This window comes from Nitrobacter vulgaris, from assembly GCF_002028545.1.
Taxonomy (GTDB): domain Bacteria; phylum Pseudomonadota; class Alphaproteobacteria; order Rhizobiales; family Xanthobacteraceae; genus Nitrobacter; species Nitrobacter vulgaris.
This window is the reverse complement of sequence record NZ_MWPQ01000005.1, coordinates 113715-157975: the sequence shown is the minus strand read 5'-3', so window position 1 is coordinate 157975 and position 44261 is coordinate 113715. Positions and strand designations below refer to the sequence as shown.

47 protein-coding genes and 3 pseudogenes (1 of these 50 only partly in view) are annotated in these 44261 nt (G+C 57.4%); 29 read left to right on the top strand and 21 right to left on the bottom strand.

Annotated elements, in window-relative coordinates; genetic code table 11:
- Positions 1-126: 126 nt before the first annotated feature.
- Positions 127-927, bottom strand: a pseudogene (locus B2M20_RS02595) (IS110 family RNA-guided transposase); the annotation flags it as partial.
- A 121-nt stretch (positions 928-1048) separates the two neighbouring features.
- Between B2M20_RS02595 and B2M20_RS02590 the strand changes: the two are divergent.
- The 7 genes and pseudogenes from B2M20_RS02590 (at position 1049) to B2M20_RS20650 (ending at position 4368) form a co-directional block, all read left to right on the top strand.
- Positions 1049-1486: a hypothetical protein gene (locus B2M20_RS02590; RefSeq protein ID WP_079445532.1), complete on the top strand. Its 438-nt coding sequence runs from the start codon at positions 1049-1051 to the stop codon at positions 1484-1486.
- Between the two features lie 347 nt (positions 1487-1833).
- On the top strand, positions 1834-2148 hold the full coding sequence (locus B2M20_RS02585) for a hypothetical protein (protein WP_244553389.1): 315 nt from the start codon (positions 1834-1836) through the stop codon (positions 2146-2148).
- Between the two features lie 493 nt (positions 2149-2641).
- Complete coding sequence (locus tag B2M20_RS02580; protein WP_079445530.1) at positions 2642-3001, top strand: hypothetical protein; 360 nt, start codon at positions 2642-2644, stop codon at positions 2999-3001.
- Between the two features lie 295 nt (positions 3002-3296).
- On the top strand, positions 3297-3461 hold the full coding sequence (locus B2M20_RS19385; protein WP_158081487.1) for a hypothetical protein: 165 nt from the start codon (positions 3297-3299) through the stop codon (positions 3459-3461).
- A 444-nt stretch (positions 3462-3905) separates the two neighbouring features.
- Positions 3906-4010: pseudogene (locus B2M20_RS20075) on the top strand (DUF488 family protein); the annotation flags it as partial.
- 10 nt (positions 4011-4020) lie between these two features.
- The gene (locus B2M20_RS20070; protein WP_244553394.1) at positions 4021-4188 is read left to right on the top strand and encodes a hypothetical protein; all 168 of its coding nucleotides are present in this window, start codon (positions 4021-4023) and stop codon (positions 4186-4188) included.
- Positions 4189-4200: 12 nt separating this feature from the next.
- A complete protein-coding gene (locus B2M20_RS20650) occupies positions 4201-4368 on the top strand; it encodes a DUF488 family protein (RefSeq protein ID WP_309775761.1) in 168 nt (55 codons plus the stop codon).
- Between the two features lie 142 nt (positions 4369-4510).
- Here B2M20_RS20650 and B2M20_RS02565 read toward each other — a convergent pair whose 3' ends face one another.
- From B2M20_RS02565 to B2M20_RS20725, 4 genes are all read right to left on the bottom strand, one after another.
- Positions 4511-4723 (bottom strand): hypothetical protein, encoded by a 213-nt coding sequence (locus tag B2M20_RS02565; protein ID WP_079445528.1) that lies wholly within the window; start codon positions 4721-4723, stop codon positions 4511-4513.
- An 812-nt stretch (positions 4724-5535) separates the two neighbouring features.
- Positions 5536-5919 (bottom strand): hypothetical protein, encoded by a 384-nt coding sequence (locus B2M20_RS02560; protein WP_139372815.1) that lies wholly within the window; start codon positions 5917-5919, stop codon positions 5536-5538.
- Between the two features lie 1065 nt (positions 5920-6984).
- Complete coding sequence (locus B2M20_RS19380; RefSeq protein ID WP_158081486.1) at positions 6985-7161, bottom strand: hypothetical protein; 177 nt, start codon at positions 7159-7161, stop codon at positions 6985-6987.
- A gap of 71 nt (positions 7162-7232) precedes the next feature.
- A complete protein-coding gene (locus B2M20_RS20725) occupies positions 7233-7739 on the bottom strand; it encodes a YidB family protein (RefSeq protein WP_244553388.1) in 507 nt (168 codons plus the stop codon).
- A 202-nt stretch (positions 7740-7941) separates the two neighbouring features.
- On the opposite strand from B2M20_RS20725, the gene B2M20_RS02545 reads away from it, so the two are divergent.
- Both B2M20_RS02545 and B2M20_RS20065 read left to right on the top strand, forming a co-directional pair.
- The gene (locus B2M20_RS02545; protein ID WP_079445526.1) at positions 7942-8259 is read left to right on the top strand and encodes a hypothetical protein; all 318 of its coding nucleotides are present in this window, start codon (positions 7942-7944) and stop codon (positions 8257-8259) included.
- Between the two features lie 13 nt (positions 8260-8272).
- On the top strand, positions 8273-8893 hold the full coding sequence (locus tag B2M20_RS20065; protein WP_079445525.1) for a hypothetical protein: 621 nt from the start codon (positions 8273-8275) through the stop codon (positions 8891-8893).
- 278 nt (positions 8894-9171) lie between these two features.
- Here B2M20_RS20065 and B2M20_RS02535 read toward each other — a convergent pair whose 3' ends face one another.
- Together B2M20_RS02535 and B2M20_RS02530 are read right to left on the bottom strand one after the other, a co-directional pair.
- A complete protein-coding gene (locus B2M20_RS02535; RefSeq protein ID WP_079445547.1) occupies positions 9172-10230 on the bottom strand; it encodes an AI-2E family transporter in 1059 nt (352 codons plus the stop codon).
- A gap of 565 nt (positions 10231-10795) precedes the next feature.
- Positions 10796-11071, bottom strand: a complete 276-nt coding sequence (locus tag B2M20_RS02530) for a helix-turn-helix domain-containing protein (protein ID WP_079445524.1) — start codon at positions 11069-11071, stop codon at positions 10796-10798.
- A gap of 252 nt (positions 11072-11323) precedes the next feature.
- Here B2M20_RS02530 and B2M20_RS19935 point away from each other — a divergent pair, with 252 nt between their 5' ends.
- Entirely contained in the window at positions 11324-11548 is a 225-nt protein-coding gene (locus B2M20_RS19935) for a hypothetical protein (RefSeq protein WP_210189115.1), read from the top strand.
- 140 nt (positions 11549-11688) lie between these two features.
- Here the strand turns inward: B2M20_RS19935 and B2M20_RS20635 are convergent, their stop codons facing one another.
- Positions 11689-12141 carry a tyrosine-type recombinase/integrase gene (locus B2M20_RS20635; protein ID WP_309775768.1) on the bottom strand — a complete coding sequence of 151 codons (453 nt, stop codon included), beginning with the start codon at positions 12139-12141 and terminating at the stop codon, positions 11689-11691.
- 6 nt (positions 12142-12147) lie between these two features.
- A complete protein-coding gene (locus tag B2M20_RS20630) occupies positions 12148-12450 on the bottom strand; it encodes a phage integrase central domain-containing protein (protein ID WP_374708924.1) in 303 nt (100 codons plus the stop codon).
- Between the two features lie 91 nt (positions 12451-12541).
- Between B2M20_RS20630 and B2M20_RS02520 the strand changes: the two genes are divergently transcribed.
- From B2M20_RS02520 to B2M20_RS02500, 5 genes are all read left to right on the top strand, one after another.
- Positions 12542-12733 (top strand): DUF488 domain-containing protein, encoded by a 192-nt coding sequence (locus tag B2M20_RS02520; protein WP_244553393.1) that lies wholly within the window; start codon positions 12542-12544, stop codon positions 12731-12733.
- A gap of 163 nt (positions 12734-12896) precedes the next feature.
- Positions 12897-13124: a helix-turn-helix domain-containing protein gene (locus tag B2M20_RS02515; RefSeq protein WP_079445523.1), complete on the top strand. Its 228-nt coding sequence runs from the start codon at positions 12897-12899 to the stop codon at positions 13122-13124.
- On the top strand, positions 13121-14377 hold the full coding sequence (locus tag B2M20_RS02510) for a type II toxin-antitoxin system HipA family toxin (RefSeq protein WP_079445522.1): 1257 nt from the start codon (positions 13121-13123) through the stop codon (positions 14375-14377). Before B2M20_RS02515 ends, B2M20_RS02510 begins: the two co-directional genes overlap by 4 nt.
- Positions 14378-14404: 27 nt before the next feature.
- Positions 14405-16240 (top strand): DUF262 domain-containing protein, encoded by a 1836-nt coding sequence (locus tag B2M20_RS02505; protein ID WP_079445521.1) that lies wholly within the window; start codon positions 14405-14407, stop codon positions 16238-16240.
- A gap of 210 nt (positions 16241-16450) precedes the next feature.
- Complete coding sequence (locus B2M20_RS02500) at positions 16451-16669, top strand: hypothetical protein (protein WP_079445520.1); 219 nt, start codon at positions 16451-16453, stop codon at positions 16667-16669.
- A gap of 252 nt (positions 16670-16921) precedes the next feature.
- Here B2M20_RS02500 and B2M20_RS19375 read toward each other — a convergent pair whose 3' ends face one another.
- The 3 genes and pseudogenes from B2M20_RS19375 to B2M20_RS02490 all read right to left on the bottom strand — a co-directional run bounded on the left by B2M20_RS19375 (position 16922) and on the right by B2M20_RS02490 (position 19368).
- Positions 16922-17089, bottom strand: a complete 168-nt coding sequence (locus tag B2M20_RS19375; RefSeq protein ID WP_158081485.1) for a hypothetical protein — start codon at positions 17087-17089, stop codon at positions 16922-16924.
- A gap of 445 nt (positions 17090-17534) precedes the next feature.
- Positions 17535-18440, bottom strand: a pseudogene (locus B2M20_RS02495) (IS481 family transposase); the annotation flags it as partial.
- A 49-nt stretch (positions 18441-18489) separates the two neighbouring features.
- Complete coding sequence (locus B2M20_RS02490; protein WP_139372814.1) at positions 18490-19368, bottom strand: hypothetical protein; 879 nt, start codon at positions 19366-19368, stop codon at positions 18490-18492.
- Between the two features lie 205 nt (positions 19369-19573).
- Here B2M20_RS02490 and B2M20_RS19855 point away from each other — a divergent pair, with 205 nt between their 5' ends.
- From B2M20_RS19855 to ubiG, 3 genes are all read left to right on the top strand, one after another.
- On the top strand, positions 19574-19813 hold the full coding sequence (locus B2M20_RS19855) for a hypothetical protein (RefSeq protein WP_201789004.1): 240 nt from the start codon (positions 19574-19576) through the stop codon (positions 19811-19813).
- 81 nt (positions 19814-19894) lie between these two features.
- Positions 19895-20260 carry a methyltransferase family protein gene (locus tag B2M20_RS19850; protein WP_201789003.1) on the top strand — a complete coding sequence of 122 codons (366 nt, stop codon included), beginning with the start codon at positions 19895-19897 and terminating at the stop codon, positions 20258-20260.
- The gene (ubiG, locus tag B2M20_RS02480) at positions 20257-20955 is read left to right on the top strand and encodes a bifunctional 2-polyprenyl-6-hydroxyphenol methylase/3-demethylubiquinol 3-O-methyltransferase UbiG (RefSeq protein ID WP_079445518.1); all 699 of its coding nucleotides are present in this window, start codon (positions 20257-20259) and stop codon (positions 20953-20955) included. The genes B2M20_RS19850 and ubiG overlap by 4 nt, the downstream gene beginning before the upstream one ends.
- 42 nt (positions 20956-20997) lie before the next feature.
- On the opposite strand, the gene B2M20_RS02475 is transcribed toward ubiG, so the two are convergent.
- Complete coding sequence (locus B2M20_RS02475; protein ID WP_079445517.1) at positions 20998-22221, bottom strand: tyrosine-type recombinase/integrase; 1224 nt, start codon at positions 22219-22221, stop codon at positions 20998-21000.
- Positions 22222-22487: 266 nt separating this feature from the next.
- On the bottom strand, positions 22488-23381 hold the full coding sequence (locus B2M20_RS02470; protein WP_079445516.1) for a LysR family transcriptional regulator: 894 nt from the start codon (positions 23379-23381) through the stop codon (positions 22488-22490).
- Positions 23382-23548: 167 nt separating this feature from the next.
- On the opposite strand from B2M20_RS02470, the gene B2M20_RS02465 reads away from it, so the two are divergent.
- Positions 23549-24523, top strand: a complete 975-nt coding sequence (locus B2M20_RS02465) for an alpha/beta hydrolase family protein (RefSeq protein ID WP_079445515.1) — start codon at positions 23549-23551, stop codon at positions 24521-24523.
- Between the two features lie 471 nt (positions 24524-24994).
- Complete coding sequence (locus tag B2M20_RS02460; protein WP_420799258.1) at positions 24995-27052, top strand: hypothetical protein; 2058 nt, start codon at positions 24995-24997, stop codon at positions 27050-27052.
- A 152-nt stretch (positions 27053-27204) separates the two neighbouring features.
- Here the strand turns inward: B2M20_RS02460 and B2M20_RS02455 are convergent, their stop codons facing one another.
- The 3 genes from B2M20_RS02455 to B2M20_RS02445 all read right to left on the bottom strand — a co-directional run bounded on the left by B2M20_RS02455 (position 27205) and on the right by B2M20_RS02445 (position 31337).
- Positions 27205-29583: a TonB-dependent siderophore receptor gene (locus B2M20_RS02455; protein ID WP_244553387.1), complete on the bottom strand. Its 2379-nt coding sequence runs from the start codon at positions 29581-29583 to the stop codon at positions 27205-27207.
- A gap of 190 nt (positions 29584-29773) precedes the next feature.
- Entirely contained in the window at positions 29774-30736 is a 963-nt protein-coding gene (locus B2M20_RS02450) for a FecR family protein (RefSeq protein WP_079445513.1), read from the bottom strand.
- 103 nt (positions 30737-30839) lie between these two features.
- Positions 30840-31337, bottom strand: a complete 498-nt coding sequence (locus tag B2M20_RS02445) for a sigma-70 family RNA polymerase sigma factor (protein ID WP_173815892.1) — start codon at positions 31335-31337, stop codon at positions 30840-30842.
- Positions 31338-31846: 509 nt separating this feature from the next.
- Here B2M20_RS02445 and B2M20_RS02440 point away from each other — a divergent pair.
- From B2M20_RS02440 to B2M20_RS02400, 9 genes are all read left to right on the top strand, one after another.
- Positions 31847-32848: a SphA family protein gene (locus B2M20_RS02440; protein ID WP_079445545.1), complete on the top strand. Its 1002-nt coding sequence runs from the start codon at positions 31847-31849 to the stop codon at positions 32846-32848.
- A 548-nt stretch (positions 32849-33396) separates the two neighbouring features.
- Positions 33397-34374, top strand: coding sequence for a formylglycine-generating enzyme family protein (locus B2M20_RS02435; RefSeq protein ID WP_079445511.1), 978 nt, complete (start codon positions 33397-33399; stop codon positions 34372-34374).
- Between the two features lie 33 nt (positions 34375-34407).
- Positions 34408-36231 carry an arylsulfatase gene (locus B2M20_RS02430; protein WP_079445510.1) on the top strand — a complete coding sequence of 608 codons (1824 nt, stop codon included), beginning with the start codon at positions 34408-34410 and terminating at the stop codon, positions 36229-36231.
- 142 nt (positions 36232-36373) lie between these two features.
- Positions 36374-37345 carry an HAD family hydrolase gene (locus tag B2M20_RS02425; RefSeq protein ID WP_244553392.1) on the top strand — a complete coding sequence of 324 codons (972 nt, stop codon included), beginning with the start codon at positions 36374-36376 and terminating at the stop codon, positions 37343-37345.
- A 179-nt stretch (positions 37346-37524) separates the two neighbouring features.
- On the top strand, positions 37525-37710 hold the full coding sequence (locus tag B2M20_RS02420) for a DUF1214 domain-containing protein (RefSeq protein WP_244553386.1): 186 nt from the start codon (positions 37525-37527) through the stop codon (positions 37708-37710).
- A 197-nt stretch (positions 37711-37907) separates the two neighbouring features.
- The gene (locus B2M20_RS02415) at positions 37908-39068 is read left to right on the top strand and encodes a protein rep (protein ID WP_079445507.1); all 1161 of its coding nucleotides are present in this window, start codon (positions 37908-37910) and stop codon (positions 39066-39068) included.
- Positions 39069-39122: 54 nt separating this feature from the next.
- Complete coding sequence (locus tag B2M20_RS02410; protein WP_079445506.1) at positions 39123-39452, top strand: hypothetical protein; 330 nt, start codon at positions 39123-39125, stop codon at positions 39450-39452.
- 61 nt (positions 39453-39513) lie between these two features.
- Positions 39514-40011, top strand: a complete 498-nt coding sequence (locus B2M20_RS02405) for a hypothetical protein (RefSeq protein WP_079445505.1) — start codon at positions 39514-39516, stop codon at positions 40009-40011.
- A gap of 20 nt (positions 40012-40031) precedes the next feature.
- Positions 40032-41540: an FtsK/SpoIIIE domain-containing protein gene (locus B2M20_RS02400; protein WP_079445504.1), complete on the top strand. Its 1509-nt coding sequence runs from the start codon at positions 40032-40034 to the stop codon at positions 41538-41540.
- Between the two features lie 104 nt (positions 41541-41644).
- On the opposite strand, the gene B2M20_RS02395 is transcribed toward B2M20_RS02400, so the two are convergent.
- The 4 genes from B2M20_RS02395 to B2M20_RS18885 all read right to left on the bottom strand — a co-directional run.
- A complete protein-coding gene (locus tag B2M20_RS02395; protein ID WP_079445503.1) occupies positions 41645-42277 on the bottom strand; it encodes a DNA methyltransferase in 633 nt (210 codons plus the stop codon).
- A gap of 2 nt (positions 42278-42279) precedes the next feature.
- Positions 42280-42636 (bottom strand): hypothetical protein, encoded by a 357-nt coding sequence (locus tag B2M20_RS02390; protein WP_079445502.1) that lies wholly within the window; start codon positions 42634-42636, stop codon positions 42280-42282.
- A gap of 339 nt (positions 42637-42975) precedes the next feature.
- Positions 42976-43947, bottom strand: coding sequence for a hypothetical protein (locus B2M20_RS02385; RefSeq protein ID WP_079445501.1), 972 nt, complete (start codon positions 43945-43947; stop codon positions 42976-42978).
- A gap of 217 nt (positions 43948-44164) precedes the next feature.
- Positions 44165-44261, bottom strand: the 3' end of a protein-coding gene (locus tag B2M20_RS18885) for a hypothetical protein (RefSeq protein ID WP_139372813.1). It continues 674 nt past the right edge of the window; the window shows 97 of its 771 coding nt (coding positions 675-771); its start codon lies beyond the right edge, outside the window; it ends in the stop codon at positions 44165-44167.

Sequence of the window (44261 nt, the reverse complement as noted above, 5' to 3'; positions counted from 1 at the left end):
TCCACGATCAGCATCCCCGACCACCTGCTTCATGACAAAGCAGGCAGCGCAACAGCCAACCTGTAGGGGGTCAATTTTGGACGCCGATCCCCCGGCTTACGGGGTCAATTTTGCATGCCGAATGACAATCTTGCCGTTCGTGTCGATATCGCCGGATTGATGACGTCGAGGTGTAAGGCCCAGATAGGCGCCGACCGTTGAGGCCGATCGGAAGCGTGATGGATCGTCGATGGTGTGGCGGAATGTCAACGCCGTCACGACGCCAACACCAGGAACCGTCATGAGACGACGGCTTATTTCATCGGACCTTGCCAGCTGACGGACCTGGTTATCGAGCTTTCCTTGCTGCTGACAAACCTGTTCGTGGATCGCCAGTAGCGGTTCGATGACAGCGCTGAGCTGATGCTCCCCGCCCAGCAGCTCACTAACTTTCTTTCTGAACGGAAGTGCGATGGCTCTCGGAAACACCAATCCATATTCTTTGATCATGCTGCGAACCTGGTTCTCGATGTCCCTGCGAATGCTGACGAGGCGAGATCGAGCAACGAGAATGGCGCGGATTTTTTGGCTCTCCTCGCTCTTGACCCTGACTTCACGGTACCAGCCAATCCGAACCAGTTCAGCAAGGCCGCGCGCGTCATTCTGATCGCTTTTGTTCATTCGCACCGAGAGGGCCGCGTGTGCATGTCGCGCGTCGATACAGACCACCGGGAGATCAACCCGTCGGAGTTCGTGCCACAGCCAACTCGACATCGCCCCGGTCTCAAAGCCGACGCGCTCCGTATATGGTGCTCGTTTGCGCAGCAGTTCAGCTAAGGCGTTCGGATCAGATTTTGTCTTTCCCTCGAAGACAATCTGTCCTGCCTCGTTGATAACGCACACCGAGGTTTCCTTTTGCGAGACGTCGAGCCCAACATACTGCTTCATGGTAGCCCTCCGATTTGTTCTTGCGTGAGGGCTTAAGATAGCGGACCATTTTGCCGCGGGTGCCGACCGCAATTACGTCATCGTCTCCGATTATTACGGGGGCGAATACGACTGGCCGCGGTTGAGGCTCGCAGAACCTTCTACCAAGCAGAGCATCACTCGCGACATCGTCCCGCAGATTGAGAACCTCACGCCTGACCAGTTGGCGCGCCTCGCCAAGCAGCAGGATTTCTGCACGGGCGCCTATTCGATCAGATGCTTCGGGATTCCGACCAGCAAGCTGAGGGGCTACGTCGAATGGACTTTGGGCAGGCGCGTCCACAACATGCAGGTCCAATCCGCGAAGGCGGCCGAGCGCTTGGCTGCTTCGGAACGCGAGGCCCACCTGGACGCAAAGCGGGCAAGCGATACCGCACAGCGCGCCATCGTGATCGCCGCCCTGAGTATCGTACTCGCGGTTGGCGCCTTTATCTTGATTCTTTGGAAGGCGTTCAGGCCTACTCCGGGCCTGAGGCAAAAAAGCCCGCATGCCGATAGTGCCGACCTTGAGAGTCGCTAGAGCGCCAACTTGGGTGACGAAGCGTTCCAAAGTTCCTGTACCCGGCGCCAGCCTTGAAAATCGGCTCACGGTCTTGCGATGACCGAATGCCGCGTCGTTCAGCAAACCTGCGGACCGCGTCATGAAGGTACCGCAAATTCAACTCACGTTCGAGCAGATACACCGCAATCCTGACGCATGATTGCGTCACACGTTGTCGCGTCCACGCCGCCGCGAAAATAAACAAAGACCAAAAAGATACACGCGTTCGCCAAGCGGATATCGCAACATGAGCCGAAATTGCCGGTCGCGCCGCACTTAGCGCTGAGATCGATCTCGTGATCAAGGCACAAAAAACGGAGACTCCGATGGGCAAGACACCACTGGACGAACAGATCGCTAATGCGCTCGTTAATAACGCGGTCAACGATGGCTTTCTAATCTCAGTCAACGACAGTGATGAAACGGCCGTCAACCGATCACGGAATGTCACCGAAATAACTAACGCGATGTTCAGCGCGAATACGGACACACTCACCCTTAATGTCGAAGAACACCGCGTCGGTGAGGTCACTTTGATTTACGACCGCGGCGGTAAGGGGCTCGATGTGATCAGCGACCACACTGACATTCCTCATATCAACCGTCTGGTCCAATACACGATGAAGCAGTTCGGCTTGTGATCTCAATGGCACCGTCCACTCGGAAACCCGGCGTCACCTGTAATGCCCTACATCTCAGTCCCTGACTGGATCACGAACCAGGTTCCAGGCGCTGTACGCCTTCGTCTATCCGATCCATCTTAAGAGATACAGAGCGCAGGTAAGCAGGTCGCGTCGCTGGCGAATTGCCTATCAGAGCATCACGTTCCTACGATCGAGAAACGCCCTCGCCATCTTCCGAGCCTGCTCTCGTGATGTAGTGAAGGTCTCGCGAGCGCACCCGTCATCAGCCTTTGATTGCCGGCGCAGAGCTACCGTCAGATCGGCAAGGTCTTTCAGGGTGCAAGGCATCGCGATACTCCACAAACGATGGGGAAAAGGTAACGCTGAGTCCCGCAGTTGTAACCCGCTTAGATTTGTTTTTGGCTCATCGAGCGGGCCGACAACCGGCACCAGGCTAGGAACAAGTCGCTTGGTGCTAGCTTGAGTCCCGGTTCTGAGCGTGGAGGCGATTATGCGTGAATCCGGTTGGACGCCGTCGATCGTCCCGAACGATCGCGATCACACGATCTATCTTGTGTTGGATAGCTACAAATCTGGCTCCGTTTGGCACCAAACAGATGTCGACCGAACCGATCTTGAAGCGGTCATCATGGGCATGCTTGAGGGGCGGTATCAAAACCCAGTTCGGGTCGTTGGCTTCAACACATCAGAGAAATGGTCGGAGGATGTCTCGGCCGATGTGGCGCACGAGGTCCGCCGGCGCTGCGATCTGCAACTTCGCGACGTGCCGTTCTACTTGGAGGAGTTCGTGGAGCGCCACGAAGGCCGCTACCACGACATGCAGTTGCCGCTTCCGATCCGTCTGGTGTGATCCGTCTCGTCGCTTGCTACGTTTCGCGGGCCGAATTGCAACACGTTGGAGAGGACTGCATGCGCACTTCTCTAATCTGGTAAGAACGCGTAAACTATCAATGTTTTCAAATTGTATCGCTTCAAATTTTCGGCTGTCGTCGTGCCCAAGCCCGCCTACACCAAAAGAAATGGGATCGGACACGATGCAGCAAGTTTCAAACGACAACGCAGGGACACACTCGGAAACTGTTGCCACAGCGCCACCTCGTAAGAATGCCGACGTGCTAGCTAAGGTCCTGCTGGATATTAAGCTCATGTTGGACATTGAGAAGGTGCTCGCCGAGGAGCTCACTCTCGAAATGCCACTAAGGCGGCGACCGGTTCACGATCAGATATTGAAGATTATCGAGGAGGCTCACACCGTCAGCGCTGCGGAGGGAATACAGGCCGGCTTTCGCAATCGCCAGCGATTAAAATAGGTACCCGCGGCCCGATGGTGATTCGCAAAAGCCTGTGCCTTTTGGGGTCAATCGGTGATGAGCAATGCCGTAGGGGAACAACCCTCCATCAAAGTGCATTGATTCAACTGGAACGGGTGGACCCACAATCCATATGATCCCCGACCCGATCAGGCCCGCTGTCGATTCATTCCAGCGGGCCTTTTTGCAATGCCCGTTCAGACCGCGCCCGGATAGGATACGAACGCACGCAGCAACAGTGCAACTAGCACCACGATACCGATCGTTATAGCAACGATAGAAACTCGGTGCATGCGCGGCAACGCTGACGCGGTCACCTTGGTTCACCAGGAACGTCGGCACAGAAGGAACTTTCCTTAGCGGGCGTGGTTAGGAAGCGTGACGAATCCCGTTTACACCGTGGGACATTCCACCCGAACCATCGACGAGTTTACTGAGCTCTTAATGGCTGCGGAAATCCGCACATTGGTTGATGTCCGAAGTTCGCCCACATCACGCGGGTTTCCGCATTTCAACCGGGAATATCTCGTAAATGCTCTGGAGGGGGCCCAGATCGGATATGTCTATTGCGCCGCGCTGGGCGGTCACAAGGGAAAAGAGCAAGACAATCCCTCCGGAGATCAATGCGTTCTGGCAAAATCAGGGCTTTTATAACTGCGCCGATTACGCGATGAGCAGAGAGTTCATAGCCGGCCTGGAGTATCTCATTGAAACAAGTCAGCGCTAATCGACCGCGATAATGTGTGCTGAAGCCGTTTGGTGGAGATGTCACCGACGAATTATCGCGGACTACCTCATCTCACGTCAGATTCCGGTCGGTCATATACTCGAACCCGGCAAGATCGTTGAGGCTCAGATTACGCCTTCCGCCGAACGCCGAGGAGCGGTCATTGGCTATCCTGGTTAAACCTTAGAGGAGCAGTGATTGCTTAGAGTTCCTGGTTTGACTCTGCTTCGTTCTTAGGAAGCGAATCCGGTCGTCGTAAAGCGACCCGCGGCAACCGTTAAAAAATAGTTCTGAACTGATATCACCCCGTAAGCCGGAGCGATCAACCCCAGCGCACCTCCTGGCGTCTTGTGTATTCCTCGAACGCCTTCTCATGTTCAGGTGCGCACCGGTAACGCGACCAACCGTCCCCCGCCTCGCCGTCGTATTCGGCAAAGAGAAACAGGTAAATACGGAGCCGCTGGTTATCGTCGGAGTTCCGAACGTAAAACGTTCTCATGTCCCCCAGACCTTTGCCCATGGCGACGAGCCGCAAGGGGCTCTCCCTCCACCTGGCCCCTTGTTGAACGATCTACCGATCGTTTGCGCAATGTTGGCATGTCCAGCGCAACCCATTAGACCACCCGGCAAATCATTCGCCCAGGACCGCGACGCCTTGGCGGTTTAGCGATTTGGAACGTCTAGTTCAGGTCTTTTTGGAACGTCTAAGTCAGGCTTTTTCGGAACGTCTAAGGCAGGTTTTTTGGGGACGTCTAGGTCAGGTTTTTTCGGGACGTTTAGGTCTGGAAAGGGTTCCGAGCTCGGAGAAGAAGCCCATTTTTCGGTACTGACGGCGATCTGACGGCAGTGAGCTTTTACGAGCAATCCATCACCGGCGGCACCCAACAGCAGTTCAGCAGCACGCGCTTCTTGAACAGCACTTTCCATCGAGGGAAACGGAGCCGCGCGCTTAGAGTTCCGGGCGATTAGAACCTTCATAAGGTGTGAAGTTCGGCTATCAACGGACCGATACATCAGCCACTACAAACATGTGACGCGCTGTTTGACGCGGCCGCTTTTAGTTGACGACGCCTTAGGGCTTGCCGCGAGCTTACCGGCGTTGCGTCCGAAAACAACCGTTCACAGAGCGTGGGTATGACCTGAGGGTTTGGCGCCGGGCGCTTGCGGCTGGGTGATATAATCAGAGCCAAAATTGATTCGAGGCGACGTATGACCGGTTGGCTTGACTGAATACAGTCACGCTTAAGCAGGAAGCAAGAGTGGCATTTTAAAGCTTTTGAAGTGCTCAAGGGCCAGCGGCGCAGGATTTTGGACGCCGACACCTCCTAAGTTCGGCATGAGCGATGGTTACCTCCCGAAGAAGTAAATCTGCTCAGCCGGCCCTTGGGTCCTGTCAAACGCCATTAAGTTTGGTTGTTGTGAGCGCCCCACCCCTTCCTGCTGCTGTTGCCGCAATTCTTGCTCTTGGTGTTGCTGCCTGCGGGCGGCCTCCTGCCTGGCCTTCTGCGCTGCATACCGCTTGTGACGTTCGCGTTCGGCCGCCTTCTTAGCAACCTGCTTTTGCTCCTTTTCGGCCTGCCGCGCGGCCTGCTTTTCACTTTCTCTGTCCTGCTCGCGAAAATCATTTACCGGAACGGGCGCAACAGCGGGTATAGACTCCACTTGTAGTGGAGGCGTCGATTTAACGATGGTTTCAGCCGGCCTGTCGCTGGACGGGGTGACATCCGCCATGGCAGGTAGAACCACCCTAGCCGCAGGAAGGCTATCTTGCGCTTCGGCAGTTCGCGCTGGCCGAGCATTGACAGCCGCCTTTCCCAGCCGGACCCCGCCTCCAAATCCCGCTCCAATGAGCAGGGCCGCAGTGCCGATCCCTGCAAAAAACATTCCTGGTGCCGAAACCATCGCGACCTCCCTGTTCCCTTACTAAACGCGCGAGATTCAACATGGTTCGCTAGTAAACCTTTTGGTCCCAGAACCTTTTCTTATCACAAACCGTCCCTGACGGTTATCAGACGAGTAAATTAACAAAAATGCCCGCGCCGCTGAAAGATCACGGATTGCCCCTTATTTAACTTAAGGAGCGGCGTTGCGATTTGGTTGTCGCGCTGATGGGGAAGCATGGCGCGATAGCGGGTCAGTAGATGGCGCAAATCGCGGCCATTCAAAGTGCAATTGCAGCTTTGAAGCTGTGCTCGAAGATCTGGACGCTGACGCGGAAGTGGCAATACGCGTGGCATAGTATTCATCGTCCGCGGTAGCCCGCCCCCCTCGTCCTAAGCGGAACAATTTTTCATTCGTGCCGACCGGATGCGCTCTTACGTGGCCTTTTTCGTCTGCGCTGCGACGGCGTTCGACGAATCTCATCGCCGGCGTCACAATAATTCCCTGCAGAATGATGGATATTGGAATGACGAGCGCACTCGTGCTCCAAGACAGGTCGGCCTGCTTGAACCAATATTTACCGAGCGCATACGCCAAATAATAGATAGTACCAATTCCGCGGATACCGAAAAACTAATTGCCAGTCGTTCCGCCCAACGACGTGGCGTGGCCGCAAGGCTGAGCCATCCTGACAGCGGCCGAACGACAAGAATAGTTAGAATCGCAAATAACACCGCTTGTCAGTTCAAGGCGTCAACACGTGCGCTCCTTCAAGATCACCAGCGGAAACCATCATCGATAGACGTTGAAGCTGTTCAGCAAAATCGTGCAATGTTTCGTGGGTATCGGTGATTGCGCTCGGCCGCGCGAAGCGCCCGCCGCGGACTCCCGGAACATCGGCTGGCTAACGTGAAATCAAAATCCTTTCTTCCTGCTCTTGTCTAAGCTCACTTTACGATATCGAAAGCGCGGCGGTTTCCTTGGGAGCTTCACGATGCACACCCTCTCCTGGCTGCCGTCGGCATACACCTTCAATAAAAAGCGCTCGTCGCCTTCTTGAATGATTTCAATCTTTGTTGGTTTCTTCGGCATCGGACCCGGCAGTTTCGACTCGGACCTTCGCGCTCAGTCGTGACTGACCGACACCGTCGCCCGCGTGCTCATCATCGCCCGGGCCGGAGCACGACCTTGATCACACCGTCCTCCTTGTCGCGAAATTTCCTATACATCGCCGGCGCTTCCTCAAGGCTAGCTGGATGCGTGAGGACGAAACTCGGATCAATCTTGCTCTCTTCGATCAGCTTAAGAAGGGGTCTGGTATAAGCCTGCACATGGGTCTGGCCGGTCTTGATAGCGCACCGATAGCCTGCTTCAGACGCGGCGCAGGAAGCTCCTGGTTTGACCTTGCCCACCCAGGAATTGGCAGCATCTCCCTGCCCATTTGCCTTAAACCGCTCGAGCAATTCGCTGAGGCCCCCGCTAAGGAGACTACCCACGCCGCCACCAGCCAACACGCCGCTTAGGTGGCCAAGCAGGTTGCCGAGGGGTTGATCCTGTTGTTTTCCAACCTCAGGCTGAGTTTTGTTTCCGCCTGCGCCATTTAACAGCTCTGCAAGCTTGTCCCTGTTTTGGTAGCCCGCCAACGCGAGCAGGCCTAGCAACGCTGTCATCGATGGCATCCCTCGCGACATATTATTTACTCCCATCTGCCAAGAACTCCCGCTCAACGTTTATTTCCAGTGCTAGTTCCGTCTCCTCCCATGACGCAGCCGTTGCCCTTAGCGGCTACGCGGCGGGCTTTCCTTTCCGGGTCGCACAGGAACTTGAGCGCACGCGAGGGGTTAGGAGCGTCTCTATAACACTGGAGGAAATATGAGACGCTTACTCCTTGCCGCCTGTTTCAGTCTGTCGGCGATCACCGTTGCGTCGGCGCAAAATCCGCCCGCGCAGTCGGGACCTAACAACAACGCAATCAACAGTTCCGGCCACAACAACGCGAATGCCCCGGTGGCCGGTCGCAATAGTTTCACGAAAGGACAGGCTAAGTCGAAACTCCAGGAAGCCGGCTACGCAAACATCACTGATTTGAAAAAGGACAACGCTGGTGTTTGGCGTGGAAAGGCCAGCAAAGGCGGCACCGCCACTGCCGTAAGCGTTGATTTTCAGGGCAATGTCCATTCTGCGCAGTAAGGAAACTTGATAGATGACAGTTACGATTTCTCGTCTTTACGATTCACACACGCAGGCGCAGGCGGCCGTTCAACGGCTTCAAACCGCCGGAGTACCCCAATCGGACATCAGCCTTGTGGCGAATAACTCGGACAGCTGGTTTAATACCGATAAGAATGTTGATCGGGACCGCGATGGCGTTGATGATCGCGTAGAAGGCGCAGGCACCGGTGCCGGCATTGGTGCCGGCGTTGGGGCTGCCGCGGGACTCTTGGCGGGCCTCGGCTTGCTTGCGATCCCAGGGTTGGGGCCAGTTGTTGCGGCTGGCTGGTTGGCGTCGACGGCAGTCGGCGCAGCGGCCGGGGCAACAACCGGCGGCATCGTCGGCGCCCTTACCGAAGCCGGCGTGTCCGAAGAGGACGCTCATTCATACGCAGAAGGCGTCCGTCGCGGCGGGACGCTTGTGTCAGCCAGGGTCGACGAGGGGGATCGAGCCCACCTTGAAGCAGCATTGAATGATTCTGCAGTTAACCTGCAGGAACGCCGCGCCGCCTGGCAAAAGACGGGATGGAGATCGTTCGATCCCTCAAGTCAGCCTTATGGAGCGGAAGAGGTCCGCAAAGAACGACAGCGCTACGGCAGTGGTTTGCGCTAGAAAATTGAGCGGCCCGTGGTGGCGGGCCGCTAACACCTTCAATGACGGGCATCTCAAGGGCCAGTAGGGAAGAGAGGCATCCATAATCTCACACCTCTAGAGAGCACCACCAACGCGGGTACATGATGCCGGCGGATAAATGCCCAGAACGGCGTAAGATCGCGACTCGGGGAATATCTGTCGGACCCATGCGTGACAGTGAACAAAGCTCAGAAGGAAACCGCGGTCTTACAATAACCCCGGCTGCCGTTGCTAATTCGGTCTCCGCCGCGCTGCAGTTAGCCGCCATTTTGTACGGCTCCCCGAGATGCCGAAAATATTTCCCAGCTCACCACGAACATTGCCGCGATCAGCGGGCCGATGACAAAACCGTTCAAGCCGAAGACTTCGATGCCGCCGAGCGTCGAAATCAGCACCACGTAGTCTGGCAGTCTGGTATCCTTGCCGACCAGGAATGGGCGGAGCAGATTGTCCACAAATCCAATCACAAGCACGCCATAAAGGCTTAGTCCGATCCCCTGCCATAGGGCGCCGGTCGCCAGTAAGTAGATCGCAACCGGAAGCCAGACCAATGTCGCGCCGACCGCAGGGATCAGCGATAGGAACGCCATCACCACGGCCCATAGCAGTGCCGCGTGGAATCCCAGGAACCAGAACGCAATGCCGCCAAGCGCACCTTGGACGATGGCGACCACAATCCCACCTTTTACGGTGGCGCGAACGACGTCAGCGAATCTCGTAAAGAGCGCGGACTTTTGGTCGCTGTGGAGTGGGATGGCCTTCTTGATCTTTTCAGCCAGTGCTTTGCCGTCCCGCAACAGGAAGAACAAAAGATAGAGCATGATAACAAGACCGACCATAAAGTCGAACGTGTTCACCCCTATACTGAGCGCCTGCGGGGCGAGAACTTGCCCACCTTTCATCAGCCCGGCCGCGAGCCGTTCGCGCAATGCAGAAAAATCCGTCAGGTTGAACCGCTCGATCAGTCCGGTTGCCCAGGCAGGCAGGGCCTCGAGTATCCGCTGCAAGTAGTTAGCGAAACTGTACTCGCCGGACTGGTACTTCGCGAACACGATCGATGCTTCCTGAACCAGGGAGGTCGTGATCAGTGCAAGCGGCAGAATGACGATCGCAATAATGATCAGAACGGTGACCGCGGCAGCAAGGCTTGGCCGGTCGGGCATCGATGTGAGCAACCTTCGATAAGTTGGCGCAAAAATCACCGCCATGACGATCGCCCAGAGCACAGCGCCGTAGAACGGCTGAAGAACCCAGGCGAAAGCCAGCGTGACGGCGACAAGCAGCAACAGAAAGGCTTGATGTTCAATCCTGCGCACGGCTGGCTCGTTCCCGCGTTCCAATGGCGTTGTAGGACCAATCAAGGAGTTGGCAAGTACGGAAGCGGTCGTCCGATCCTTGCCAACGCTCAATCGCCACTTCAACCAATTCGACCTGGCCGAGCAACTTCAACAAAATCGCGACGCGTTCGTGCGGTCTCAGGCCAGCGAGCGCGCATCTAATTTCCGATTGCGAGGCCGACAGCGTACCAAGCTCCGACCGCGAGAACGCTGTCCGCGGCGATAATGGCAATCAGAAACCGTCCCGATTTGCTGCGTTCAAAAGATGTTCGACCGAGTGGAAAAGCCAGGAAGACTCTGCTGGCATGATGGATGAACATGAGAACTCACAAGTTTTGGCTGTTAGCAAAAGGCGGCCGGCCGACCGCAATTAACGCAGCACGTTTATCGGTCTGCCTGTCACGCTACATGACCGACCAGAGGCGCGCTCTCAAGGAGAGGTGCCAGTGAGAAGCGAGGGCGCAGCTGCGCGATAAGCGTGAAAAGGATGTCCGCGGAAGCCTGGATTGTTCTTTGCAACTGACAGATCGTAAGCGGTTAACAGCTAACGGTTTGTGATTAGTTCTGACTCGCCGTGAACGGGAGCGGGAATATCCAGGCCCTTGGCTTCATATTCATTGAGCTTGTTACGCAATGTGCGAACCGCAATTGCGAGTGTCTTTGCTGCCCGCGTCCGGTTGCCATTGCAAGCACGCAGCGTCTCAATAATGAGATCGCGTTCAACTTCAGCAACCGTTTGTCCAATCAGTAAGGCAATCAGTCCCGTCTCGCTGATTATAGCGTTCGGAACAGCTCCTTTCTCACAAATCCAGCCGTTCAATATTTTCGACCTCTATGATCGAATCATACATGCTTCTTGATGCGCTGGGATTGTGACGATAGGCGGGCAGGCAGCGTATGCTGTAGCCTCTACCAACCTTACCCGGCGGTCGACAACGCGAACTAGATAGGCCACCGCAGCTAGCAGTACCGACAAATCCTTTGTGCAACAGATCCGCGGCGAACATGCCACAATTGCGGCGCGAATCGCACAAAATGTGAGTAACTGATGCGCACTCTTTTGGGGGATCGAATGACAAAGGAACGGCTCAGCGTACAGCAAGGTCAGATCCTGCTGGATGGAACGTCGCTGCGGTGCAGGGTTCGTTACCTCACCCCCACATCCGCAACGATACAGACGTGGGATGCGCCGGTACTACCGTTAGCGTTTTCCTTGCGTGTTCCAAATGCGGGCCTTAATGCGCGGTGTCAGGTTCTCTGGCGAGACGAGCGCCGTCTCGGCGTAACCTTCATCTAAACGATCGATGCGCAGCCTTATGGCGCTCATACGCTTGGCGACGTTCCGAGCGATGCTTGACTTGCCGACCCCGGGCAGCCAGCCAGCGCAATAAGTCTGGGCACCTGCTTTTGTGAAATCGTTATGACGAACGACTTACCTTAAGTTTTCGACCGAATTGGTATTACACTCGACCTTTCTTTCCCGATGCCTTCTCGCGCACAGAAGTGTGCCCAATCGGCCGCCAGCCTCTGGCGCTTCACGATGAGATCGCCACGCCGATATGCGGCTTCAACCTTGTTGCCGACGGTGTGAGCGAGCGCCATCTCTACAACATGGTTTGGAAACGCGGTACTCTCCGCCGCCCAGTCTCTGAATGTGCTCCGAAAGCCGTGAACCGTGATGTCCAAGCGATCCATCCGCCGCAGGACAGCCGCCATTGCCATGTTGCTCAGACCGCCCGCTCTTGGTCCGATGAAAACGTACGGATTATTCTTTTCACGCGGCAGCTCTTTTAGGATTTCAACCGCTTCGTCACTGAGTGGCACGCGATGTTCGCGGCCCGCTTTCATCCCGTTACCCGGAACAGTCCAGGTCCGAGCCGAGAGATCGATCTCGTTCTACCGCGCGCCGAGCGCCTCGCCTGTCCGACCTGCCGTCAGAATTGTAAATTCAAGAGCACGCGCTGCGACGCCGTCCCGCTTTCTAAGCAATGCCATGAAAGCTGGGATATCGGCATAAGGGAGTGCGGCATGATGCTGCGGTTTGGCAAGCCGGGAGCGAGCGGGCAATACGTGTTGCAGATTGCCTTTCCAGCGCGCCGGATTGTCCCCGTCCCGCAGCTTCCGCACAGTAGCCCAATCGAGCACAGCTTCGATCCGACTACGCACCCGGCTTGCGGTTTCAGTTTTCGTCGGCCAGATCGGCTCTCTCCGATCTTCGGCGAGTTAGGCGAAGGCGGACACGTTTGCCGCCGCGTTCGAAGAACTAGTCGAGCTTGGCGAAGATCGGCGGCTGGCATTGATGTGTTCGGAAGCGGTGTGGTGGCGATGCCATCGCCGGATCATCACGGACTACCTGCTGATGAACGGGTACGCTGTGGATCACCTCATGGCGGTCGGACATACCGATCATGCCAAACCGACCCCCGGCGCGCAAAGAACCGCGTCAGGGAAGATCATATATCCGGCCGCCGCACTGGCTTGAGTGCCGGATGTATCGAGGAGTCGCGCCACGCACTAGGAAAAATCATCCCGCTCGGGATGCTCTTCTACGGCGAGCCTGCGATTGTACAAAAATAGTCCCGATCGGTTCTTTTTATGGATTTTCGTCCGTGAGCCTGCTACAATCGTCCCGATAGGGATGATTCATGCAACCGGTCACAGACAGCAAAAGCCTCGGCCTTTTGATCCGCAAGGAGCGCAAGGCGCAAAAACTGACACAGGAACAGCTTGCCGGACTCACGGGGGTCGGCGTGCGTTTCGTGCGCGAGCTTGAAGCCGGCAAAGAAAGTTGCCAGATCGGTCGCGCCCTTCAGGTGACGACAGCTTTGGGTCTTAGCATCTCCGTCGCTGGACGATGGGAGAGTACCCCATGACGCACCTGCTGGATGTCTGGTTCGGCCAGGCGAAAGCCGGTGCCCTCAGCCAGGACGAGGCCGGCGCTCTCAGCTACGCCTACTATCCAAACTACCTCATTGGACAAGAGCAGCGCGCCATCTCCTTTTCGATGCCGTTGCAGGAAGCCCCCTATGCGGATCGAATCGTGCGCCCCTTCTTTTCTGGCCTTCTGCCGGATGAAGGTGCCCGGCAGCGTCTGGCGGGCGCGCTCGGCATTTCAGCCGGCAACGCCTTTGGCCTGCTCGAAGTGATCGGCGGCGAATGTGCGGGAGCCTTGTCGCTCTATCCTCCCGGTCAGGAGCCGCAGTCGTGGGATGGCGACGGCGTTGAAATACTAAGCCCGGCGCGGCTCGAAGAAATCCTCGGCATGCTGCGCGAGCGCCCCCTTCTCGGCGGCGAGGAAGGGGTTCGCTTGTCACTTGCAGGCGCTCAGGACAAGCTCGCTGTTTGCGTTGAAGGGGAAAACATCGGGCTTGCGAAGGGCGGTCGCCCCACAACGCATATCCTAAAGCCCTTAATTCAGGCGCTCGACGGCACCGTCGAGAACGAACTGTTCTGCCTGCGCCTTGCGGCGCGCCTGAAACTCCCGGTTCCTTCCGTTGAAATGCAGCATGGCGGCGCGATTCCCTTTCTGCTGATCGAGCGCTACGACCGCTCCCGGCACAAAGACGGGACGATCACACGCCTGCATCAGGAGGATTTTTGCCAGGCGCTGAGCGTGCCGCCGGAACTCAAATATGAAGAAGAAGGCGGGCCTGGAGCCGAAAGGTCGCTCGACCTGATCGACCGTGCCACGGCGCGCCCGGCAGCGGATCGGCTGGCCTTCATCCGCATGCTCATCTTCCACTACCTCGTCGGCAACGCGGACGCTCACGGGAAGAATTACGCCTTGCTCTATCGCGCCAAGGTTCCGGACCTCGCGCCGCTCTATGATGTCGTCTGCACGGCGGCCTATCCGCGTCTGGCTAAAAAGCTCGCCATGGCTATCGGTGGACGGTCCCTCCCCGACACGATCCAGTTGAAGCACTGGCTCACGCTGGTGCCGGACACGCGGGGCGCGCAGCGTCTGCTGATCAAGGATATGACTGAACTTGCGGGGCGCATCAGAGGTGAAGCCGATAAGCTTCTGGCCGAGTTCGAGGATGCAGGTACCTCACATGAAATCCTCAATACCGTTCGCGGCATCATCGAAACCCGTGCGGCTCATTTGCTGCGGATAACACACGCTTAAGATTTTAACGGAGAGGACTGGGGGATTATGGCTCGCATCGAAAACCATAAGTACAGCATCGAGGAAGCGTTCCGGGAGTGCTTCTACATCGTCCCCGACTATCAACGCGAATACGTCTGGACCGACAAGGAGGTCAACCAGCTCCTTGAGGATATAAACGAGCAGATCGGCAACGGCCATGTACGTGAGTATTTCATCGGCACGATCCTGGTATCCCCTACCTCGCAGAAGAACCACTACGAGGTCATTGATGGTCAGCAGCGACTGACTACTTTCTTCCTGTTGCTGTGCGCGCTGAAGCATATGTTTCGAGGCGAAACCCAGCAGCAGACCATTAGCGGCCTGATCTCGACCAGCTACACCGACAACAGCGGTGAGACACGGACTAACCTGAAGCTGGAACCGCGATATGAAAACGCCGGAGAGGTCATTGCCAAGCTGGTGGAGCTGGACGCCAACCCTCAAGCCGTTCGTGCCGGCATCCAGGCGGCGGGCATTCCGAGCTTCGGCTCGCTGGAGAATTTGGTCAGCGCCTACAGTACGATCTACCGCTATCTGAAGGATAATTACGACGACACGTCCACGCTGAAGAAATACTGGGGCTATCTGGCGAACAACGTCGTGTTCATCCAGATTTCGACCGACGTCAGCAGCGCACTCAAGATTTTTGAAACGATCAATGAGCGCGGCGTTGGTCTGAACCCGATGGACCTTCTGAAAAATCTGTTGTTCACGCAGGTTCCACAAGCCCAGTTCACGCAGCTAAAAGACGAATGGAAAAAGATCACCAGCCCGCTGGAGAAGGAAAAAGAGAAACCGCTGCGTTTCCTTCGCTACTTCCTTATGGCCAACTACGTCATCGACAACGACCGTAGCGACGCCGTGGTGCGCGAGGACGAGATTTACGACTGGTTCGTCAACAAAGACAATGCCGCCCTCTGCGACTATCGCAACAAGCCGTTCGAGTTCGTCCGTAAGATCATCCGCAACGTGGATAGCTACATTTCCTTCGGCAACGGGCTTGGCAATGACGGCAAGCCGAACATCCCAATGGACAGCCTAAAACGGCTGGCCGGTGGTGCGTTCAGTTTGCACTATGTCCTGCTTCTGGCCGCAGCGCCTTTGCCAAAACCCTTGTTCGACCATTTCGTCGCCCAGCTCGAAAGCTTCCTTTTCTATTACATCTTCACCAAAACCCCGACGAAGGATCTGGAGCGGAATTTCTCGTTGTGGGCCGATGAACTGAGGATCATCGCTGGGAAGTCCGACCCGGCGGAGCAACGCGCCGCCCTCAACGCCTTTGTTACGAACCGTTTCCAAAGCAATATGGAGGCGAAATCACAGGAACTGTCCGACGCGCTCAAGCGCCTCACACTTCATACCATGCAGCAATACCGGACCCGTTACCTGCTGGCACGACTCACCCAGCATGTCGAGATGGCATTCAATGGCATCAAATCGCCCGGTAGCCTGGGCTCCTTCGCGGGCCTAGAGATCGAGCATATCCTGCCGAACACGCCTACCGCTGAATTGAGCAATCAATGGGCTGCCGACAATTCTCAGGCCCTCTATGACGACTATAAGAATCGGCTCGGCAACCTGACGCTACTAGAGAAACCGATCAACATCGTCGCCGGGAATGACTTCTACTCCGAGAAAAGGCCGGAATATTGCAAGAGCGGCAACTACCTGACCCGCAGCCTGGTCGAACTTACTAAGGTCGGCCAGAACAGCTCCGTCTCCAGAATCAATGAAAAGCTAAAGGCGTTTCCCGTATGGAACGCCATCTCGATTGACGATCGACATGACATGCTCATCAAGCTGGCAAAGGACGTCTGGCGAACTGCACCCCTGGAAAGCTGACAGCGCCATGGTTAACGCGATCAACCGCTACAATGCTGGTCACAAACGGAAAGGCCAAACAGATCAGTTTCAACGCGCTCGTTGACGCAGGCATGCCGAGGCAGATGCGTACAACGCCGAATGCGTTAAGAAGTACTATGCGGATGACTTGCCGGACGCTCAAAAACTCGCGGCACAGCCTTGATGCTCACACCGCGAAGGGATCATTCCATGACCACGTATCAGCACACCCTGACCATCGGCGACGGCGAGTATCTCGCGCTCTCAGACGCACTCAAACTGATGATTGAGCACTGCGAAGCGCAAATGAAAGCCGGTGAAGGCGCTCCATATAATGCATATAGGCAGTACTGCAACGCGATGCTTGACAGGCTGCGGGCAGCGCCCGCGCAGATAACCAGCACGAACAACTTCTTCAACGAACGATAGACTTCCAAGCGGGGAGGAGATCAACGAGTGACCCCTTCAAGGATTTGCAGAACAGTATAGCTAGGAATGCGGCGCTGATATCCGAGCCGACAGATCATGTGCTTCTCAAACAAGCCGAGGGCAGCAAGGGTCATATTTCGCTGAAGGCAGTCAGCGACGAATACAATCGATTGATACTGCAATAGATAGAACGAAACCGGCCTCGCGGTTTTTGGTCGCGATTGTTCGGCGGATAGCCCCCGACAGACTGATCTAGCCCGGAGCACTTACCAGCGTGTATTCCGACCAAATCGTCTGATTGCGCCATGACGCCAGCCGCCGCACGCAATGAACGCAGTCCTCGCTATCGGTATCTGGGATTGGCGTGTCGTGATAGGTCACATCGTACACCGCTCCGCACTTGCAGGTTTCCTGTGCCATCACTGCTCCATTATGAAAACCAGAACCAAGGCCACGCGATGACGGCGACAAATGTTCCCCGTCGCGACGTGCTAGAAGCAACCGGTGCGGAAAGAAGCAGAATCTCGCTAGCGTTATAAATGGAGGATCGCGGATTCAATCCCGTCCGCCTTACTCGTGGAAATCGTCCTCTCGGCGACGAAATCAACACAGCACATATACAGCCTCGCTCAAGGATTTAATCCCGTGAGTTTAGAGGGTTGCTGTTTTCAGCCTCGTTTCTTCCAACCAAACAAACGGGATCATCAGCCTGGATGATTCCGGAATTTTCAACCCTGAGATGCTCGTTCGCGCGGATCAGAACGCGCAGCTTTTTAAGCGCGCGATACAGATCACGGGCCATAATCAACGCGTCGATATCCTTAAGATCTCGATAGATGTCCGGTGACTCTGCCGCCGCCTTTGAGGTCCAGGATTTGCAGACGGACTCATATGGCGTGAGGCCTTTGAGCGTTTTAAGCCGTCGAGCAAAATTATAGGCGTCAACGAAGTTGGCCAGATGAACGCGTAGTTCGTCATGGCTATCGTAATGATAGCGTTTGACCGTAGCCTCCTTGATAGTCCTGTTCATTCGTTCCACCTGTCCATTGGTCCACGGGTGGTTGGGTTTGGTTAGTCGGTGCTCAATGCCGTGCTCATTGCAAATCTGGTCGAAGCGATGAACCCGGTAGCGCGCCGTCCAACCATTGCGGTTGCGAGGCAGATCCGCGAACTGGATGCCATTGTCGGTAAGGATTGTATGCAGCCGATAGGGCACGGCTGCGATCAAGGCTTCAAGGAAGATGACCGCTGTGGGACGATCGGCTTGTTCATGCAATTGGACGAAGGCGAACTTCGAGGTTCTGTCGATTCCAACGAATATATAGAGTTTGCCTTCCTTCGTCCTGACTTCGGCAATGTCGATGTGGAAGAAGCCGATCGGGTAGGACTTGAACTTTTTCTTCGTGGCCGTGTCGCTTTCGATCTCCGGCAGCCGACTGACGCCATGACGTTGCAGGCAGCGATGCAGGGACGAGCGTGTCAAATGCTTGATCGTGGCCTGAAGAGCATAAAGACAATCGTCCAACGGCAACAGCGTGTGTCGGCGAAAGGCAACGACGATCGCTTCTTCCTCTACCGAAAGAACCGAGGATTTTGGCGTCCTGGGTCCGGTTGGAAGGTCGGCGACCGTAGAACGCTTCTTCCACTTCAAAATGGTCTTGGGGTTGACGTTATAGCGTGCAGCAAGCGCTCTCAGGCTCTCTTGACTATTTTGTATTGCTCGACGGACCGCCTCTGTCGTCGTGGCGCTTCCGTGAAGAATCTGTCCCATAGCGCACCCTTCCAATCCGTGGAAAAGATTGCACCATCAAACCCCGGGATCAAACACCTAGGACCCCCTCAGATTTTCTATTCCTTGATTTCAAATAATACAGTGTCGAATCAATTTCTAGTAGATCACGCCTGTCACGCAGTTTCTTAAAACGTCGAGGATACAACCTTCGATATTCCAAAAGACAGCCTCTTCCGGTTTTTCTTAAAACAGCCCTCACACGCCTGTCTATGTTGATAAAAGGTGATGGTGTCGTTCCTCTTCGAGTAGCTCTAATCGCGCGTTCGGCATAATCACGGATTATCACTGATTTCCAGAAAATCTCATCCGGCTTAATATCGAGCAAATCGATCGGTCTGCTGATGCCTGTGGCTTTCACGCCTGCTGGCGTTTCAAGACGTATCTCAATACGCGGCTTTTCTAGTTCTCCATCGAGCTTGCCCGGCTTGTCGTGATACTTAACGACGATCTTCGATGGCCTTCGCTGGCCATTGAGTTGGCGAATTTTCGTATCAATCGAATAGTGCGTGGCTTGAAAGCGAAAAGTCTCGTCGGTTGACCGTTGATATTTTTGCGCCGTGTACCGATCTAATAGTTCGACGAATGCATCGCGATCGACGTCATCGCGCACATCGAACTCATAGGCGATATGGACGGCGCTAAGAGAAACACCATTCCCGAAATATTCGTCGAGAATCTGAATCGCCTCAGCACTAAGACGCCAGCCCATGAAGTTTTCCCCTACCAAAACTTCTTCATCCCAAAGTTTTGAAACGCCTGCGCTTCGCAAAGCGTTTTTGAGTTCGATCGGAGGCCGCTTTATCCTCCAAAACCGTTCGATCGAGTCACAGTATCCACGGCCAAAAGCGATTGACTTGTTTGCAGCGAATAAGTCTCCAACGTGTCGGCGTCTTATTGACTTTGCCATTCTGTGAGGTCCTTGCGTATTACGTGGTGAATTGACTTGCTGAGTTTTGTAAGCGGGGCACCGTCGCCGCGCTTGGTGGTTTCGAATGACAGATCGTTTGACCATGGTAGGACCTCATAGGGTTTAGATTCAGAATTGCCCGACTAGCGGTCGGGCGCGGTATGGCGTCGTATGCCATGCGTCATTCATCGTCGGGGTCGGCGCTATGATCGTGATGATGTTCTTCGGCATGAGCCGATCGCTGGGCGGTCTTGACGCGCCATGGAGCGTCGCTGCAAACCTTGCCCTGCTTCTTCAGTTTCCGCTTGTGCACTCAGCTCTGCTGGGACGACGCGGCGCCAAGCTGCTGGCGCGCGCAGCACCCAGGCCGATTGGCCAAGACCTTGCAACGACAACTTACGCCACTATTGCCTCCGTGCAGGTAGCTCTGTTCTTTCTGGGCTAGTCTCCGAGCGGAATCATTTGGTGGCAAGCCCAAGGCTTTGCACTGGCAACTCTCTGCACTCTTTATCTCGTGAGTTGGCTCTTGCTTCTCAAAGCAATTCGTGACGCGGGCTTCGCGCAGCAAATAGGCTTTCTGGGCTGGTGGGCCGTCTATCGCATGGTCCCGCCATGCTACGCGCCCATGCCCCAACGTGGTCTTTTCCGTTTCTGCCGGCAACCAATCTACGTCGCCTTTGCGATGACACTCTGGACGGTCCCAACATGGACCCCAGACCAGCTCGAAGTGGCGCTCGTCCTGACACTTTATTGCGTGACCGGGCCACTGTTGAAGGAGCGTCGTTTCTCCCGTCGTTTTGGCGAACAGTTTCGGGCCTATCAGAAGCGGGTGCCCTATTGGCTTCCCTTGTACCGAAGGCGAATGCCGCCTGCCAAGCCGGACGACGTATGAAAAACGACCTCTCCATCTACGAGAAGCACGCTGACACATGGTGGAGCGGTGAGACTCGATGGCTGCGCACACTACATAAAATGGCGCCTGCGCGCATGATGATGATTGACCCGCTGGTCGGCGATTGGGTCAACAAACGCGTGTTGGATTTGGGCTGTGGCGGCGGCTTCCTTGCGGAAGAGTTGTCACGTCGAGGCGCCAAAGTTGTCGGCGTCGACCCATCGCACGGTGCGATTGCCGCTGGCGTGGACCATGCCCGTCTGTCCGGGCTCGAGATCGACTACATCGTGGGCGCCGGCGAGAGTATTCCATTGCCCGACGCGTCCTGTGACGTGGTCGTCTGTGTGGACGTTCTGGAGCATGTCGCCGATCTTCCCAGGGTGATTGCCGATGTCCGGCGCGTGTTGCGACATGGGGGGCTGTTCATATTCGATACCATCAACCGCACTTGGCTTGCCAAATTCGTAATCATCACTCTGGGCGAGCGCGTTCTTCGATTGCTGCCGCAGGGCGCGCACGACAGTGACCTCTTCATTAAGCCAACCGAGCTTCTCGAAGTCTTACTACAGGCAGGTTTTCAAGTCGGACCTATGTGTGGCTTCGGCCCACGTGGAATTGACCGGCACCTCGACTTTACGTTCGGGCCCCATCCGTTCGAGAGCATTATGTATCTTGGTCACGCGCGAGCCAGGTAGTAAAAATTTCTCGCACAAGCACACAAGCAATGAGCTTCGCGCTTAAGTATTCGACCGAATTGGTATTACGAGCGACTCCGTTTTCCCGATGCCTATCCGAGTGCAAAATTTTGCCCAATCAGCAGCCAGCTGCCGACGCTTCGCTAAGAGATCGCCGCGTCGATATGCGGCCTCAACCTTGTTGCCCACGGTATGAGCGAGCGCCATTTCCACAACATGATTGGGAAACGCGGTGCTCTCCGCGGCCCAATCGCGGAATGTGCTCCGAAAGCCGTGGACGGTGATGTCCACGCGGTCCATCCGCCGTAAGACAGCTGCCATGGCCATGTTGCTCAGACCACCGGCTCTTGGCCCGATGAAAACGTACGAATTGTCCTTTTCACGTGGCAGGCCTTTTAAAATTTCGACCGCTTCGTTGCTGAGCGCAACGCGGTGTTCGCGGCCTGCTTTCATCCTGTTACCCGGTACGGTCCATGTCCGAGCCGCGAAATCGATCTCGTCCCATTGAGCGCCCACCACCTCGCCTGTTCGGGCAGCTGTTAGAATTACAAATTCAAGCGCGCGCGCTGCCACGCCCTCCCTTTTTCTGAGCAATGCCGTGAAAGCCGGAATTTCGGCATAAGGAAGAGCCGCATGGTGCTCCGGTTTGGCGAGCCGCGCGCGGGCAGGCAAAACATGCTGCAGGTTGCCTTTCCAACGCGCCGGGTTATCGCCGTCCCGTAGTTTTCGAACAGTCGCCCAATCGAGGATGGCTTCGATCCGGCTGCGCACCCGACTGGCCGTCTCAGTTTTGATAGGCCAAATTGGCTCAAGGACCAATAGAACCGACCCTATGTCAATGTCCGCCACAGCGAGCTTGCCAATTTTGGGAAAGACATACTCCCTTAGGGTGGAGATGAACTGGTTGCGGTGTTTTGCATTTCTCCATTTCGCTTGATGGGCATCGAAATACGCCGTGGCAGCTTCTTGGAAAGTGACCGCCTTTGATATTTCTAGAGCCGCTTTCGTACGCTCAGCCTTGCGCGCTTCGATCGGATCGACGCCATCGAGAAGTTGTTGTCTGGCTTTTCGGGCGCGTTCACGTGCGTCCTTAAGGCTCACGGTATGAAGTGCACCAAGCCCCATCCAGCGCTCGCGGCCGTTTCGCTCAAAGCGCAGGAGCCAGGATTTCGCTCCGCTGGGCGTTATTTGGAGGCAGAGGCCTTGACCGTCGCCGTAGCGTCCCGGCGCTCTTAGCGTATCAACCTGCCGCGCATTTAAGGCCACCGTTCGGCCCCCGAATTGACCCCCGGCCGAGCAGCCGGTTCTCACCGGTTTATATCGGTAGTCGCTGGCGCTCAGTAAGGTCGTATCCTACAGTAACCTTAACGCTTTTTATCCACTAACGGCTCTCTCCGGCTTCTCTTGAGTTAGGCGGAGGCGGACTCCCTCTCCGCCATTTTGCCCACCACTCCGGTATAGCGCTGGGCACGCCAATCCCCGCCAATTGCCGCACTGATGTCGCGTCTATGGAGGTTGTCCGTTCAAAGCATTCACGCCCGAAATCTTAGCGTCTCCACAAAAAGGGTGAAGGCAGACGAGGCGTGTTGGCGGTGCGGATAATAGAGATGGTAGCCCGGCAGGTCGGGCGTGAATTTGCCCAGCACGCGCATCAGCCGGCCCCCATCCAGATGATGCCGGACCTGGTCGAGCGGCAGGTAGGCGAGGCCGTGACCGTCGAGCGCGGCATCAAGGATCAGGTCGATGGTATTGAAGACGAGCGGCCCGTCGACCCTCACCCGCGTCTCGCGGCCGCCGCGCGCCAGCCGCCATTTGTTCAGCGTCCCGGATGTAGGCAGCCGCAAGTTGATCGCGCGATGATCGATCAGTTGCGCGGGTGAATTGGGAACAGCATGTCTGCGAAAATAGTCCGGCGAGCCGACGACCGCCATCGGCGTATCAGGCCCAATCCGCATCGCGATCATGTTCTTGGCGACTTCTCCGCCCAGGCGGACACCTGCGTCGAAACGATCGGCCACCACATCGGCGAGGCCGTAATCGATGGTCATCTCCACCCTTATGTCCGGGTTGTCCGCAAGCAGCCGCTTCATCGCCGGCACGATGATGGTCTTGGCCGCATGCTCCACCGTGGTAAGGCGGATCGTGCCGGACGGCCGGTCACGAAGCTCACCCAGCGAGGCGATTGCCGCATCTAGATCGTGCAGCATGGGACCGAGCGTTGCGATCAGCCGCTCTCCGGCATCCGTGGGGGCGACGCTTCGCGTCGTGCGCGAGAGCAGCCGTAAGCCTAAACGCTCCTCCGTGCGCCGCACAATCTGGCTGAGCGCCGATTGCGCCATGCCGAGCCGGATCGCGGCCCTGGTGAAGCTGCGCTCCTCGGCAACCACGACGAAAGCCGCCAGATCGGCGATCTCGTCCCGCCGCATTTATCACCTCAATGATAGGCTCAAGCTAAATTACACGCCTAATCGATCAAATCCTTCTGACCTAGATTGTGGGCATGGGCAAGGGCGGCAAGTGAAGGAGCAGACGGCCGGAACCTACGTCAGGAAGCTCACCGTCCTCATCTTCAGCCAAGCAAAGGAATTTTGATATGACCGGAATATCGAAGGAAAGAATGCAGAAAGCCCTGGAGCAGGAAAAAACCATCTCCAAGGAGGATCACGCCAAGGTCAAAGCGCTGGCCGGCATGGTCAAGATGCCGCGCAGCTTCATCTTCAAGAACCCCGACGAATACGGCATGCAAGGCTGGCACGATCTGTCGATCCCGTCGGACGACGGCACGCCGCTCGAAGCCTGGTACATCCCGGCCAAGGGCGGCGAGAGCAACAAGCTCGTCATCTTCAACCACGCCCTTCCCATGTGCCGCGCCGGCTATCCCGGCCACCTGGGCGAGCCGTGGAGCAACTTCATCGAGCCGGTCGAGATCGACTTCGTCATCCAGTACAAGCACCTGACCAATGCCGGTTACAATGTGCTGACTTACGACTTCCGCAACCACGGGCAAAGCGGGGCAGCCAACGGCGGCGTCTGCGGCGTCGGCCAATGGGAATGGCGCGACTGCGTCGGCGTGAAGAAATTCGTCGATGCGCATCCGCGCTTGGGCAAGATGGATGTCGCACTGTTCAGCCAGTGCTTGGGCGGCGTTTCGCAGTATGCGGCGATCACCAAACACCCGGAGCTGTTCGCGAACGTCAGATGCCTGCTCAGCCCGCTGGTACCCAACATGACCTCGGTCTTCTCCAAGCTCTCGGGCTACCAGGGCATCGCGCAGTACCAGGAATTGATCGACCTGGAGATTCTGAAGCTGGGCGGCTTTGCTGCCGCTGACATGTCGGGCAAACTATGGGCTCCTAGCGTCAAGCTTCCTGTCCTGATGTGGCAGTTGCGAGACGACGCGGTGATCAACAACCCGACCGACGCGCAGAGCACATTCGACGCCTTGGGCAGCGCCGACAAGGAACTCCACTGGATCGAGGGCACGACCAAGCGGTTCGAAGACGGCTACAACTGGTTCGGCCGCCACCCCCAAAAGGTACTATCCTTCCTCGACAAATACATGGGCTAATCCCTTCATACGGGTGCCGCAGCGACGACGGTGGCGAATGCCAAGACAGCCGCTGCGGCCATTCCATGCCACAGGCATCGCGGACAGCGCGCGGCCCGGGCATTCCCATGAGCGCATGTAGAGTTCATCGCCTTCAGGTGTCATTTTGGAGGCCTATCGCGTAGACATAATTCTCATCGCTATTCCGCACTGCCCGCCAGTTTCGTATAACTAACGGGTTTTATTGCTATATTCCAGATTCTCTGTTTCTGACCCGAACCAGCCTGCATTCAACACTGACCTCTGCGTGACCGTGCGGCGACAACCTTTGAGAAAGTCGCGCGTCGCGCCGATTTTCGCCACATCTACGGTGTTTTGCCTGACAATCTGGTTCTCAGCTGTTGGCGCGCGGAACGTCCGCCTGAGAGCTTCAGCGGCTGGGTATGGCAGCTGGCCTCACTGAGGGACAGCGATGGAATATGGAGGCTTAGTATGACGAGCCCTGAACGTCGCTATTCGCAGCCGAGATCGGCGGGACCGAGTGCAGTTCCCGGTTCTTCTAACAAGGTTGGCAAGATTCGTCTCGCCACCCGATTCGCCGCTGCCGCGGCAGCAGCGTTCATTTTCGCGACGACAGACCCGCCGGCCGAAGCGGCCCCAGGCACGTGCGAGCAGGCGACCGGGTTCTCGATCTTGCCCTCGCCGTTTGCACCTTGGAAGGGGACGCCGCTGCGCGTCATGATCGTCACCGAAAAGCCGCTCCAGGGTAAGATTTCGCTGGTTGCGCCCGACGGAAGCGTCGCGGCCAACTCGTCTGAGCGGCGCGGCGGTGCGCCGTACTTCTGGTTTGCCGAGGTCGCCGCCCCGGCCGCCGGTACGTGGCACGCCACCCTGACGCTCGACCACCCAACGGCGGACTGCAGTACGATCACACGCGATATCTCCGTAAGCGCGCGCAAACCAGACCCTCTGCCTGTTCCATCCGGCGCCTTTTGGAAGGTGCGTAACAGTTGGGATCGCGAGACGGAATCCTTGTTCTCTGCATGGATCGAAAAGCTATTTGACGCGCCCCCCGATCAGGATCTGTCTTGGAAAGTTTGGCATGAAATCCTGCACGACCGATCCCGCAATTTCCTGTTCAATTATCTAGGCCGCGGTGAAGATAATGTGCGGACGGGCCTTCGTCCCGACTGCGCAGATTTCGTTTACTTTCTGCGCGCCTATTTTGCCTACAAGATAGGGCTACCGTTCGGCTACTCCAATTGCTCACGAGGCGCCAATGGCAAGGCGCCCAAGTGCTACCAGTGGTTCGACATGGAGCATCCCGAGGTCACGCGTCCGCCGCCGCCTCCGGAACAGGAAATTGCGTCGGCTGCGATCACCAATGCCCCGCCGCCCGAGCAACCGCCCATCCTTCTGCCCGGGTTTGCCCGGCCGCAGTCGACCGGAACGCCTGCGGCTCCGCCGAAGGTGCGGCCAAAACGGCCGACGATGTTCAGCGAATACCTGCGGGACGTTGGCGACGTCGTGCATACGGGCGCCGCGCGCGTCGGCGCGAGTGACGACAACACCGATTTCTATACTGTCTCACTGACCCAAGAAGCGCTTCGCCCGGGCACGATGTATGCCGACCCCTACGGCCACGTGCTGATGCTCGTGCATCGCGTGCCGGAGATGAACGGCAAGCCGGGCGTCTTCCTCGCCGTCGATGCTGAACCCGACGGCTCGATCACGCGAAAGCGTTTCTGGCGCGGCAATTTCCTGTTCGTGCATGATCCTGCGCTGGGCAGCCCGGGCTTCAAGCACTTTCGGCCGATCGTGCGCAACAAAGGCGGCTCGTTGCGGCGGCTGGTCAACGCCGAAATCACCAACAATCCCGAGTACGCAGATTTTTCGCTCGATCAAACAAAGATGAGTGCCGAGGATTTTTACGATCGCATGGATGACGTGATGTCGCCGGAGCCGCTCGATCCCGTGAAAGCGATGACAGACGCCATCGCAAGTCTGAACGAACAGGTGAAGACGCGTGTGACCTCGGTCGAAAACGGACGACAATATCAGCAAAAACACGCCGGAGAGGTGGCTATGCCCAGCGGTGCCTCGATCTTCGGGACGTCGGGAGCGTGGGAAGATTATTCCACTCCGGCGCGCGATTTCCGTTTGTTGATCGCGATCGATGTCGTGCGGGGATTTCCCGATCGCGTCATTCGGCGAGCGCCGCGCTATGCGATGCCGAGCGGCAAGAGCATCGCGGACCTCAAAAGCGAATTGCAAGGGGTGCTGGCGTCCGAGCTTGCCTCGCGAAAAATATCCTACATGCGCAGCGATGGCTCGCAATGGACGCTTTCGCTCAAGGAGGTCATCGACCGGGCAACGCACTTCGAGATGGCCTATAACCCGAACGACTGCGTCGAGGTAAGGTGGGGCGCGTCCGAAGGCAGCGAGGAGGCATCCACGTGCAAGCGGCACGCGCCGCAGGCGCAACGCGCGAAGATGTCGTCGGAGTACCGCACCTGGTTCCACGAGCGGCGTTGGCCGACGAAGACCTAGATCGCGATGGCGGTGGCGGTCTTCCGGATCGCCACCACAATGATATCGGCTATGAGCGATCTCTCACCCTGCCGATCACCGCGCGTGCGGACACAGCATTAAGCCAGCGGAGGTTGCTTTGCAGGCATTGATTGATTTTGAAGCCGTCACCATCACCACTTATAGGAAAGACTTCCCGTGATGCGACGCCGGTCGCCGTAGAAGCATGACGTAACAAAGCCGCAGCTCGCGACATACTGGGTGTCGGCGATGTTGACGACGTTGACCGCCGCGCGCCACTGGTTCGCCCATTCGTAGTGAACCGCCAGATCGCCGAGGACCACCGCCGGTACGGAAAGAGTATTCATATTATCCGCAAAAGACGAGCCGACATAGCGCACGCCGCCGCCGAAACCCAGCCCGTCCAGCGAGCCCTCGCGGATCGTGTAATCCGTCCACAACGAAGCCACCTGGCGCGGCCTCGACGTGGGCACCTTACCGATCAAAGTCTGATCAAGGTCCTTACTGACGAATAACTCGTAGTTGGTGTAGCTCGCGACCACCTTGAAGTCGCGGGTAATATTGGCAAGGGCCTCCAGCTCAAGGCCGCGCGACGTCACCTCGCCATTCTGGGTCTGGAACAATACGTTATTGGGGTCGGTGGTCAGGGTGTTCTTGCGCTTCAAGTCGAACAAAGCGACGCCGAACCGCGCGTTGAGACCCACGGGCTGATACTTCACGCCGACTTCGGTCTGCTCCGCAGTTTCGGGTAACAGCAATCCACCGGCGGAATTCAGGCCAATGATCGGATTATAGCTCGTTGAGTATGACGCATAGGGCGCGAGACCATTGTCAAAGTTGTAGATCAGCCCGGCGCGGCCGGTAAATTTGCTGTCCTGTCGGCTCACGGGCGTATAAATCCGGTCGTTGTTGATCAGATTTACCCAATCGTTGCGGCCCGACAGGATCAGCGTGAAGCGCTCCCACTTGATCTGGTCCTGAAGGTAGAGGCCGACCTGCCCCTGGGTCAGATAAGTGTCCTGGTAAAGCGGGCCGTCGTAGGGTGTGTTAACGCCATAGACCGGATTGAGAACATTCAGATCCGTGCCGGTTCCGATACCCTGCTTGTCGTCAATCGCATAATGCCTGAGGTTGAGACCCATCAGCGTGGTATGCTGGAACGGGCCCGTGGAGAAGCGATACTCGAACTGATTGTCCATATTGAGCTGAGTCGCTTTCGAGGCCGCAAGGAAGTTACCCCGCATAATGTTAGCGTCGGCCGGAGTGGTGGCCCAGCCTTGGCCGAACATTCCCGTGTAATTCACCTCGACATGCGCAGCGCGCGCGTTCTGGCGGAACGTCGCATTGTCCGTGAGATGCTTTTCGAATTGGTAACTGACCATTTGTTGGGTGCGCGTATAACGGTCAGCCGAGGGGTCACCGGTGAAAAGGTTGGTCGGTATCCGGCCGAACGGAGCATTGGTCACGGTGCCTTCATACGGCAAGAAATTCGGTGCTCTGGTCTGGTTGTGAGACGCCATCGCGAAGACCGTCAGTCGCGTGTCTATGTCGGGCATCCACGTCACGGACGGCGCAATGAAATAATTGTCATTATTGACGAAGTTCGTTTGCGTGCCGCCGCCCTGAACCTGGCCGACGACTCTGTAGAGCAACTTGCCGTTGCCCGGCTGCATCTCGACAGGACCGCCGAAGTCGAACTGCGTATAGGCGTTGCCGAAATTATTGACGCCGGCCTCGATATAACGAATGGGCTCCGCCGGAGGCAGCTTGCTCACGGCGTTGACCAGTCCGCCCGGCGCCGATCCGCCGTAGAGAGAGGCCGATGGGCCGCGCAGCACCTCGACACGCTCGAGATTGAATGGCTGCAGTTTAAAGCCGGCGAACGCAAAATAGAAAAGATTCATGCCGTCGAGGAAAAGTGAGTCCTGTTGGGCGTCAAAACCACGGATCATGAACCAGTCGTCGCGAAAATCCGTCCCAAAGGTCCCGGCAACGACACCCGGCGTATAGCGCAGCGTATCATCGAATTTTGAAACCAGCTTCTGATCGCGAATCTGCTCCGCGCCTATGACCGAGATCGACTGCGGCACCTCAATCAGCGGCGTGTTGGTTTTGGTTGCCGTGACGCTTCGGTTCGCGACGTAACCTTGAACCGGACCCGTGGCGCTCTCACCCTGCACATCGATGGTGTCAAGGGCGATCGCGCCAGCCGGCGTCGCGCCGCCACCGCCACTCACTGCCTGCTGCGAGATCGCAACCGTAGTGGCGTTGGTGAAACGGTAGCTCAGGCCGGTGCCCTGAAGAATGCGCGCGAGCGCTTGTTCAGGCGTGGCCGAACCTGAGATGCCCGGCGACGTCTTTCCGGTCCCAATGCTGGTCAGATATGTCACTTGCAGGCCGGCCTGTCGACCAAATGCCGTCAGTGCGCGATTGAGCGGGCCAGCCGGCACATTGAACGAAGCCTGCGCCGCGTTCTGGGCATAAGCTTCGCGATCTGTCACGCCGACGCCGGCGACGATCGCCGTGCTCATCATCAGCGCTGCGGCCAACACCCTGCTTCTGTTGGTCCTGCCAGAAAACGTCCGAGCCTTGTAACCCATAAGTCCCACCCCAAATTCGTCTCGTGAAGGGGCCTGCGGTTGCCTGAACGCTCGGACGCGCCAACCCCTGTAGCTGATACAATCGGGGCCGTGATTTTTTCACGTATCTACGAAGTTATTTTTAGATGGGGGAAATCACCGTCAGGAACGATGAAACCTGCCGGATATGAGCGCCAGCCGGATGCACGACGGCTTCGAGTGCCCGTTTAGGATTATTCAAATCAAAAATACCGCTGACCCGCTGAGAGCCGATAAAGGGATCGGCCATCACAATCCGTCCCGGAATCCAGCGGCCGATGCGCGCCACCAGCGCCGAGACTGCTTCCTTCTCGGCGACGATAAGGTTGTCGCGCCATGACGCGATCTGACTCGCTTCGCGCGATCCGCGCTCGATGGCATGGGTGGCGCTATCGATCGTCACCCACTCCCCGGCCGTGAGCTTCGTGCCCGCCGCGATCGTCGAGCCTGGCGCCTGCGCTTCGACGACGCCATGATCAACCGAGACCGAGAGCATGCCGGCATCGTTGGCAACATCGAAGGCCGTGCCTAGCGCCGTCGCCGTCAGCTTGGCAGCCTGAACGGTAAAGGCGCGCTGCGACTCGGATGCGACATCGAAGAACGACATGCCAGCCAGAAGCTGAACGCGGCGCAGTCGGGCCGTAAAGTCCAAGGCAATGGCACTATCCGGCCCGAGCGTCGCGACGCTTCCGTCCGGAAGATTGACGCTGCGGATTTCACCCTTTGCAGTGACATGGTCGGCCCGGCTGAGAAGCAAGGCACGGGGAAGAATGGAATAGCTGGCGCCGACGGCACCAACGCCGATGAGGCCGCCGATCACGAAATTTCGGCGCGTCAGTCCCAGTTTTTCGCGACGTTCCGCACTGCGACGCCGGGTCAGAACCTTGCCGCTGGCGCCGTGGACCTTGGCTACCCGCGCCCAGATGCGCTCATGCTCGGCGCTGCGCGCGCGCCAGACCCGCACCATCTCGGTCGCAACCGGATTGCCGGGGTCATTCTGCAAGCGGATGACGAGGTCGATCGCTTCATCCGTGAGCCGATTTTGATCTAACCCGGGTTGGCTCATTCATATCCCTTCGATAGGCACCGACCACAGGTCGAGCATCGCGCCTACCATAACTTATACAAACGAGCAGCGTCGAATTTCACACAGCAGACAAATTAAAGGCTCAGAAATCGTCCACTCGCGTCAGGATATGCTGGTAGGCGTTCCGGATCAGAACCCAGGCCCGCGAAGCCGACACGTTCAACTCATCCGCGACTTCCTGGATCGTGTGCTCGCCCAGCCGATGCATCTCAAAGGCCTTGCGCGTGCGCTCGGGAAGCTCCGCCAGCGCTCGCCGTGTCTGGGTGAGGCACTGGCGCGAATAAACGATGGCCTCCGCCGTGGGCGCAGGATCGGCGACGGCGGCAGCCTCGTCGAGATCAGTCGTCTGGATCAAACTCTCCCGACGGTGATGGTTGACGCTAAGACTACGCGAGACCTGATAGAGATAGGCCCGAGGATTGTGCTTGGTGCAGACTGCCGCAGGAGGCGACGCCAGCACCCGTAGAAAAGTATCCTGCGTGATGTCGGCGGCTGTCTCGGCATTGTGCCCGCGACGACGGAGGAAGCGGTTGATTTCGCGAGCGTGCCGGACGAACAGGTTGTGAAAATCCCAGCTCATAGGCACTCCGCGGACCAACCTGTGCATCGTCGGCGCGCAGATTGAGCCGGTGACAGCAACCGCAGATGCACGGAACCGAGAGCAAAAAGAACCATGATGCCAAGGCCAAGGTTTAGGATGCCGAAACGACGTCACCGTCGCGCGATGGGCCTCCAATCGTTATTGCGTCCATAATTCTTCTGCAACCGCAATGATTTATATCCATTCTAAAAACTGTCTCGAGCCAACTGCTCGCGATTGATCCTTAAATTGTGAACTGGCCCCACCGGAAGGTGACCCGCCCCTTGAATCGCGGAAGGGATTCGCCGCCTGAACGGCACCCGGCAATCTTGCTTCCGATTTCACAGCTAGTTCGAACTAGAATGTTGCATCAAGCTTCTATCGACACCCAAGTGGCCCCGCTAAAACAGTGCATCCGAAAAATCGATTGCTGCGCTTTGAGCGATTCGCCTAAGTTTGATCTCCGATTGTGATCGTTGGATCGTTCTCACTCTTAATTGGGGTTGGCGATGCACTACGGCTTGAAAGCGACGTTGGTCGCCGGCGGGATGTTGTTATCGTTTGGTGGATCCGCCCTAGCCGCTGAAGGCGGAGTCGGAGCCTATCTGCTGGGTGGGAAGGGTCCTATGGCCGGCTTCACGCCACCGGAAGGGCTCTATTTCCAGGACGATATGTACTTCTATACTGGCAAGATCGGCGCGGGCCGTGCGCTCCCGACTGGCGGTCTGCTGACAGCCGGTATCAGCGCGCAAAGTTGGCTCAACCTTCCGACGCTGGTCTGGGTGACGCCAGCAAAGGTTCTCGGCGGCGATCTTGCCGTTTCAGTCACCACGCCGTTCGGTGAACCGCGCATCAATGCGAATCTGCTGGTGAATTCTCCCCGGTTCGGGCCCATCGGGCGAAACGTAACCGACGCCGAATTCAACATGAGCGACATTTTCGTCAACTCGTTCGTCGGCTGGCACGCTGGCAAACTCCATTGGCAGCTTGGCGTTGCAGGCATTATCCCGTCCGGAAGCTATGTTACCGGTCAACTTTCAAACGCTTCCCTCAATCGGCCGGCGGTGGACGTATCCGGTGCGCTGACGTGGCTTGATCCAGCTACGGGGGTCGACCTTTCCGCAGCCGCGGGATTCACTTTCAATCAACCCAACACAGCAACCGACTACAAAACTGGAAATGAATTCCATCTCGAATGGGCAGCGTCGAAATCCCTCAACAAGGACATCTCCGTCGGACTCGTCGGCTACTACTATCAGCAGCTCACCGATGATACCGGAACGGGTGCTGTACTTGGTCCTTTTAAAGGCCGAGCGGCGGCACTCGGTGGCACGATTGGATACGATTTCGAGGTTGGAAAACTTCCAATTTCAACGCGTCTCAAGGTGTACCGCGAATTCGATGTGCAGAACCGCATGGAGGGAACGGCGGGATACCTCACCGTATCGCTCCCGATCCACGTAGGCTCATCCTCAGTGCCTTCCGCGACCGCGATCAGAACCAAATACTGACATCCCCATCGTCATCTGCGTAGCCCAAACTGTTTCGCTCTCGTTGACGTCATGACCCTGCAAGTGTCGGAACGAATACTCTGCCTGTCCGCCGTCCAGGAAGCGGCGTGAACAACTCGCATCAAATTTTCTCCCCATTGTCCAAGCGGACGAAAGCCGATTTTTAACGAGCGTGCGGCACCGCGCTACGTTTGCAAAAACCACCCATGACATCCTTAAGGAATTACGTTAAACTGTGCTGCAACTGTTTGACTTGAAGTCATTGCCAAGCGACCGCGGAAGTTCTTTCAGCGAATACTAAAGACAACAAGGCTGACACGTCCGTTCGTTCGGTGGTCCTGAAACACGAGAAGTGGTGGGCCTGACAAATGTCGCTGTGTGAATTTAAAGCCGTCCGTGCTGCATTATCATCTTTTTCGCCAGTGAAATTTTTGCCTGCATCCGCGGCGCCCTCGCCTGGAATCTGCTGGTACTACACGGACTCCTCCCGCAGGCAGGGCTTCTGGGATTATTGCCCCCAATAGCCTTGGAGCAACGGGGGCATCACCATGGCGCAGGCCGATGTTCAGAAACCCGGGCGAGCCAGCGCGTCATTGAATGAGATGGTCTGGATTCCCGGCGGCACGTTCCGCATGGGCTCCGACCGTCACTATCCCGAAGAAGCGCCCAGCCATCGCGTGACGGTTGATGGGTTCTGGATCGACAAAACACCTGTCACGAACCGGCAGTTCAAACAGTTTGTGAAAGCAACCGGCCATGTCACCGTCGCGGAGGTGCCGCCGGATCCCAAGGACTATCCAGGCGCTCGCCCGGAGATGATTTATGCGGGATCGCTTGTTTTCTGTCCGCCCGCGCGCCTAGTCAATCTCCGCGACTGGAGCCAGTGGTGGACGTTCATGAAGGGTGCCGACTGGCGGCATCCTTATGGACCGAAGAGCAACATCAACGTGCAGGACCATCATCCGGTGGTCCACGTCGCTTATGCCGACGCGCTGGCTTATGCAACCTGGGCCGACAAGGAACTGCCGACCGAGGCAGAATGGGAGTTTGCCGCGCGCGGCGGACTCGAGGGGATGGAATTTGCGTGGGGAAATGAATTCACGCCGAACGGCCACCACATGGCCAACACCTGGCAGGGCGAATTCCCGCGGCAGAACCTGAATGAAGACGGCTACGAACGCACTTCGCCGGTAACGGCATTTCCGCCGAATGGTTACGGTCTGCACGACATGATCGGCAATGTGTGGGAGTGGACCAGTGACTGGTACACCCCAAAGCATGAAGCCGATGCGCCCAAGGCGTGCTGCATCCCCGAAAACCCGCGCGGCGGCAGAGAGGACGCGAGTTACGATCCCTGCCAGCCAAGCATCAAGATTCCTCGCAAAGTCCTCAAAGGCGGCTCGCACCTCTGCGCGCCGAACTATTGCCGCCGCTACCGCCCCGCCGCGCGTCACGCCGAGCCGGTCGATACGTCGACCAGCCATGTCGGATTTCGCTGTGTGACAAGGAAACTCGCTGCGCAGTGACCTTCAACTTCCTTGTGAAGAACGGAGAGTGCAATGACGAGCAGTACGAACGACCAAGACAAACCCGTAGCTCCATCGAACAAGGCCGACAATCACGCTCTCAGTCGCCGGAATATTCTGCTGGGCTCGTCGGCACTGGTGACACTGGCGACAATGGCGGCACCCGCGGAGGCCCAGAGACAAAAGGCTGCGCCGGTCACGACAACAACGTCTCCGCCCGGCCGGCAGCCAAATATCTTGGTGATCTGGGGCGACGACGTCGGCATCGCGAATATCAGCGCCTACTCGAACGGTTTGATGGGGTACGAAACCCCGAACATCGACCGCATTGCCCGCGAGGGTCTCAAGATGCAGCACTATTACGGCGAGCAGTCCTGCACCGCGGGTCGCTCGGCGTTTCTCACCGGCCAGCACATCATGCGCAGCGGGCTCAGCAAGGTTGGCTTCCCTGGCGCGCCGATGGGCATGAGCCAGTTGGACCCCTCGGTTGGTGGCCTGCTCAAAAATCTTGGTTATGCGACCGGCCAGTTCGGCAAGAACCATGTCGGTGACCGCAATGAATCACTACCGACCGTGAACGGCTTCGACGAATTCTTCGGCAACCTCTATCATCTCAATGCGGAGGAAGAGCCGGAATTGCCGGACTATCCAAAAGACCCGGCCTATCGCGCAAAATTTGGGCCGCGCGGCGTCCTGAAGTGCAAGGCGACCGACCACGATGATCCTACCGTCGATCCGAGATTCGGAAAAATCGGCAAACAGACGATCGAAGACACCGGCCCGCTCACCAAGAAGCGCATGGAAACAATCGACGATGAAACATCGGCGGCGGCTATCGACTACATGAAACGGCAAAAGGCAGCCGGGAAACCGTTCTTCTGCTGGTTCAACGGCACCCGCATGCACTTGCGAACACATGTCCGTGCCTCACACCGCGGCCGCTACACACACGGCGACAGCGAGTACATCGACGGCATGATGGAGCACGACGACACGGTCGGCACGCTGCTCAAAGCGTTGGATGATATGGGCATCGCGAACGATACCATCGTCATCTACTCGAGCGATAATGGTCCCCACATGAATACTTGGCCGGACGGCGCCATGACCTGGTTCCGCTCGGAGAAAAATACCAACTGGGAAGGTGCGTTCCGCGTGCCGTGCCTCGTGCGCTGGCCGGGCTCCATCAAACCCGGCACCGTCTCGAATGAACTGATGAGCCACAACGACTGGATACCGACTTTCTGCGCCATTGCGGGCGAGCCGGACATCGTCAACAAGCTCAAGGCGGGTTACACCGCGAACGGCATCAACTACAAGGTGCACCTCGATGGGTTCGATCAATCGAACTTCCTGCGCAACGTGAGCGGCAGTGCCGCGAACAACAACGGCACCAAGAGCGCTCGCAATGCGTTCTTCTATTCGAACGACGACGGTTTGCTGGTGGCCTATCGGCAGGGTGACTACAAATGCGTGTTCTCTGAGCAGCGTATGCAAGGCACCATGGGTCTGTGGGCCGAACCGTTCACGACCCTCCGATTGCAAAAAATCTTCAACCTGTTTCAGGATCCATTCGAACGCGCAGACTTCACATCCAACACCTTCTGGGATTGGCAACTCGATCATGTCGGCTTCATGTATGGCGTCATGGATGAGGTTTTTCAGTTTGCGGCGTCGTTCAAGGACTTTCCGCCGCGCTCATTCCCGCCGAGCTTCAATCCAGCGAACATCCTGGAAAGCGAGATGGATGGCATCAAACGCAGGGAGTCGTTCAAGAAGAACCTCGACCTCGACCGCATTCGCGGCGGGTTGAACAGGATGATCGACGAGCAAATTCAGCAACGCGGGGTCAAATAGGCGCGTCGCCACACCGCGCGTCACCCGGCTCGTCTACGAGCGAGCCGGGTTGATTCAACCTCTTCACTCTCAAACCTGTGTGAGGACTGCTATGGTTGCGTCCCTTGCGACCGTCGTTCGGAGCGCCGTCTTCGTTGTGCTGATGGGGTTCTGTTGCGTCATCCTTCCGTATTCCAACGCCCTCGCGCAGAATGACCCGCTGCCGTCCTGGAATAGCGGCGCGGTCAGGACATCAATCACCGACTTCGTCGCGCGGGTCACGACACCAGGCGGCGCGGATTTCGTGCCTCCGGCCGAGCGTATCGCGGTGTTCGACAATGACGGCACGCTATGGTGTGAGCAGCCGATCTATTTTCAAGCCGCCTTTGCGCTCGACCGCGTCAAGGCGATGGCGCCGCATCATCCGGAATGGAAAAGCCAGCAGCAGTTCAAGGCGTTCCTCTCCGGTGACAAGAAGGCGCTCGCCGAGCAAGGCGAGAAAGGCCTGCTGACTCTGGTGACTGCGGCGCATAGCGGCATGACAACGGATGAATTCGCAAAGTCGGTCGCCGACTGGCTCGCAACCGCGCAACATCCCCGCTTCAACAGACCCTATAACGAGCTCGTCTATCAGCCGATGGTCGAACTGCTGGCCTATCTGCGAACCAACGGCTTCAAGACCTTTATCGTGTCGGGTGGCGGCGTCGAGTTCATGCGGGTGTGGGCGGAAAAGGCCTACGGCATTCCGCCCGAGCAAGTGATCGGCTCGTCCGGCGTCACAAAATATCAGTTAGACACCGCGGGCAGGCCGTCGTTGCTGAAGACGGCCAAGGTCCAATTCATCGACGATGGGCCGGGCAAGCCCGTCGGCATCAACATGATGATCGGCCGGCGCCCGATTCTCGCCTTCGGTAATTCGGACGGCGACCATCAGATGCTGCAATGGACCATGGCGGGAAGCGGGGCGCGCTTTGCCGGGATCGTGCACCACACCGATGCGGCGCGTGAATATGCCTACGATCACCCGTCGAAGGTCGGGCAACTCGACAAAGCTTGGGAGGAGGCGAAGGCCAAAGGCTGGACTGTCGTCGATATGAAGCAGGACTGGAACAGGGTTTTCGCATTCGAGCCGTAGCCAGCAATGCAAGTCGCGAGCTGCAGGAGATGAGGTCATGATCATCGGTACGCACTTTGCCAAATGGGGCCTCGGCCTCTTCATCTTGGCGTATTCCTGACGTTCGGAATCATCGCGCACTACTGCGTGGGCGCACGGTGGCCAACCGGTGAACTGTTCATGCAAAACATATCGCTGTGGTGGGCAAGGCGCTGAAACACAACTCCGATGGTGTGCAGGCCGACGCACCGCCGGCCGCGCAGCGCGACAACTGGCTGCCGGCGCCTAAGGGTAGCGATTTCACCCTCTATGTACGTGCATACTGGCCGAAGGCGGCGTTGGTGGATGGCACCTGGATGCCACCGGCGGTTCAGCGAGTCAGTTAGGCGACGAGGCTGCAAACTAGAACTTCGGAAATGGCGTCCCGGAAGGGGATCGAGAATCCCCCGCTAACACAATAGCGTCAACCAGAGTGCGGGAAACTTCCCGCGCATGGTGCGGCCTCACGAATTTTCCAGCACGCCCGCACCTCGTCGGGTACGCCGCTGGTCTACTGGTCCTGATCCAGCCGGCCGGTTGAACGATGATACAGGCCGGATTGCCGTTCGGCGCGGGGCTGCAGGAGTCCGGCGTCTGGCAAGATTTCCTGCACTACGCCCGCGATCCCGACGACCCGCCAGTGGATGCGGGCGAAAGCGACCTGCCCGACGCCGGCAGGCGCGAGGGCAATGCGAAGCGCCGCTTCCGTCAGCTGTCGAAAGCAGTCCTCGCCAACGGCTGCGACGCTATCGGCAAGTCCGAATACGGCCTCCGCCTGCGGAATTGTTGCACCAAAGTTTACAAGCACGTCCACGAACGCGGCGCCCGGTACGTCGCGCACGAATGCGGGGTTCCGGGATGCCCGGATCGCGAGCGTCGCGACGCGCGGCGGCAGGCCGCTGCGATCGAACGGAAAGTGGCCCGGTTCATGGCCAGGCACCCCGGCAGTCAGGCCGTGATGTTGACCGTCACAAACGAGGCTGTACCCGCCCATGAACTGAAAGACGCAACCTCCGCGATCATGAAAGGCACTAGTGCCCTGATGCGGAGTGCCCCGGTCAGGCGGGCGGTGCTGGGCTGGGTCCGAAGCATTGAGCTGGCGAGGCACCCGGTAAGCTGGTTGTGGGGTCCCCACGCCCATTATTTGCTTATCTTCGGCCCCGATTATTTCCGGCGCGAGAAGGGCATCTACCTCACCCAGGAGAGATGGGCGCTTCAGACACAAAAGTGCATGCGATTGTCCTACCGGCCGGTGGTGGACGTGCGGGTTCTCAGGGGCGTAAAGGCGCCGATCGATGAAGACGGCCGCAAAAGCCTCCGTGAGATCAGCAAATACAAGGCCAAGCCTACAAGCCTGATCGTGGCGCGCAACGGCAAGCCACTTCTGGTCGGCTCCGATCATTTGGAGCTTTACGACGCTGGCGACGGCCAAGGCCTGCGGCCACACTACAACGCGCCTTTGCGCGCGTTCCTCGACGCAACCAAAAACCGCCGCATGTTGTCGATGTCGCGCAATCTGCAGGGCGACGACGATCTGGAGCTGGGCGAATTCCCCGAGGATATCGAAGGCGTGCAGGCGCCCGCCGACCTCGGTCGTTTCATCTGCACGGAAGTCTACGTGTGGCGGGTTCGCGGAAGTGATGCGGATTATTTCCTCGTCGCCCGCACGTTTGAAGAACCCGGGAGGTTTGCCATGCCCCCATAGCGCTCGCCCGGAACACCGACTTCCCCGAAACCTCATCAATTCATGGAGTCCAGAATGGACGACTTCGCAATCATACTCGCTCGCGGCAAAGTCATCGGCCACAAGCGCGCGACGTTCGAGGGAAAATCCTCGTTCGCCGTCCAGCTGCAACGGCTCAACAGCAAGGACGCTGTTGAAATGCTGAATATCAAAATGCCGGATGGCGTGTCGGTCGAGGAATACGCCACGCGCTATCCTCGCGGCTCCGAAATCGAGTTTGCCATCGACGCGGTCGCGGTCGAGAGCAGCCTCTATTTCCGGTTTGTGCGCGACCTCAAGGCGGATGCCCCAGCGCCAGAAAACCGGCGCCCGCGGACAACCGATTCAAAGCCCGTAACCGCGTGATCTGGCCAAACGCTACGGCCGGGCAATTACGCCCGGCCGCCTTTTCCGAGGAAATCAGAAAATGAGCAAGCTTGGTGACTACTACGCGAAGGTTGCGAGCGGCGAGATCAGCCGCAAGGAGTTCATGCGCGATGTGCATCGTGCCAACGCGCAAAATGAGCACCCTATCGGCTTTCGTCTTAAGGACCAGGGTCTGTTCGAGCACGAGTGCGTGCAGGATTACTACAAGGCATCTGGTGAACCGCCGCCAATGCCCAAGGCAAAGGTTGGTCGGCTTGTCCGCCGTACCATCTTTCAGCTCGAAGAAGTCGGTGAGGTGTTCGAGCCGAAGTCGACTAACTACGCCGGACGCGCACCGTGGCTTTACAAACTACTGCACCGGGGGCTCGTCGAAACGACTGAGCAATATATCGAGTACGAGTCGGGCGTGCGTGTAAAGCTCTCGGATGCAGAGATAGAGCGTCTCGGCCCCCAGCCGCTCGGCACGGCGCCGCACTATGACGATCTCCAACTCACGCCGCGTTTGCAGCAGCTGTTCAATAGCGTACGGCGACGCTAGGCCGCCTCAGGGTCGCGCAAATGATGGAAATATTCGCAGTTGTGGTATCGGCCCTGATCGTGGGCGGCGCCGCAAAAATGATTGCCGACAATCGGCCTCGCAAAACAGGCGACCGTTTGCCGGACGGTGTGCCGGTCTGGACAGGCAGCCTTGGCGGAATAATCGTCGCGCATGGCGGGTGGCATATCGCGGATGTGCCGGAGGAATGCAAGGGTGAAGGCAACAGGGAGTCGTTTGCATCGGTCATCGACTACCCCTTTCCGGGCGCCTACTACACCGACAACTTGCGGTTTCGATATGTTCTGCCCTTCACCCGGTCCAAAGGTTATGTCTTTCATTTTGGCGAAGAGCATCCGATCGAGCCTGAAGCAAAGCGCCTTTACATCTTGCGGGAGGTGATACAGCACATCGAGCGTACCTGTGCACCGCAGGTCAAGGCTATCCGCGAGGAGGAGGTCGCGCACGAAAACCGAAAGCGCGAACTGGCGGCGTTCACCTCGCGATTTAAATTACTCGTGGAAGCAGACGCCAGCAGGGCAATTGCGATCATCAAGAGCGGCGGTCAGGCCAAACTGAAAGATTGGCTGAACGATCCAAACTTGAAGATGCTTCCCGACGTTCGCGCAACGCTTGGTAATCTGATTGCTAACGCCGAACGGGATCTGGAATGGGCTCGGCAGCATGAGCAATCCGAAAGAGAGCGGTCGGTGCACGAAGCTGAGCAGAAGGTGATGGCTGAACGGCTCTTGCGCCTTGAGGGACCGATTGCGCTCACAAGCGTCCCTGCTGCCGTCGTGTTTGGAACGCGGGTAAAAACCGGCGAGGATTGGGTGGTGCCGGTCCGCCAGCTGCGGCACATGCTTGTTGCGGGTGTCAGCGGCAGTGGCAAGAGCGTCCTGCTTCACGCCCTTTGTCAGCAGTTTGTGCAATTGCCGGAAATCGGCCGGCTGGTGCTCGTCGACTTGAAGGGTGGCATTGAGTTCGATCGCTACCGCGACAGTGTCAAAACGGAAGTGGTGTGGGAGTTTGGCGACGTGTGCCGCGTCATCGATGATCTCATGCGGTTGATGGCCGAGCGACAGGAAGTCATGCGGCAAAACCGCTGGCAAAACTGGCCGCAGCACGATCGCGTCGTGGTCGTCATAGACGAATACGCCGAGTTGCAAACCGAAATCGACACGGCAAGTGACAAGGAAGCCAGGGCGAGAACAAAGCGGCTTGAGGCTAATATGGTGAGCCTGTCCCGTCGTGCGCGCGCCCTCGGCATTACTCTTGTTTGCGCGTTGCAGAAGGCCACGACAGATTCGATGGCCTCCTCCTTGCGGAACAACCTCGAGTTGAGGCTGGTGCTGCGCCAGAGCAATGCTCTCACAGCCTCCGGGCTGCTAGACATGAGCGGACAGGAAATGAATGAGCTATCAGTGTACCCGACCACGCTGCCCACCGGCCGCTACTATTTCTATGATGCAGGCGGAGGCGGGATCAAATTGTTGCAAGCGCAAATCGCGCCCGGCGTAGTACTGGATTGATCGCAAATATTCCGGCGGGTGGCGAGCACGGCCGCGTCAGCGGCCGCGCGCAGCCCCCGCCTCTTTTTTCCTTAGATACCTTGTAACATCTCAAGGGATTCATGTCATGCGGCCGTCAGTCGCTTCAGCGCCGTGGCATGGTGTCCAGCGTCAAGCTCGATGCCGATAAAGCAGCGCCCGGTGAGTTTTGCGGCAAGCAGGGTCGAGCCGGAGCCACAGAACGGGTCAAGCACGACACCGCCTGGCTTGCAGAATGACTCGATGAGGCGTTGCAACGGCTTCACGGGTTTCTGCGTCGGGTGTAGCCGGTTGCCGGTGTAGGCCCACGGCACCACATCCGGCAGCGGCTTTGCGGGAAGCGTGGCGCTGCCCTTGGCGAGGAGATAGCCTTGCTCGTGGCGGTGCTCGAAGAACTGCCGCGAAGCCGCGTAGCGCTTGGCAAAGACAACGTGACCGACAACCCGGAAGCCGAGGGCTTTCCAGACCGTCAGGAATTGGTCGGCAGCGTGCCAGCCGTAGAAGCTGAAACACAGCGAGCCTGGCTTCATGACGCGGTAAACCTCGGCAAAAGCCGGGTAAAGCCATGCCAGGTGGTTATCATTGGCAATCGTCTGACCGTCGCGTGAACGATAGCGCACGCCATAAGGCGGGTCTGTCAGCACGAAATCGACGGATGCGCTGGAAAGCTCGCGCATGGTCTGGATGCAGTCGCCTTGCAGGATGGTGGACTGTTGCATGGTTACCCCGCAAACGTCACGGCAAGAGCGAGCAGAATAAGAGCGCCGAAGGCACAACTGGCGAGCTGCTTCAGCTTCCGCACAAACTGGGTCGAAGGTGGCGCCAGTAAGGAGTGCGGTTCATGTTCAAGGCCCTTGCTGTGTTGAGAGATGACATAGGGGCGTGACGCAGCCACCTCCGCCTGTATGCCGCCAAATGCGTTGCTGCTATCGATGATGTGCCGCAGGTATTTGGCGACGACATCGCCGTTGCGGTACGGCACAATGCCGTCGTTGTACCGGAGAAAATCCCGCATCTGTTGTACGGCTTCGTTGTCGTTTTTGATGGTGACGGTAGTGCTCCATGTGGTTGAGGCCATGGGAAGTATGCTTTCATTATTTCAGTTTATACCCAAGGAAAGGTCAGGCGCTTGCGGAGGCCGCACGGCGGCCGAACGCATGCGCTCACCATTTTCCTTCGATACCGGCGCGCAATGTGTGGTAGGATGGGTGAGCCCCGTGGTTGAGCGGGGCTTTTATTTGGCCGCAGCTCTGTAGCTTGTCAAAAGGCTCTGCCCTACAAAAGCTGTTGTGAGGGACACGCTAAGCGTCGCGCGGCAGACTCGTCGATGTCGTGGCGAAAACACCGCCAGCAATGAAATCGGCGGCATGACTGTGCACAACGTCCAAGCGGCCTTACAGGATAACAAGCTTCGCGGTCAGGTAGCAGAATCGGCAGCTTTCGCTTCTCGTCCCAAGCGCTTGATGCCTGACACCACTTGAAATGCAAAATCCGTCAAAAAAATAGAATTCAGGGAATGCCAAACCGAGTTGTAAACGATTAGCCCGTGAATGGCCGCGTGCCGGTTGGGAACCGGATCAGACTTTAACTTCAACCTATTTAATTCATCTACCTTAACATAGATATGATCGGTCAACCGCTCATAGAGCCCGAGAGCATAATAGCCAGGCGGGTTGGTTTCGCTGATCGTCAATTCCATTCCTGGTTCGCCGATTACCTTTTCAATCTTCAGACTACCAAGGCAATCTCCCCTTAGCTCGACGCGAGCAACCCGCTCAATTTCCGGCAAAAGGAGGCGACATACAGCACGGTAGAATCCGCTTTGGTGTGCGGCTAAGGCCTCGGCTAATGTGGTTTTCGCTTCGTCATCGACATCAAACCTCTGCGCGCGACTTTCAAGGTCGTGGCAAACTTCTTTCCAGTTGTCGCGGTAATGCTGCTCAATCTTGATCTTAAGAACATCGTCGGCATCGTCACCATCAAGCAATGCAAAGGGTGTGGAGGGGTGCGGCAACAAACCGATCCTATCGAGGACGCGTTTGCGTCGTTCTGTTTTCTCCAGTTGCTCAAAGAGTCGTATTTGTTGAGGTGACGGTCGTGGAAGGAGCGCTTCAACTCGCTTCACGTTCTCCGTAATTCGTTGAACGGCTTCGAGAGAGGGAAGCGCGGCATGTTCAAGCCTGCGCTGCAACTCAACCAGCGGCCTTGCTTGTTCCGCTAGGCGCCTTTGGATTTCCGGGAATACGGCCAAGGCATCGACCTGAACCTTGGCGAGAGCGGCCATGTCGAGCTTGGGAATAGCCATTGGCTTGATGTCTGGTACCTTTGCCAGCGCCCTCAATATCGATTCGATTCCTGGAAATACCTGCCTTTCATTTTCGGATGACATCTTAAGATCGCGCTGCCTCCGCTGCGATATATCCTGCGAAAGCCGTGATAAATGACCTTAGGTTGGAAAGCTCGGACATGTCAGAAGATTCACCGGTGTGCACGGCCGCTCGCGGCGAGCTTACTCTAGCGAGATGACGCACAGCGTCGTGGAATCGCATTTGCGATTTTGTAGGCACGTTATCGGTACCCCCGCTTCAGCTTGCGGCTGCGTAGCGTTAAGATCGTTCGCACGTTGCGAACAATGCCTCGGCGTACTGCTCGGCGCCGCCCTTCACCCACTCATCGTTAACCACCAGCGTCCAAGCCAGGACG

What these genes read in the sequence shown, in the direction of transcription:
- B2M20_RS02410 (WP_079445506.1), top strand. Translation starts at nt 39,123, where the DNA reads ATGGACGACTTCGCAATCATACTCGCTCGCGGCAAAGTCATCGGCCAC.
- B2M20_RS20650 (WP_309775761.1), top strand. Translation starts at nt 4,201, where the DNA reads ATGTGTGCTGAAGCCGTTTGGTGGAGATGTCACCGACGAATTATCGCG.
- B2M20_RS19380 (WP_158081486.1), bottom strand. Translation starts at nt 7,161, where the DNA reads ATGCCGAAGAAACCAACAAAGATTGAAATCATTCAAGAAGGCGACGAG.
- ubiG (WP_079445518.1), top strand. Translation starts at nt 20,257, where the DNA reads ATGAAAAACGACCTCTCCATCTACGAGAAGCACGCTGACACATGGTGG.
- B2M20_RS02425 (WP_244553392.1), top strand. Translation starts at nt 36,374, where the DNA reads ATGGGGTTCTGTTGCGTCATCCTTCCGTATTCCAACGCCCTCGCGCAG.
- B2M20_RS02515 (WP_079445523.1), top strand. Translation starts at nt 12,897, where the DNA reads ATGCAACCGGTCACAGACAGCAAAAGCCTCGGCCTTTTGATCCGCAAG.
- B2M20_RS02390 (WP_079445502.1), bottom strand. Translation starts at nt 42,636, where the DNA reads ATGGCCTCAACCACATGGAGCACTACCGTCACCATCAAAAACGACAAC.
- B2M20_RS02405 (WP_079445505.1), top strand. Translation starts at nt 39,514, where the DNA reads ATGAGCAAGCTTGGTGACTACTACGCGAAGGTTGCGAGCGGCGAGATC.
- B2M20_RS20065 (WP_079445525.1), top strand. Translation starts at nt 8,273, where the DNA reads ATGACAGTTACGATTTCTCGTCTTTACGATTCACACACGCAGGCGCAG.
- B2M20_RS19375 (WP_158081485.1), bottom strand. Translation starts at nt 17,089, where the DNA reads ATGGCACAGGAAACCTGCAAGTGCGGAGCGGTGTACGATGTGACCTAT.
- B2M20_RS02510 (WP_079445522.1), top strand. Translation starts at nt 13,121, where the DNA reads ATGACGCACCTGCTGGATGTCTGGTTCGGCCAGGCGAAAGCCGGTGCC.
- B2M20_RS02440 (WP_079445545.1), top strand. Translation starts at nt 31,847, where the DNA reads ATGCACTACGGCTTGAAAGCGACGTTGGTCGCCGGCGGGATGTTGTTA.
- B2M20_RS19385 (WP_158081487.1), top strand. Translation starts at nt 3,297, where the DNA reads ATGTTGGACATTGAGAAGGTGCTCGCCGAGGAGCTCACTCTCGAAATG.
- B2M20_RS02560 (WP_139372815.1), bottom strand. Translation starts at nt 5,919, where the DNA reads ATGGCGGATGTCACCCCGTCCAGCGACAGGCCGGCTGAAACCATCGTT.
- B2M20_RS20725 (WP_244553388.1), bottom strand. Translation starts at nt 7,739, where the DNA reads ATGACAGCGTTGCTAGGCCTGCTCGCGTTGGCGGGCTACCAAAACAGG.
- B2M20_RS02455 (WP_244553387.1), bottom strand. Translation starts at nt 29,583, where the DNA reads ATGAGCACGGCGATCGTCGCCGGCGTCGGCGTGACAGATCGCGAAGCT.
- B2M20_RS19855 (WP_201789004.1), top strand. Translation starts at nt 19,574, where the DNA reads ATGATCGTGATGATGTTCTTCGGCATGAGCCGATCGCTGGGCGGTCTT.
- B2M20_RS19935 (WP_210189115.1), top strand. Translation starts at nt 11,324, where the DNA reads ATGACAAAGGAACGGCTCAGCGTACAGCAAGGTCAGATCCTGCTGGAT.
- B2M20_RS02450 (WP_079445513.1), bottom strand. Translation starts at nt 30,736, where the DNA reads ATGAGCCAACCCGGGTTAGATCAAAATCGGCTCACGGATGAAGCGATC.
- B2M20_RS02500 (WP_079445520.1), top strand. Translation starts at nt 16,451, where the DNA reads ATGACCACGTATCAGCACACCCTGACCATCGGCGACGGCGAGTATCTC.
- B2M20_RS02395 (WP_079445503.1), bottom strand. Translation starts at nt 42,277, where the DNA reads ATGCAACAGTCCACCATCCTGCAAGGCGACTGCATCCAGACCATGCGC.
- B2M20_RS02490 (WP_139372814.1), bottom strand. Translation starts at nt 19,368, where the DNA reads ATGGCAAAGTCAATAAGACGCCGACACGTTGGAGACTTATTCGCTGCA.
- B2M20_RS02415 (WP_079445507.1), top strand. Translation starts at nt 37,908, where the DNA reads ATGATACAGGCCGGATTGCCGTTCGGCGCGGGGCTGCAGGAGTCCGGC.
- B2M20_RS02465 (WP_079445515.1), top strand. Translation starts at nt 23,549, where the DNA reads ATGACCGGAATATCGAAGGAAAGAATGCAGAAAGCCCTGGAGCAGGAA.
- B2M20_RS02435 (WP_079445511.1), top strand. Translation starts at nt 33,397, where the DNA reads ATGGCGCAGGCCGATGTTCAGAAACCCGGGCGAGCCAGCGCGTCATTG.
- B2M20_RS20070 (WP_244553394.1), top strand. Translation starts at nt 4,021, where the DNA reads ATGTCTATTGCGCCGCGCTGGGCGGTCACAAGGGAAAAGAGCAAGACA.
- B2M20_RS02505 (WP_079445521.1), top strand. Translation starts at nt 14,405, where the DNA reads ATGGCTCGCATCGAAAACCATAAGTACAGCATCGAGGAAGCGTTCCGG.
- B2M20_RS02445 (WP_173815892.1), bottom strand. Translation starts at nt 31,337, where the DNA reads ATGAGCTGGGATTTTCACAACCTGTTCGTCCGGCACGCTCGCGAAATC.
- B2M20_RS02430 (WP_079445510.1), top strand. Translation starts at nt 34,408, where the DNA reads ATGACGAGCAGTACGAACGACCAAGACAAACCCGTAGCTCCATCGAAC.
- B2M20_RS02545 (WP_079445526.1), top strand. Translation starts at nt 7,942, where the DNA reads ATGAGACGCTTACTCCTTGCCGCCTGTTTCAGTCTGTCGGCGATCACC.
- B2M20_RS02385 (WP_079445501.1), bottom strand. Translation starts at nt 43,947, where the DNA reads ATGTCATCCGAAAATGAAAGGCAGGTATTTCCAGGAATCGAATCGATA.
- B2M20_RS02460 (WP_420799258.1), top strand. Translation starts at nt 24,995, where the DNA reads ATGACGAGCCCTGAACGTCGCTATTCGCAGCCGAGATCGGCGGGACCG.
- B2M20_RS02585 (WP_244553389.1), top strand. Translation starts at nt 1,834, where the DNA reads ATGGGCAAGACACCACTGGACGAACAGATCGCTAATGCGCTCGTTAAT.
- B2M20_RS02400 (WP_079445504.1), top strand. Translation starts at nt 40,032, where the DNA reads ATGATGGAAATATTCGCAGTTGTGGTATCGGCCCTGATCGTGGGCGGC.
- B2M20_RS02580 (WP_079445530.1), top strand. Translation starts at nt 2,642, where the DNA reads ATGCGTGAATCCGGTTGGACGCCGTCGATCGTCCCGAACGATCGCGAT.
- B2M20_RS02470 (WP_079445516.1), bottom strand. Translation starts at nt 23,381, where the DNA reads ATGCGGCGGGACGAGATCGCCGATCTGGCGGCTTTCGTCGTGGTTGCC.